Genomic DNA, 57,671 nt, shown 5'->3' with positions numbered 1-57,671 from the left:
TAAAGAATCCCTATTGAAAGCCTATGAAACCACGTTGGATAGTGGTTTAAATATCGAACGCAAAGCGTTCACAATGCTCGCTGCGACCCAAGATCGTAATGAAGGTATTGCTGCCTTTATGGAAAAACGTAAGCCAGAATTCAAAGGAAAATAAGAAGATGTCATACGAAACGATCCAGTTTGAAATTACCGAAGGCGTTGCCGTACTGACGCTTAACCGCCCTGACAGCCTGAACAGCTTCAACACTCAGATGCACGCTGAAGTGCGTAGCGCCCTGAAAGAAGTGAAAAAAGATGCGTCCGTACGCTGCCTGCTGTTAACAGGTAATGGCCGCGGCTTCTGCGCCGGCCAAGATTTGAGTGACCGCAACGTCGCCCCAGGAGCAGAGCGCCCGAACCTAGGTGAATCGATCGAGAAGAACTACAGCCCTCTGCTGCGCAGCTTACGCGCACTAGAGATGCCAGTTATCTGCGCAGTGAACGGCGTAGCGGCAGGTGCTGGCGCCAACATCGCCTTCGCTTGTGACATCGTTCTTGCCGCTAAATCGGCTTCCTTTATCCAAGCTTTTTGCAAGATCGGTCTTGTGCCTGATTGCGGCGGTACTTGGACGCTACCACGCTTGGTTGGCCCAGCACGCGCAATGGCGCTTTCGATGCTTGGCGACAAGATCTCGGCAGAGCAAGCTGAGCAGTGGGGGATGATCTGGAAGACATGCGAAGACGACGCCCTACAAGATGAAGCGCGTGCTATGGCACAGCACTTTGCGACACAACCAACGAAAGGCTTGGCGCTTATCAAGCGTGCTATTCAAGCATCTGCAACCAACTCTTTTGATGAGCAGCTTGATCTCGAGCGTGACTTACAAACATTAGCAGGCCGCACTGAAGACTACCGTGAAGGCGTTGCTGCCTTCATGGAGAAACGTAAGCCAGAATTCAAAGGACAATAAACCGATGATCACAATTGACTCAACGGCGGTTATTGGTGTGATCGGTGCTGGCACGATGGGTGCTGGTATTGCACAAGTCGCAGCGAAAGCTGGCCATCCGGTAATCCTATTTGACGCAATGGAAGGCGCAGCGCAACGCGGCTTAGAAGGTATCGAAAAAGGGCTAGCGAAACTGGTAACGCGCGGCCGCATGACTCAAGAAGAGGTAGATACGCTACTCTCGCGCATCACTCTGGCTAACTCGCTACAGGACTTTGCGCCTTCCCGCGTTGTGATTGAAGTCATCGTCGAGCGCTTAGATATCAAGCAGCAAGTGTTCGCCGAGCTTGAAGAGATTTGTGCGGCCGATACGATCTTGGCCACCAACACCTCCTCTATCTCAGTCACAGCCATTGGTAGCCAGCTAACGCGTTCGCAAAACTTGGTGGGTATGCACTTCTTCAACCCCGCGCCGATCATGAAGCTGGTTGAGGTGATCTCTGGCCTGGATACCGATCCAGCCGTAGCGGATGCCATCTACAGCTTGTCAGAGGCGTGGGGCAAAAAGCCGGTACGCGCAAAATCTACGCCGGGCTTTATCGTCAACCGTGTAGCGCGCCCGTTTTATGCTGAAGGCCTACGCGTACTGCAAGAAGGCGGCAGCAACGAAGCGACTATCGATGCGATTTTACGTGATGCGGGCCAGTTCCGCATGGGCCCCTTCGAGCTGATGGACCTGATTGGTCACGATGTTAATTTCGCGGTTACAAGCTCCGTGTTCGCCGCGTACTTTAACGATCAGCGCTTTTTACCATCACTGATTCAGCAAGAACTGGTTAATGCAGGCCACCTCGGTCGCAAATCCGGCCGCGGTTTCTATGACTATAGCGAGACCGCAGAGAAGCCATCTCCTGCCACCGCAGCACCCCAAAAGGCACCAGCTCACGTGACAATCGAAGGTGATCTAGGCGTAGCTGAGCCACTCGTACAGCTCATGATAGACGCTGGTCTTAAAGTGACTCGCGTCGACGAGGGCGAAGGCAGTATCACCGTCGGTAACGCAACATTGCGTCTGACAAACGGCCAGATGACAACTCAGCGTGCAGCTCAGCAACGCAATAGTAACCTGATCCACTTTGATCTGGCGCTGGACTACAACGCTGCAAAACGCATCGCACTCGCTCCTGCTGACCAAGCTGATGAAGCAGCCCTCCAAGCCGCTGCAGGGCTTTTCCAAGCGATCGGCAAGGGTGTATCGGTCATCGATGACGTTCCGGGTATGGTTGTGATGCGTACCGTCGCAATGCTAGCGAATGAAGGCTTTGATGCAGTCAACCAGCAAGTGTGCTCAGAAGCTGATGTGGATATCGCTATGAAAGGCGGTGTGAACTATCCGTTTGGCCCGATCGAGTGGGCTTATGCTGTCGGCCTTGGCACTATCCAAGCTGTTCTTGATAACTTGGCAAACACGTATGGCGAAGATCGTTATCGCACATCGCCATTGATTCGCCGCAAAGTGGCCGGAGGTCTCTAATGAGCCCAGATCAACTTGCACAGGCGTGCTCCCAAGCGATGCATGCTAACGACCGAGCGGCTCACGCCTTAGGTATGCAAATCGAGGAAACTCGACCAGGCTTTGCCAAGCTCAGCATGGTGGTCACAGAGCCGATGCTAAATGGCCACGATATTTGCCATGGCGGCATGATCTTCAGTCTGGCGGACACTGCATTTGCACATGCGTGTAACAGTTACAACCAGGTCACTGTCGCAAGCGGCTGCAGCATCGATTTTGCTGCACCAGCGTTTAAAGACGATACGCTGACCGCCATTGCAGAAGAGCGCCACCGTAAGGGCCGCACCGGTGTCTACGACATCACAGTTTACAACCAAAAGGAGGAAGCGATCGCTTTCTTCCGCGGTAAGTCGCACCAAATTAAGGGTGTGTTGGTTGAATCAGACGAGCATACCGCGTCATAGGAGATAGATAATGAAAGATGCTTATATTTGCGATGCGATTCGCACGCCATTCGGACGCTACGGCGGCGGCCTATCGACAGTGCGTGCCGACGACCTTGGCGCGGTACCACTCAAAGCCTTGATGGATCGCAACCCTGATGTCGACTGGGCATCCGTAGACGATGTTATTTACGGCAACGCAAACCAAGCGGGTGAAGATAATCGCAACGTTGCCCGCATGTCAGCGCTACTGGCAGGTTTCCCGACCAGCGTACCGGGCACTACTGTTAACCGTCTGTGCGGTTCAGGTATGGATGCCATTGGTATGGCTGCACGCGCCATCAAAGCGGGTGAAACCGAGCTGATGGTTGCGGGCGGTTGTGAGTCGATGTCCCGTGCACCTTTCGTTATGGGCAAGGCGGAGTCAGCATTTAGCCGCAACCCAAACGGTCTCTATGACACGACTATCGGCTGGCGCTTCATCAACAAAAAGATGAAGGCGGAATATGGCGTTGATTCAATGCCCGAAACAGCGGAAAACGTCGCTGAAGATTTCAACATCTCCCGCGAAGATCAGGATCTATTTGCGTTTCGCAGCCAACAAAAAACAGCAGCAGCGATGGAAGCAGGCACCTTCTCTGAAGAGATCTGCCCAGTAACGATTCCACAGCGTAAAGGCGATGACCTTGTTGTTGATACCGATGAGCACCCTCGCGCTTCAACCACGCTAGAGGGCTTAGCGAAACTGAAAGCGCCTTTCCGTGAAGGTGGCTCGGTCACCGCTGGTAACGCATCAGGCGTCAACGATGGTGCTTGTGCTCTGTTGATCGCGTCAAAGGAAGCGGCTGAGAAAAACGGTCTTACACCAAAAGCACGTGTTGTTGCGATGGCGACGGCAGGTTTAGAACCACGCATCATGGGCTTTGGCCCTGCACCAGCATCACGCAAAGTACTCGAAAAAGCTGGCCTAACGCTCGACCAGATGGATGTCATCGAGCTGAACGAAGCGTTTGCATCCCAAGGCCTTGCTGTTATGCGTGATCTCGGGTTACCAGACGATGCCGCACACGTTAACCCTAACGGTGGTGCGATCTCACTTGGGCACCCCCTCGGTGCCAGCGGTGCTCGCCTAGTCACAACGGCCATGTACCAGTTGCACCGTACCGGTGGACGCTACGCACTTTGCACAATGTGCATCGGTGTTGGCCAAGGTATCGCGATGATCATCGAGCGCGTGTAACTCCAACCGAATCTGATGGCCGCTGCGCTGCAGCGGCTCACATCTGAACACAGAACAGGACGATAACAATGTATAACGAGAGAACCCTGAGCGGCGCATTAGACGATATCGAAATGGCGAGCATTGACGAGCTTCGCGAACTACAGCTCAAACGCCTACGCTGGAGCGTTGCACACTGCTACAACAACGTACCGGCCTATCGCAAAATGTGCCAAGAAAAAGGTGTTCATCCTTTCGACCTGAAGAAGCTGGAAGATCTTAAGCACTTCCCGTTCACTAAAAAAGATTACCTGCGTGAAAACTACCCGTTTGGCACCTTTGCAGTACCCAACCGTGACGTAGTGCGTATCCACGCATCTAGCGGCACAACGGGTAAACCAACCGTTGTTGGCTATACACAAAACGATATCGATACTTGGGCTAACGTGGTAGCACGCTCCATCCGTGCAGCAGGCGGCCACGAGGGCGATAAAGTTCACATCTCTTACGGCTATGGCCTGTTCACCGGCGGTATGGGTGCACACTACGGTGCAGAGCGCCTAGGTTGTACGGTTATTCCAATGTCAGGCGGACAGACCGAGAAGCAAGTACAGCTGCTTCAAGACTTTGATCCAGACATCATTATGGTGACACCGTCTTACATGCTGAACCTCATTGACGAGATGGAGCGCCAGAATGTAGACCCACACAAACTGTCACTGCGCTTGGGTATTTTCGGTGCCGAGCCATGGACAGAAGAGATGCGTAAAAACATCGAAAACCGTCTTGGCATTGATGCGCTAGATATCTATGGTCTTTCTGAGGTGATGGGCCCAGGTGTCGCTCAAGAGTGCTTGGAAACTAAAGATGGCCCAACTATCTGGGAAGACCACTTCTACCCAGAAATCATCGACCCTAACACAGGCGAAGTGCTACCTGATGGCGAATACGGCGAACTGGTATTCACATCACTCACTAAAGAAGCACTGCCAATCATTCGTTACCGCACCCGCGATTTAACGCGCCTATTGCCGGGTACAGCGCGCCCAATGCGCCGTATCGATAAGATCACAGGCCGCTCCGACGACATGTTGATCATCCGCGGCGTTAACGTATTCCCAACGCAAATTGAAGAGCAGATCCTAAAAGTCAGCACACTCGCACCTCACTATGAGATCGAAGTAACGAAGTCTGGCAATATGGATATGGTAGAGGTTCGCGTAGAGATGACACCAGAAGCTGTTGATGCAGACCAGAATGCTGCATCGAAAGAGCTAGCCCACCACATTAAAGCCGTTGTGGGTATCAGCACGAAGGTCAACATCGTTTCTGGCGGTACTATCCCGCGCTCCGAAGGCAAAGCTAAGCGCGTGTTCGATAAGCGCTAAGCCCTCCCCAACGAAAGCTAAAAGGCCACAAGATGTGGCCTTTTTTATTTAATATAGTGATGCCGCCTTAAAATGGCATGGTACTCATGCGTTTGCATCAGTTTTGCCAAACCATCGTTAAACGCACTACGCAACTTTGCCCCTTTTGCGGTTTTAGGAAAGAGCAGATGCAAGCTGTGTTTTCCCTTGAATAGACGCAAGGGCTTAAAGTGCCTCTGCTCTTGTTCAGTAAATCGCGTCGTGATCATCTTATCCAGATAAGCTTCTGTCCCCAGCACCAGATCTACTCGCCCAAGTACCAACATACGCAACCCTTGCTCCAGATGAGTCACCGGCTCCAAAATCGTGCCAGTACCAGCCAACTGCCGCTCGAAAATCGAGCCTGCTTCAACAGCAACACGCAAATCCGTAAGACCATTAACTAGTTGATGAGCAGAAATACCTTCGCGGCGTGAGACAAATATACTCGTCGCCTGCATCAGTGAATCTGAATAGATAAAGGTCTTGCTGCGGGCGTCACTATAAAATCCAGCAACAAGGGCCTCCATTTGGCCGCCTTGCGTCATGCTCAGCGCCCGACTCCACGGCATAAATGTCAGCCGCACCGCTATCGCCTGCGCTTTAAATGCAGCACGGGTCAGATCCAGTAGCACACCATTTTGAGGGAGTGTGCGTGAAGTGAAAGGTAGATACTCCGCGGCTGCAACATGGACAGAGGTACGTCCAATAAGCTCATTGGCCGATAGGCTCAAGCTGAAGAGACAGAGTACAAGTGACAAGAGCGTTTTCAATGCGAGATCCCTAGCTTGCGAAATACAAGGCTAAAGTAGATTGAGCAAATCTCGATTGATACCGCTCAAATAAAACAGATGTTTAATACAGATTAACCACCAGCCATGACAAGGGCCGGTGGTTAATAGTCCGTTATTTCAGCTCCAGCATTTGCGGAGACACCAGCACACCATTGTTATCAGCGTACACGAACTCCCCTGGATTAAAGGTAACACCACCAAACGTGACACTGACGTTAAGATCACCTAATCCACGCTTTTCAGTTTTCATCGGATGCGTGCCCAGTGCTTGCACGCCCAATGCTAAACCGCCAATTGCGTTAACATCACGAATACAGCCGTAGATAATGATCCCTTCCCAACCGTTTTTCTCCGCTTTCTCGGCCAACATATCACCGAGCATCGCGCGGCGCATCGAGCCACCACCATCAACGACGAGTACTTTACCCTCGCCCGCTTGAGCGACTTGCTCACGGACCAAGGAGTTATCTTCAAATGCTTTGATAGTGACAATCTCACCACCAAACGTCTCCTTACCACCAAAATTGCCAAACATCGGCTCAACAACTTGTACTAACTCAGGGAACTGATCACACAGTTCTGGGAGTAAATCTTCCACGCTATGCTCCTTATATCTCTTCGGTCTGAAGAGCAGCTCGATACAATAATAACGGCCAAGGCCGTACCTTAAATAAACTGAGAACTATTATCATATAAAACGGATCATGAAACTTGCTCACACAGCGAAAATCCAACTTAAGTTCTAAGGTTTGACGCCGCTAAATTCGGTAATACCAACTAACCTCAGGGAACTGGTCATGATTTCTACAATTTACTCCAACACCTCCTATTCCTCACAATCGTTGAGCAGTACGTTTGAAGAAGCGAGATCCGGTGGCAAAAGCCCTGAGGCAGCAAGCAATGACCTGCTTCTTAATCGCCTAGCGCAAAACATTCCCGGGATGAGCGCAGGTGATATGAAGGCAATGAATGCCAACGACTTCACTCCTGAAAAAGTTGCCAGCCGCATCAGTGATTTTGTGGCGCAAGGCCTAGAGACGGCCCGCAGAAATGGCCGCTCGGAAGATGATATCCAAAAGATGCACGCAGCTGCGGTTGAAGGCGTCAAGAAGGGGTTTGCTGAAGCACGGGAAATTCTCGATGGTCTTGGCGCGCTTTCTGAGGGGATCGCCGCAAATATCGACACCACAGAAGAGAAAACTATGGATGCTCTCGCGGGTTTGTTAACACCACCATCTGAGGCACCATCAACCAATAGCTATACGCGCATCAGTGCTGCTGAGCGCTATTCCCAAGCAGAGACTTTATCGTTAAAAGTGCGCACACAAGATGGCGATGAGGTTTCGATTAACTTTGCTCAAGCCAGCCAGTATCAAGCTGCGTTTGCAGCAGAAACCGATGGTAACGGCAACAGCGCAGCATTGTTCAATGTCAGCCGCAGCGAAGCCAGTCAATACCAGTTTAGCGTGCAGGGCGATCTTGGTAACGACGAGATCGATGCCCTACAAAACTTGATCAAAGACGTGAACGAGATCGCCAATGAATTCTTCGATGGTGATATGCAGAAAGCGTTCGAGATGGCGAGTGAGTTTGAGATGGATAAAACAGAGCTAGCCTCCATGAACCTCAAACTGACTCAGTCAGAGCAGTACTCATCTGTCGCGAAATATCGTGGTGTAGAGGGGCTAGGCAACGCGTCGCCTCAACCTGATAAGTTACTAGGCAATATGGCGCAAAATATGCAAAACGCCATCACTAAACCCGAACTTGGGTTCTTAGATAACATCAAAAATGTGGCGGATGAGATTCTTTCCAACTTAGTTGAACAAGATTCACGTTATCGAGGCGCCGATAACGAACAGAAATCACTATTTGATGCTAACCTTGATTCTATGCGGAGCATTTTAGATGGGCTCCAAACAGCGTTTGTACAAGAGGAGTCGTAACTCTTCACTTTTTTGGGGGCTAATGAGCCCCCTTTTTATTATCCGCTCAGCCGCTTTTAGCTTCTCAGCCTTCAACAAAACCCACAAGCGCACCTAGGTGGGCAGATAGGCACTGACGTTCTCCATCCCGCAAGATACATATCGCTCTTTCTCTCCTACCGGTGCAACGTAGTGCAAAGCTTGGCACGCAGGCTCAACACCGACTAAACGCGCGATAACCCAAAATGCTAAGTATTGCGATGCGAGACATCCACCAGCCGTGGCGATGTTACCCGCAGCTACAAATGGCTGATCCAACACCGTGATATTCCGCTCCTGTACCCAAGGTTTGGTGGTGAGATCAGTGCAAGCAGGCACACCATCTAATAGATCAAGTGCAGAAAGCACCAATGCTCCTGAGCACTGCGCTCCAATCAACTGGCGTGATGGGTCGAGCTTTAGCTGCGCCATAACGGTGTCGTCCAGAATAATATCGCGGGTTTTAATGCCACTACCGACGATTACCGCATCCGCTGTATTGGCCTCTTCAAGAGATATATGGCGCTCCATCACAACGCCATTCATCGACGTTATTCGCGCATCAGGGCTTGCGATGGAAACACGCCAATTCGGCGCTTTCACTTGATTCAAAATACCCAAAGCAATCAACGAGTCGAGCTCGTTAAATCCATCGAAAGTTACGATCGCTATGTGCATGGCTCTATCTCCTATATTAAGGCCCGTTGCGAGTCTGCATTGTATTGCCTAAAATCATGACAATAAAAAAATTGTCATGGATACAATACGAAGATGCCCCGAGCGCGCTATAAACATCTAGTCGATCAATTTGCGGCCGATATCCGCTCAGGCGATTTACCCGCAGGCTCGCAACTGCCTACCCACAGACAGCTCGCCGCCCAAAAAGGCATTGCACTAGTAACTGCTTCAAGAGTTTACAAAGAGCTTGAGGAGATGGGGCTGGTTAGCGGAGAAACAGGCCGCGGCACATTTGTATTATCTGCCAGCCACGGTATCGACCAACCGACCCTGCACGAGGGCATGATTGACCTGAACTTCAATTCGCCTTCATTACCCAACCAAACGGAACTACTGCGCAGCGGTCTTCGACAGCTTGCACTATCGGGCGACTTAGAAGCCTTGCTGCACTATCAACCTCATGCTGGGCGCAAGCATGAACGCGCCATTGTGGCAGGTCATTTAACAAGCCGAGGCCTAAACACAGATGCGGATAATGTTTTGCTCGTTAGCGGCGCACAGCACGGTTTGGCCGTGGCAGCCATGGCTCTGCTAAATCCTGGAGATGTGGTGGCGGTTGATGCGCTGATCTATCCCGGCTTTAAAGTGCTTGCCGATCTACACAAGTTAGAGCTGGTTCCGATTCCTATGCGTGAAGCAGGCCCCGACCTTGATGCGCTTGAACAGCTTTGCCAAAGCCGCCATGTGCGTGCTGTCTATGCAATGCCAACACTGCACAACCCCATGGGCTGGGTGATGAGCTTAGCGCAGCGCGAGAAACTGGTCGCTATTGCCCGTCGCCACTCCCTTACCATCATTGAAGACGCGGCTTACGCATTTCATGCCGACACGCCACCTCCGCCACTGGCTACACTTGCACCCGAGTGCACAATCTATGTTTCCGGCTTATCAAAGAGTATTGCAACCGGCTTACGGGTCGGATTTATAGTTGCCCCAATACCGCTGATTGCTAAGTTAGAGCGGATCATTCGCGCAACCACGTGGAATACTCCAGCGGTGATGACGGCGTTAGCTTGCCGATGGATCGATGACGGCACGGTAGCAAAGTTAGAAGCGCAGAAGCGCCAGGATGCAATGACAAGGCAGTCACTAGCGCGAACCATCCTGTCTGGATTGCATTTTACAGGCCACCCCGCCGCTTACTTTCTGTGGCTTAATCTGCCAGAGGAAACCCGCGCTGATCAGGTCGTTATGGCGTTAATGAAGGCGAACATATCCGTCTCTACGGCGGAGCCTTTCGCAACGACAGATAATCCACCACATGCGATACGCCTAGCCTTGGGGTCTGTCTCTTTAGAGACGCTGGAAAGATCGCTTAAGACCGTACGGCAAGTGATCGCAGATCATTCCTACTGACGACTTCTGGTGGTAAAACGGCCGTGCACAAAAAAGCCCAGCGAAAAGGCTGGGCTTACGGCGATATGACGCTAAAGCTTACAGCGCAATAACATCAAAATCGACGAGCGGTGAAACATCCGCTTCGTAATCCACATTCGCAACGCCGAAGCCGAACAGTTTTAAGAACTCATCTTTGTAGTACGCGTATTCCGTTTCGGCAAACAGGTTATCCGTTGTGATGGTTGGCCACATCGCTTTGCAGCGCGTCTGGATGTCATCACGCAGCTCCCAATCATCCATACGATAACGGCGCTGATCATCAATTTGGCCTGCATCGCCATAAAGACCTGTGCGATAAAGTCGGCTAATTTGCTCAGGACAACCTTCGTGAACCCCTTCCTCTTTCATCACTTTGAAGACCATAGAAAGATAAAGAGGCATAACAGGGATCGCTGAACTTGCTTGCGTTACAACGGACTTCAACACAGCGACGTTGGCCTGACCGCCCTTCTCGCCCAATAGTGCATTAAGGTCGTTAGCTGCATTATCAAGATCTTGCTTCGCTTTACCGAGTGCGCCATCCCAATAGATAGGCCAGGTGATCTCGGTGCCGATGTAACTGTATGCAACCGTTTTGCAGCCTTCTGCCAGTACACCCGCTTCGTTCAGCGCGTTGATCCATAAACGCCAATCATCACCGCCCATTACCGTCACGGTATTGTCGATCTCTTCCTGCGTCGCAGGCTCGATCTCCGCTTCGATAATGACATCTTTGTTGGTGTCGATTGCCGTTGAACGGTATGGCTCGCCGATAGGCTTAAGCGCAGAGCGGACCACTTCTCCTGTATCAGGCAATTTTCTAACAGGCGATGCAAGCGAGTAAACCACTAGATCAATTTGACCTAAGTCCTCTTTGATCAGCTCAATCACTTTATCTTTAGCTTCGTGAGAGAACGCGTCGCCATTAATGCTTTTAGCGTAAAGGCCGTCTTGCTTGGCAAAATGCTCAAACGCAGCAGCATTGTACCAACCAGCCGTGCCTGTCTTTTTCTCTGTACCCGGCTTTTCAAAGAAGACACCGATCGTGGAAGCGCCTGAACCGTATGCAGCTTCAATGCGTGAGCACAAACCATAACCACTGGATGCGCCGACCACTAATACACGCTTAGGGCCGTTTTCAATCGCGCCTTGCTGCTTAACATGCTCGATCTGCTGACGAACATTCTCATAGCAGCCAGTAGGATGGGTTGTGGTACAGATGAAACCACGAATTTTCGGTTTAATGATCATGGTTGAGGGAGTCTCGTTCAGTTACTGATTTGATTTTTATGGGGGTATCTTACCTGAAATCAAGCCACATATCAGGCATCAACAAGACATAGCGCACACCTGCAGTCAGATGCATCCAAGCGCAGCATTACCCATGAATGACCTTCCTACACGTAACACTTGCCGTACACGACGCCAAAACAAAAACACCCGCCGTAGCGGGTGTTTTAGATGGCTTGCACTGCTTATCAGCTAAAAGCGCTCTCTAAGTGCTCATCGCTAGCCGCAAGGATCGCTTCGCTACCCGCATCCGCCATTGGCGCGTACGCTAAGTGACGTGGCAGGATCTGATCCACGTAGAACAGCGCAGTAAGCTGCTTAGATTCTAGGTAAGGATCGTTATCGCCACCGGCTTGTTGTTGCTCGGCTGCAAGCGCTGCACGCAGCAGTTCCCATGCGCCGCACACTGTGCCCATCAGCATCATGTAGTTGTATGCTGAAGACGCAGAGAACAAGGGGTCGTCGCCAGTAGCAAGAAGCTTGTCAGTGCTTGCCTGAGCAACATCAAGTGCTGCTGCAAGCGCTTGTGCTGCCGATGCGAAACGGGCAGAACCTGCTGCAGCTTCAACTGTCGCGCGCATTTCAGACATCAATGCAGTGGCTGCTTGGCCTTGATCCACTAGCGTTTTACGCCCCACCAGATCCAGTGCTTGGATACCGTTAGTACCTTCATAGATTGGCAAGATACGTGCATCACGATAGTGCTGAGCAGCACCGGTTTCTTCGATGTAGCCCATGCCACCATGGACCTGAACGCCCAACGATGTGACCTCTTGAGCAAACTCAGTACACCAGCCTTTCACGATCGGAGTAAGGTAAGCTGCGCGGGCCTTCTCTAGTTTAGCTTGCGCTGCATCCTCAGAGCTGTGAGCGAAGTCCAAGCTCGCACATGCGTCATATGTCAGCGCACGGCCTGCTTCAGTGAGTGCTTTCATCGTCATTAACATGCGGCGTACGTCTGGATGGCGCAGAATAGGCCCTGCTTCTTTATGGCCAACTGCTTTACCTTGGGTACGATCACCCGCATACCATAACGCTTGCTGATAAGCGCGCTCAGAGATCGCAACGCCTTGCAGGCCAACCGCGAGGCGCGCGTTGTTCATCATGGTGAACATGCACGCTAAGCCTTTACCCTCTTCACCCACTAGATAACCGATAGCGCCCTCTTTCTCGCCAAACGCCATCACACAGGTCGGGCTAGCATGAATACCTAGTTTGTGCTCGATAGACGCAACTTGAACATCGTTGCGCTCACCCAAAGAGCCATCGTCATTAACAAGAAACTTTGGAACCACGAACAAAGAGATACCACGAACACCCTCAGGTGCTCCCGGCAGGCGCGCCAGCACTAAATGAATAATGTTCTCTGCCATCTCATGGTCACCCCATGTGATGAAGATTTTCTGGCCCGTGATGCGATAGTGATCACCCTCAGGCTCCGCCTTCGAGCGCACGACAGAAAGATCAGAACCTGCATTGGGCTCTGTGAGGTTCATCGTTCCTGTCCACTCGCCACTGATAAGCTGCGGTAAGTAGCGGTTTTTCAGCTCATCGTTAGCGTTTAGGTAGAGTGCTTCTACAGCACCTTGGCTGAGCAATGGGCATAAGCCCCAAGCCATGTTTGCTGCTTGCCACATCTCCATCACTGGAATAGATAAAGAGTAGGGTAGCCCCTGTCCGCCATATTCAGGATCGAACTGTAGCGAGCCCCAACCGCCTTCAGCAAACTGCTGGTAGGCTTGGCCAAACTCTTGCGGGATGCCAACACGGCCATCTTCAAGCGTTAAACCTTGCTGGTCACCAATCTCGTTCGTGGGTGCGATCACTTCTGCTGCAACTCGGCCAGCCTCCTCTAAGATGGCACTAACCATATCTGGGGTTGCATCAGCAAAACGCTCAGTCGTTGCGAGTTGCGGCATGCGTGAGATGTTATCCAGAACAAACTGCATATCCTTTACGGGAGCTTTGTAATCCGCCATGTCTTCTCTCTCTGATATCCATCAATCATCGGGCTCCCCCGCTTTGTCGAACATATGACTAAAACAAAGTAGGGGTATTCACTTATACCCCTATCTTACTGAAATTTATTCGGGAATTCTTGTACTACTTTCGATAAAGTAGCGCTTTTTATTGCTTAGCCCTGTTTTCTAACGAAAAAGTGCTTTGTAATTCTATTTTTAGCGACAGATTCAAACGAGGTTTCTCATGCAAGAGTTACACGGTTATTACCTAGAGGACTTAGAGGTCGGAATGGCGGCGTCTTATGCAAAAACCATTTCAGAGGCCGATGTGGTGCTCTTTGCTGGGATATCTGGTGACGACAACCCGGTTCACGTCAACGAAGAGTATGCAGCACAAACACCGTTCAAGCGCCGAATTGTGCATGGGATGTTCAGTGCAGCGTTGATTTCAACCGTTGCTGGAACGCGCCTGCCCGGGCCGGGCGCTATCTACGTTGATCAGCAGATCAAATTTAAAGCACCGGTGTACATTGGTGATACAGCCAAAGCAACGCTCACCATCACCGCCGTTGATCAACGCCGCCGCCGAGTCAAAGCAAAAACAGATGTTCATGTTGGCGAAAAGTTAGTGGCAACAGGCGAAGCAACCTTTATGGTTGATAGCAAGCCGAGCGAGTGATTGTCAAACCTTTTAACGGTGGCTAAGCGCCTTTAGCCACCAAGGAGAGGCCTAAACCGTCATGCACTGTTTAATGTGCTTACCGTAGAACATTTGGCAGCCAAGCTTTTTGAGGGTCTGCTCTTGATCTGCATCTGACACGCCTTCGGCCATCGTCTTCAGATTCAACTGGCTCGCAATATTCAGAAGCGACAACGCGATAGGTAAGCCACCTTTATCTAAGTCATCAACGATCTGCTTATCAAGCTTAATATGCGTGAGCGGCAGCTGGTATAGCAGAGTCAGCGGTGTTCCGCCTGAACAGAAGCCCCCCAAGGCAAACTGAACTCCTCGCTGACTAAAGCGCTGCATCACCTCAACCGCACAATCGATATCAACAAGATCATCGGCATCAACCAGCTCCAACAAGATGCGCGGAGCCAACTCCGGCGCTTCATCTAACTGCTGCAGTGCAGAGGAGACGAAACTATCGTTTTGCAGCTGCCGTAACGACACTTTCAGCATTAGCTGAGACTGCTTACCTTTTGCTCGCCAAGTTGCAAGCTGCTCACGAGCAAGTTCAAACTGATGTAGATACAGCTGAATCATCATGCCGTTTTCTTCAGCGATGGGATAAAACGTATCAGGAGAAAGGTTGCCTAATTTATCGCTGTGCCAGATCAGTTCTCCCACATACGCAGAAGAGAGGTTTCCATCCAGCGCCGCCAAAGGGGCAAGCTGCAACGACAGCGCTCGACTTTCAAACGCCTTCGCAATAGTGCTGCGCATCACCTGACGCTGGTGAATCGCATCCGTCATCGAACGTGAGAAATACTCAATCCGGCTTTTCCCATGACCTTTCGCCTGATACATCGCCGCATCTGCGTGACGTAAAATCGCATCAACCGCTCCGCCATCTTGCGGGTAGCGCGCCGCGCCAATACTTGCGGTCACCGTAAACATGCCAAGCCCCGTGATATCAAACGGCTCACGCACCGCCTGCAGCACTTGGTCTCCTAAACGTTCCACATCTGCCAGCTGTACATCGGGGTGAATCAGCAGGAACTCATCACCTCCTAAGCGTGCGATCGCCATCGCACCGTCAAAGCGATACTGCAACCGATCTGCAAGCGCTTTGAGGAGGCGGTCGCCCTTCTCATGGCCATAAAAATCATTGATGGTTTTAAAGTTATCAAGATCGAGAAAGAACAGGCTGAACTCTTGCTGATCTTCTGCAAGACTCTCTAGGCGCTTCATCACACCGTATCGATTCAACAGACCGGTGAGCGGATCCATGATCGCCAGATGACGGTGGTAGATCTCTGTCTGCTTACGCTCAGTAATGTCGTTCTGGCGCACGGCAAACAAAGGCTTGCGGCTATTTCGGTTAATACGCAGCTGGACGTTATGCCAACGGCCACCATTGGGGGTTGGCAAGAATAGCTCGCGTTCGATATGGCCTTCCTCTCGAACGGCAGCTAATAACTCTTTGGCTTGTGCAGCAGATGAAAACAGCGCCTCGAAGCGATCCAGCTCTTTGCCGTATAGATCAGTGAACATCGGGTTGGCACTCATCAGTGCGCCATCTAAGTTCCACAAGGAAGCAACGGTCGCGGCAGAGTGAACGGATAGTTCCGTTTCTAGGAGATCTTTTGTAACCAGGCTCTGCACCATCATCGCGGCGCGCCCATCTGCTAGCTCAATACCGGAAAAACAGCAATACGCTTCTTTACGTATTCCCCGTGGAAACATCGTCCACCACTGCTTGTAAACGGCACCATCACGAAAGTTGTCGAGATCACCTTCTAGCAGTGCATAAACTGCGTCAGACATGTTTTCGCGGAAGTCTCGCTGGCAGAGTTCATCCAGTGACTCTGATTCCCAAAAGTCGAGAGCTTGTACATTGGCCCAGTGAATACGATATTTCTGCACATCGTAAACCCAAATCGCATTATGCAAGTCAGTGAGGGCATTTAGATCTCTCTCTTTGTACACCTGTATTAGTTCCTTTAAATCAGATTACCGCGAAATCAGCGCTACTATACCACCGAAGCCGCAACAGGCGGGACTTTTACATCAGCAGTTTTTAACAAGCGTTTGAATTTATTAAAGTTGCGTAATTATAGAACATCTCATAAGAGATGAAGCCACCTGCACCAAAAAGCAAAAATTACGTGCGCCAGAACGAAAAACGGCGCCACATAGCGCCGTTTTGTCTCTCATAACGCCGCTTATGACTCGTTAGCTTGGTTACGCAATAGAAACTTTTGGATCTTCCCTGTCGATGTTTTTGGTAAATCACCGAATACAATCTTCTTCGGTGCTTTGAAGTGCGCCATGTTATCGCGGCAGAAATCGATAATCTCTTGCTCAGCCACATCAACCCCTTCCTTAACCTTGATAAAGGCACAGGGTACTTCGCCCCACTTCTCATCAGCTTTCGCAACAACCGCCGCTTCCATAACGGCATTATGGCGATATAAAACATCTTCAACTTCAATGCTAGAGATATTCTCACCACCCGAGATAATAATATCTTTAGAGCGGTCCTTAATCTCGATGTAGCCATCTTGATGCCATACCGCAAGATCCCCCGAGTGGAACCACCCACCCGCGAAAGACTCATCCGTCGTTGACGGGTTCTTCAAGTAACCTTTCATGACCAAGTTGCCACGCATAAAGATCTCACCGATGGTTTTACCATCTTGAGGAACCGGCTCCATCGTTTCTGGATCAGCAACCATCAACCCCTCTTGCATCGGAGCTTTGACGCCTTGGCGAGCTTTAAGCCGTGCTTTCTCTTCTAGTGGCTTATCTGACCACTCATCATGCCACGCGCATACTACCGATGGGCCATACGTCTCAGTCAGGCCGTAAACATGCGTCACCTCAAAGCCCATCTCTTCCATGCCTTGGATAACCGCCGCCGGTGGCGCAGCGCCCGCAGTCATCACTTTAACCTGATGATTAATACCCTGCTTCATCTCATCCGGTGAGTTGTTCAGCATATTAAGCACGATTGGCGCGCCGCAGAAGTGGTCAACCCCATTCTCTTTAATCGCAGCATAGATATCGTCAGCTTTAACATGACGTAATGAAACACTGACGCCAGCAGCGGCAGCAATCGACCACGGGAAGCACCAACCGTTGCAGTGGAACATGGGCAGTGTCCACAGATAAACAGGGTGCGCTCCCATGTGCCAGGACACAATATTACTCACTGCATTGAGGTATGCACCACGGTGGTGATACACCACCCCTTTCGGATTCCCCGTCGTACCTGAGGTATAGTTCAACGTGATGGCATCCCACTCATCCTTGGGCTGCTGCCAAGCATAATCAGCATCACCGGATGCAATAAACGCCTCATAATCCATCGCGCCGATCAGCTCGCCCCCTTCATAGTAAGGATCGTCGATATCGATCACCAACGGCGATGTGCCCGCCATTTTTACGGCTTTCGAAACCACTTCGGAGAACTCACGATCAACAATAACGACCTTTGATTCAGCATGCTGAAGAATAAACGCGATCGCTTCGGCATCTAGGCGAATGTTAATTGCATTTAACACCGCACCCGCCATTGGTACACCAAAGTGCGCTTCAAACACCTCGGGTAAGTTAGGTGCTACGACAGATACCGTATCACCTTCGCCAACACCGGCTTTTACCAATGCGCTAGCTAACTGACGCGTACGCTGATATGTCTGCGCCCAGTTTCGGGTTGTGTCTTGATGAATAACAGCCGTGCGTTCGGGGTACACTGCCGCAGCACGTTCAATAAACGACAGCGGACTTAACGCTGCATAGTTCGCACTGTTTTTCTCTAAACCCATTGAGTAAGGAGTGTGATTATTATGTGTCATTATTTTGCGCCTTCAATACTCTTAACTAACGATAAAAACACGGGTTTATACCTAGCCGCTGAGCGCTATATGTCTTAAATCGAGCTAAACAGCATCCATAAATCCGCTTACCCTTTCGCATGATACGCAGTTTCCCTTATTACACAACCTAACCGAAAGTCATAAGATATTCGGCTTCAAACGCGAGTATGAAAACTGGGTAACGCAATGTGGGACGCTACAGAAAACCAAGATCAGCTATCTGTTTGCCAAGAGGAAGCCGACCGTTATCGCCTGATGGCGGAGCAATCAACGGATATGATCTCACGTCATACCGCAACGCTTGATTGGACCTACATCGACGTAAACCCAGCAGTTGAGAAGATTTTGGGCTACCACCCAGAGGAGATTATTGGCACTCGCGGCTACGATCTGTTTCATCCTGATGATGCTGACAACTTAAAAAAGCGAGCAGACTCCGTCAAATATCGCGAGGGTATGTATACCAATACCTATCGCTATCGCCACAAGGAAGGCCACTACATCTGGCTTGAGACCACCAGCCGCACAATTCGTGAGGAGGACGGCACCCCGCTTGAAGTGATTTGTGTGTCCCGTGACGTAACCGAGCGCGAAATGGCACAGCAAGCCATTCGTCGTTTGGCACGCGTCGTGGAAGCGTCCAGCGATATGATTATGTTCTGTAACCACAATACGATGCGCCTGACCTACATGAATGAGTCGGCCTATCACACGCTGGGTACCGAAAAAGAGAAACCGATTGCGCTCTATCTGCCGCAAATTTTTAGCGAGGACAACTTCAACACCCTCGTACAAGATGCGCTCAGCCATGCCGCCGCTCACGGCACATGGTACGGCAGTATTCCTGTGCAAGTACCCGAAAACCACGAGCGTATCGCAGAAATTCGCGAAGTGATTGCCCATCGAAATCGCACCGAGAACATGCAAGTAGAGTACTACTCGATCATCGGCCGGGACATCACCCTCAAACGCCGCGCCGAAGAGCAAGCAAAACGACAGCAGCTAGAGATGGCGCACATGTCGCGTTTGCTGTCGGTGGGCGAGATGGCAACAGGGCTTGCCCACGAGATTAATCAGCCACTTGGCGCTATTTTAAACTATTGCCGCGGCACGCTGCGTCGTCTTGAAGAGGGGCACACCCAGGAGAACTTCGAGCAGATCACTCACTCAATGCAGTTGATCACACGACAAGCCAAGCGAGCAGCAGAGATCGTCAAACGAATGCGCAGCTTCGTTAAACGTACCGAGTATCAACGGATTGAGTTCTCAGTAAACGAATCTTGTACAGATATTGCAGGCTTTTTGCACCAAGAAGCAGTGGATCACGATATCACATTTGAGTTTGATCTAGACCCAAGCGACCCCAAACTCTTGGCTGACAAAATCCAGATAGAACAGGTATTACTTAATCTAATGCGCAACGCCATCGAGGCGTATAATGAGTCGGAACATACCGAACGCCCCGTGCGTATTTGTTCGAAGTTCAAGAGCGGCTATATTTATATTACTGTCAGCGATGAAGCCTCGGGCATTACTGTTGAAGAGCTTGGTACGTTATTCGAGCCTTTCACGACGTCTAAATCCTCTGGGCTAGGCATGGGCCTGGCAATCTCACAAACAATAATAGAAACCCACGGCGGGCAGCTATGGGCAGAAAGTGACGGAAAAACCGGCACCCAGTTTCACTTTAAAGTACCGGTAAGGGCAAATTAATGACACAAAGAGTTAGTGGAACCGTTTTTATTGTCGATGACGACAACGACTTTCGTGATTCGATGAAATGGCTACTTGAAGCCGACAATTTTCATGTGGTTGGCTTCAGCTCCGCACATGACTTCTTAGACCGCTATGACGGTGAAATGGGCTGTATGCTGCTCGATATCCGAATGCCTGAAATTAACGGGCTGGCGTTACAGCAAATTATGATTGAGCGCGGTATCAAACTACCTATCATCATTATCAGTGGCCATGGCGATATTCCAATGGCTGTCAATGCGATGAAAAACGGCGCCTTAGACTTTATCGAAAAGCCGTTCGACGATGAGGTGCTGCTGCGCTTAGTCGAGCAAGGTTTACAGCGCGCCGATGATATGTTTAAAGACAGCAACGAGCTAAAAGTTATTCGCAGCTATTACGCCTCGCTGAGCAAACGCGAGAAAGAGGTTATGGCGCTTGTGGTTGGTGGTAAGTCAAACCGCGAAATAGCCGAAGAGCTGGGAATCAGCCCCAAAACAGTCGAGGTGCATCGTGCTCGTGTCATGAGCAAGATGCGGGCAGAAAATCTGCCCGTGCTCGTTCAACAAGCTAACCGCTTAAACGTTGCATAAATTGGCTAACCGCCGTTAAAAATGGCTCACGTGCTTCGAACTGTGGCACGTGGCCGCAACTCTCAAGAAAAAGCGGCTCAGCGCGCGGGCCGATGCCTTCGCAAATATCTGTTACTTGCTCCGGTACGCCATACTGGTCTTGTCTACCTTGTATAATTAGCGCTTCACAGAGAATGCGAGGCAGCCAAGGTCGATAATCCATTGGAGCTTTACGCTCACGCAACCACGTCTCTGACCATGCCCGAAAAATAGTGTCGGTCCGCTCGCCATGGTATTTAGCTAACCGCGCTGGCAAGTCTGTGGTTTGATAACGCTCAACCGCTTCGATAATCCCCGCTGTCGTAAGGTGGTCAATGTAGATGTGTGCCGCTGCAGTGACAACACCCACTACTTTTTCAGGCAATGTCGCGGCCCCTATCAATGCGATTGAGCCACCATCACTGTGTCCTAGCAACACACATCGCTGGATATCTAGCACCTCCAACAGGCGTGGCAGCCACACTTCTCCTTCGTGTACGAGATAATCGTCATCACGCGGCAAGGAGATTGGCGTCGAGCAGCCATAGCCCTGACGCTCGTAAACCAGCACATCATGCCCCGTCAACTCGGCGAGTTGCTCTGGAATATCTTTCCACATTGCAATACAGCCAAGCGCCTCGTGCAACAAGATGATCACCGGCTGACTCGGATCTTGATCGTCGTGACGACCAAACTTCACACCCAGCTCGATACCGTGTCCTACCGCTACTCGTGTCTCTTGCCATCTAACGGCCATGTTTTTCCTCTGGAATCGAATAGGTCATAGTAACGTGGGCGACAGGGTCGTCCTCGCCTCTTGAGTTAATGTAAACTTCGCCTACCGCGAGGCGCTTGCCTACTTTTAAGAGCTCCGCTCGCGCCAGGATATCTCCGTCGGCTTTTGGCTTGCGCAAGAAGTTAATATTTAAATTAATAGTCACCGCTAATGCGACAGGCCCTATCTGGCTTAGCAAAGCAGCATACATCGCAATATCAGCCAACCCCATCATGGCGGGGCCAGATACCGTGCCGCCCGGTCTTAAATGAAGGTCTGACACTGGCAAGCGCATTTCAGCCCATCCATCGCCCAGTTGTTCAAGCACTCCCCACTGCTCTCCCTGCGGAAACTGCTCGTTGAGAAACGCCTGCATCTCAGCAAAGTTCATCACTTGCGCCATATGATCTATCCCGTTCGTTGAAATTCCCAAAGCGAAGATTTGGCTTTTTATCTGTATGGTTCAGCGCTAGCGCTACCAAGCCGGAGCGCCCTAGTTTTGCAAGCTATGTTGACTGCAATACCGCTAACGTTACCGTCGCTTTTGAAACCAAAACTTGCTGGCCATCGTCACGTTCAACAAAGACCTCAGACTCCACCACAGATAAGCTTCGTCCAGGTTTTAAAACCTGACTACGGCACAATAGATAGCGGCCTTTGGCTGCCCGTAACAGGTTGATCTTAAACTCAGCTGTTAAGACAAGTTCGCCTTCTGATATCAGTGTGACTGCCGCTGTACCCGCGGTATGGTCAGCGAGTGTCGCTTGAACACCGGCATGAACAAAACCATCTTGCTGTTGATGGCGCGTCTCAAGCGCGATTCTTGATTCGCAAAAACCATCATCCAAAGCGATCAGTTGGCAGCCTAGATCACGAATAAAAGGAGCGACTTCGAACACACGCCGCGCTTCGAGAAGTTGAGTACTCATGTAGCATCCCAATTTATTAATTTTATTGTTGGGAAACCCACGGCGCATAATGCGCCGTGGGGTGGTAAAGCCGTTTTAGTTAGGCTTCATCGCGCGCTTGGTTGCGCAACATAAAGCGCTGAATTTTACCGCTAGGCGTCTTCGGCAGCTCTTGTACGAACTCAATTTCACGCGGGAAAGCGTGAGTCGACAGACGGCTACGCACGTGCTGCTTCAGCTCATCCGCTAACTCATCGGTTGGATCCCATTGTGGCTTAATAACCACGTAAGCCTTGATGATGGCACCACGCGATGCATCCGGCTTACCAACAACACCCGACTCCGCAACAGCATCATGCTCCAGCAACGTACTCTCAACATCGGCAGGACCAACACGGTATCCCGCTGTTGTAATGATGTCATCGTCGCGGCCAGTAAACGAGTAGCTTCCATCACCATGGCTGATAACCACATCGCCAGTGAGGTAGTACTTGCCTTTGAACGGGTCTTTCTCATCCCATGTGTAGCCTTGGAAGAAGAACAGAGGAGAGTTCTCGACATCCACCGCCAACTGACCCACTTCACCTTCAGTGATCTCTTCAAAATTACCATCCAGCGCGACAACACGGTGCCCAGGCATTGAGAAGCCCATCGAGCCCACGCGAACAATCGACTGCTCGAGGTCGTGATGGTTGCAGCAAGTCATACCGGTTTCTGTTTGGCCGTAGTGATCCATCACATCACAGCCCAAACGACGTTTCACCCAGCTGATAACTTCAGGGTTGAGTGGCTCTCCAGCACTACTTGCTGCGCGCAGGTTAAAGCTCTCGCCCTCAGCTAGGACTTCATCGTTCGCCATCAACATACGGTAAGCGGTAGGTGCTGCAGCTAGGTTTGTGATCCCGTACTTACGCAACATATCGTAGGTAGATTCAGTGGTGAAGCCATTCTCATTGAAGTGCGTCGCATTACCGAGCAGCAGAGGCCCGACTACCGCGTAGTAAAGGCCGTATGCCCAACCAGGATCTGCAACGTTCCAGTAAACATCATCCGGGCGCAGACCAATGGCATAGCGCATGTAAACATAGAAAGACATGATCGCACGTGCAGGTACGGCAACGCCTTTGGACTTACCCACCGTGCCTGATGTGAACATCTGCAGGAACGGATCATCAGCACCCACTTTAACCGGCTCAAACTCAGTCGATTGCTCAGCCATGACCTCATCGAATTTGAAATCACCTTCAGCGCCTTTACCAACAGCAACAATCGGAGGACAACCATTAACGTCGTCTAATTTGCTACGGTTTGCATCATCAGACAGCACCAGTTTCGTTTGTGCTTTCTCGACACGATACTCGATCGCACCCGGACCGAACGCGGTAAATAGCGGCTGATAAACGGCACCCGCACGCAATGTACCTAGGATAACAACGAGCAACTCTGGCGTACGTGGCAACAGCGCCGCGACACGGTCGCCTTTTCCAATCCCCTGTGATTTCAAGAAGTTTGCGAAGCGTGCCGATTGCTCTTTAAGCTCAGCAAAGGTGTGCTGCGATGCTTCACGCTCTACACCCTCATAAAAAAGGCCAACTTTGGCAGGATCTGTCGCCCAGCGGTCACAAATCTCTTCACACACATTGAAGCCTGATTGACGATCGCCAATCAACTGAGCTTCAAGTTTTTCAGGGGTAAATTCATCGTAAAATGACTGATAGTCCATAATGCTCATTTTTGTTGTCTCACTTGTTATCGTTATTCTGTTTAACCGATTTTCATACCGGCTTAATCGAACAAGCCGCTTGCTTTAAGGGCTTGGTAATCCTTTTCGTTAATTCCTATCTCAGCCAATACAGACTGAGTGTCTGCACCCAGATCAGGTGCAGGAGAAAGGCTATCGTGGCTCATACCACTTAGAAGTGGCGTAGGACGTACCTGAATATCACCTTCGTCACCTTGCACAAACAGAGCACGCTCTTGATGGTGCAATTCTTTAGGTACTTCCTGAGGTGTCAAAACAGGTTCTACACAGGCATCAATGCCAGCAAGCTCTGATACCCAATGGCTGCGCGTTTGCTGCTTAAATAGCGCCTGCAAAACGCCCTTCACTTCGCTGTCGGGTTTATCGTTCAGCGCTAACTGATCGAGCCTTTCGAGCAGGCGATAGCGGAACTGAGGTTCAAGGCTGCCGACTGCTATATGGTAGCCGTCCGACGTTTCGTAGTAGTCGTATATTCCGCCACCGCTGAGGAAGTGATCATCGCCAACAAAGTCTGCGTCGCTGTTAAGGCTGACTGGCATCATTAGCGGCTGCAGCGCAACACATTGGTCGCTCATGGCGATATCAATAAACTGCCCTTCTCCCGTTGTTTGACGCTGGATAACGGCAGCGAGTATCGCCATCACGGCTGGTTGCGAACCGCCGGCGACATCCGCTATCTGAACGCTGCTCAGGTGACCGTTAGACGCAGATGATATGCCGCTGAGTGCAAGGTAATTAATATCGTGGCCAGCCGCATGAGCGCGCGAGCCATGCTGCCCAAAGCCTGTGATTGCGCAGTAGATCAACTTAGGGTTGATCTGGGCCAGTGCTTCGTAGTCCAAGCCTAAACGCGCCATCACGCCCGGCCTGAACTGCTCGACGACAATATCAAACTCTTCGATCAGCGCATGAACAACCTGCCGAGCCTGCTCATGCTTCAGATTCAACGCGATAGAACGTTTGCCACGATTTAAGTAGGCAAATGAAGCTGACTGCCGGCCTACTGAAGGCTTCATCTCACGCACAAGGTCTGGGCGTGAAGGTGACTCCACGCGCAAAACCTCAGCCCCCATATCTGCCAACAACATGGTCGCGTATGGTCCGGGGAGCAGTGTCGAGAGATCTAAAACCTTAAGGCCTGCCAGTGGCTTCATTGTCATCGCCCCTTAACGTAGCTCACGCAAGATTTCGCGGGCGATAACCAAACGCTGCACCTCGCTTGTGCCCTCGTAGATAGAGGTGATGCGCACATCACGGCTCATGCGCTCCAACGGATACTCCTGCATATAGCCATAGCCGCCTAATAGTTGCAGAGCGGTGTAGCAAGCTTGGTTCGCTTTTTCACTCGCAAACAACTTCGCCATAGAAGCTTCTTTAGCAAACGGTTTACCCGCTTCTTTAAGATATGCTGCATTCATCAAAAGTAGACGAGCTGCTTCTAGCTCAGTCGCGCGGTCGGCGATCATCCATTGCAAGCCTTGGAAATCAGCAATAGGTTTGCCGAACTGCTTACGCTCTAGCGTGTACTGGGTGGCATAATCCATCGCCGCTTGGCCAATACCTAACGCAAGTGATCCAATACCAATACGTCCGCCTGCTAGCTCGGCTACGGCAATGCGGAAACCGTCGTTGAGTTTACCTAGCACCGCACTGTCGGGTACTTCACAGTTCTCGAAGTGTACTTCATTGGTAGCCGAGCCATGCTGGCCCATCTTCTTCTCTCCGGGGCCACAGGTGATCCCTGCAGCATCAGCATCTACCAAGAAACAGCTGATCCCTTTACCCTTCGGCGCCTCTGCATCGGTTACCGCCCAAACAACAAAGACACCAGCAAATTCAGCGCTTGTAATCCACTGTTTGGTACCGCTAATCGACCAACCGCTCTCGGTTTTAACCGCGCGAGTGCGCATTGATGCGGGGTCTGAACCTGCACCGGCTTCGGTCAAGCAGAAACTTCCTGCATAAAACTCGCCCGAGCAAATCTTCGGCAAATACTTTTGCTTTTGCTCATCGCTACCCATCGCCTGGATAACCTCGGCAACCATATTGGTCACTGACATCGTCACCGCTGTCGAGGCACATGCTTTGGCGATCTCAGTCACTGCCAAACTAAATGCAACAACACCTGCTTCGGTGCCGCCGTATTCAGCATCAATATTTAAGCCCATGAAACCTAGCTCAGCTAAGTTACGCACATGCGCTTTCGTAATCTCATAATCTTTTGTCTGATCCAGTTTCTCTGCCGTTGCTTGCAGTTCAGTCTCGGCAAAACGTTTCGCCGTTTCCTGAATCATTTGTTGTTCTTCTGTTAGCGACAAATTCATAGGTGATTTCCATTAAGTGTTTACCCCTAATTTATATCGCCATTTTGAGTTTGGGTAAAGGGACTCGTACAGATTTCAGCCTACGATTATGGTCGACTATAGGAGTAGAAGAGATGCCAAGTTGATTGACGACAAGCAAATAAACCCGCTTCTCATTTGAAGTTCCTACTCATGACGTTAAAATGCGTCACCACACGAACTCAAGGAAGCCAATAACAATGAAAAAAATCCTAATGAGTGCCTGTTTTTTAGGTCAAAAAGTCCGTTATGACGGGCGTCACAGCCTAATAGAGCATCCGTTAATCAAGAAATGGCAAGAGGAAGGACGTTTAATACCATTCTGCCCTGAAGTTGCTGGCGGTTTACCGATTCCACGCGCACCCGCCGAGATCAAAAACCACCATCCGGTCTTGGTCATCGACCAGAATGAGAAAGATGTCACACCGCAATTCGTAACAGGTGCAGAGCTGGCTGTAGAGCGCGCAAAGCGCGAGGGAGCATGCTGCGCACTCCTTAAAAGCCGCAGCCCATCATGTGGTAACCGCGAGGTCTATGACGGCAAATTCAGCGGAACAGTGGTCCCAGGTGCTGGGGTTACCGCAGCTGAGTTACAACGCCACGGGATACCGGTTTTCAACGAGCGAGAGATCGACCAGATCGAAGAGTTTATATCCAATCAGCTCTAATATGAGTTGGCGATTACGCCATCGATACCGCTGAAACTAAAAAACCTGCACTTGGCAGGTTTTTTATTCACTCATTAACGCTTAATCGAAGTTGATCCCTAAGCGGCGGCCAACTTCTTCGTAGCCTTCAACAACGCCACCAAGCCCCTGGCGGAAACGGTCTTTATCGAGCTTTTCACGCGTCTCTTTGTCCCAAAGGCGGCAACCGTCTGGTGAGAACTCATCTCCCAGTACAACTTCACCCTTGAACAAACCAAACTCCAGTTTATGGTCAACTAACAACAGGCCTGCATCATCAAACATCTGCTTGAGTACAGCATTTACTTTAAAGGTTAGCTCTTTCGCCTTTTCGATATGCGCTTTTTCAGCCCAACCGAAAGATTCGATATGATGTTCGTTAACCATTGGATCGCCCAGCTCATCGTTCTTTAGGAAGAACTCGAACGTTGGCGGGTTTAACTCTAGGCCTTCTTCAACACCCAAACGGCGGCAGATTGAGCCTGCAGCATAGTTTCGAACAACACATTCGATCGGCATCATATCTAGCTTTTTAACAACACACTCTTGATCTGAAATCAGCTTTTCAAAGTGCGTGGGAATACCCGCTTCTTCTAGCTTGGACATGATGAACGCGTTGAACTTATTGTTGACCATTCCCTTGCGCTCAAGTTGTTCCACTTTCTTACCATCAAACGCTGAGGTGTCGTTGCGGAAAAACATGATCATGTAATCAGGGTTGTCTGTCGAGTAAACAGACTTGGCTTTACCGGAATATAGCTCTTCGCGCTTTTCCATTAATATCTCCAAAATAACTCTCTTCGATCTACCAAGCTAGCGCTTAGCAGGGATGTTGTCTTTGATAGCCCACAGGATCTCTTCAGCGACAATCGCTGGTGCGGCAAGACCCTCGTCATCTTTAACGGTGATGTAAACACCTGAGCGTGAACGCGTCATTTTCAGCTGATAACGCCCTGTGTGCTCATACGCATCTGTCTTTGCGTTGTAACTGCCTTTCTTATTACCGCCGCCAAACACGTAAACAACACGTCCGGCGAACCAAATTTTGTAGCCGTCTTGGTTAGCTGCATTATTAGGATCATCCAAAGCACGCGCTTGTCCCTCTTCTAATGGCTCTTGAGGCACTTCGTTCGCGCTGTAACGGATAACACTATCATCGTCGACGCCAAACACGCTGGCGATGGTGCCAGTATCAATTTTAATCTCTTCGCGGTCAGAGAATAGCCACTCGAAGAATCCCATCTCCTTCTTACGATCAATAGGTGTCGAGGTCGTGTAGGTCATGTACATCATGCCAAGGGATTGATCACGCGTACCGACATCAAGATCAGCACGATCCACCGCTGTATTTAGCAGTGACCAAGACTGATCCGCCGATGAACCAAACTTCAATACGGGATTACCACGGGAGTCGCGACCCAACTGAGGGCGCGTCTGACTCGGCTGTTGTTGGTAGGCCAGCAACGAGCGCTCTGATGGTTTAAGCGTTGCCTTGGACAGATACCGAAGCATCTCAAACATCATATCGGATTTGTAGCCAACATCATGCGACGTGTTGCCCCAATCGACCGCAGCAACCTGTGCATCCTCGGGTAGAGCAACATGCTGCAACGCGATAGATGTGCGGCCATAGTCAGCAGCGTCAGGTTTGACGGAGAACTTCAGCTTGTTCTTCGTGCCGCCTTCGATGGTTTGAAACGTCAGCCTTTTAATCCAGCTGTCGACCATGCTGTACTCAGGACCGCTCACCAAGATCCAATCGGACTCGATCTCACCTGTCCGAGGGTTGGCACTGGCAACAGGAATGGCATTGAACTTCATGAAGTCCAGGGTTTTTTCCCATACCGCAGCGATAGGTTCATCAACAACGATCAGCTTCTCATCGCCTTGGCGTTTTAGATTAACCGCTTCACTGCCGGTATCCGCATAGAAAAATTCAGGACGTGGTACTTCAAATGAGCCAACACGAGCAGCTGCGGTTTGACCTGCGGTGGGCACAACCAATAAATCTTCTGTTTGGCGCACTTTGAGGTGCGCCGGTATCTCGAGTTTCCTATCTGCGCTTGCTTTCTCGTAGTCCTGAGAGCGGTCACGTAGCAAGCCGTCTTCCCCATAGATTGGGTTTTTGTCCATCATGCTACAACCAGCGCTAACCAACATGGAAGCTGCTAGAACGAGAGGAAACAAACGCATCAGGTTACTCCTTATTCTGAAATGCCACTGTCTACCAAAGCTTGACGCACCACTGCATGATACTGGCTCGATAGGAGGGTCAAAGGTAATCGAATGCCGTCATCGATTAGGCCCATATCATACATAGCCCATTTAACAGGGATTGGATTCGCTTCAACGAAGAGCTGTGTATGCAACGGCATCAAGCGCGCCTGCAATTCACGAGCAGCTTCTGTTTCACCTGCCAAACCTAAACGGCAAAGCTCTGACATCTCCGCTGGTGCAACGTTCGCTGTCACAGAAATATTGCCATGACCACCCGCCAGAATAAGCTCAATAGCCGTTGCATCGTCACCGGAATAGATCGCGAAATCTTTTGGTGCTTTAGCGATTAACTCACGGGCACGGTCTACATCCCCGGTCGCTTCTTTAATACCGATGATGTTGTCAATTTCCGCTAAGCGCAGAACAGTCTCGGGCAACATATCGCAAGCTGTACGGCCCGGTACGTTGTAAAGAATCTGTGGCACATCAACCGCTTCAGCAATTGCTTTAAAATGCTGATACAAACCTTCCTGAGTCGGCTTGTTGTAGTATGGCGTAACCAGTAAGCACGCCGCAGCACCCGCATTTTTTGCCTCGCGTGTTAGGTCGATAGCTTCTGTTGTTGAGTTTGCGCCGGTTCCCGCGATAACAGGAATTTTGCCTTTGACGCGCTCAACCACACGTTTAATTACCGCACAGTGCTCGTTGCAATCTAGCGTTGCTGATTCACCCGTCGTGCCAACAGCAACGATCGAGTCCGTGCCCTTCTCCAGATGAAAGTCAACAACCTTATCAAGACCGTCCCAATCGATCTCACCGTTTGCTTTCATCGGGGTCACTAGCGCTACAATACTGCCGGTAATCATTTTGTTCTCCATCTAAAAAGCCCAGATTTAAGATTTAACAGAATGCTCAAATCTAAACTTTGATCTGATATCGTATAGGGCTCAGTATTCTAAACGATTTATGCCGAATAAGCGTAGTAGCGATAACGCTTTTTTTAACGTAAGGATGAAAACCATGTCTACACCTGAAGTTGGCCAACCCATTGCGGACACAACCGCTCAAGCCACCAGCGAGACCACCGTCACACTCTCTGAGCTGAAAGGCAAAAATGTTGTGATCTACTTTTATCCGAAGGACAACACGCCTGGCTGCACAACCGAGGGACAAAACTTCCGCGACCTATACGCCGAGTTTGAAGCGGCTAACACGGTGATATTCGGCGTCAGTAAAGACAGCATGCGTACCCATGAGAACTTCAAGAAAAAACACGAGTTCCCATTTGAGCTGATCAGTGACCCTGAAGAAGCCTTCTGCAAACACTTTGATGTCATCAAGTTGAAAAAGCTGTACGGCAAGGAATATATGGGTATCGAGCGCAGCACCTTTCTGATCGATGCCGAGGGTATCCTGCGCAACGAGTGGCGCAAGGTTAAGGTCAAAGGTCACGTGGACGAAGTTCTAGAAGCAGTAAAAGCACTATAACGCCTAAATCTGCCCTAGCCCACCAGCAGGCGAGCGTAAAAAAGCCCAGCATTTAGCTGGGCTTTTTAGTTTTATGCAGCCTCTTCCAGCTCTTTCTCATCCCTCTCTAAGGGCCCGGGCCAAGCATTGATCACCGCTTTCACGAGAGTCGCTAGCGGAATCGCAAAGAATACGCCCCAAAACCCCCACAAAGTACCAAATAGAAGCACTGCAACAATGATTGCGATGGGGTGCAAGTTGACAGCCTCTGAGAACAGCAGCGGCACCAACACGTTACCATCCAACGCTTGAATGATGCCGTAAGCGATCATTAAGTACATGAACTCACTACTCCAGCCCCACTGAAAGAAACCCACCAGAGCCACCGGCAAGGTTACCAGCGCCGCGCCAATATAAGGGATAAGCACCGAAAGCCCCACTAAAATCCCAAGTAACGCCGCATAATTGATGCCCAAGAACAGGAAGGTTACGTACGTCACCAAACCAACAATCATGATCTCAATGACTTTGCCACGAATGTAGTTAGCAATCTGGTCGTCCATTTCATCCCAAATTTTGGTCATCATCTGGCGTTTGCGCGGCAGAAACGAGGTCCACCACTTCACCAAGCTGCGGCCATCTTTAAGAAAGAAGAACACTAATATTGGCACCAGTACGACGTAAACGAGCACTGTCACAATACTTGTTAAGGAGTTGACCGAGTAAGTAAAGACCCATTGGCTCGCAGTTGTTAGCTCGCTGGTCGCCAAGTTCATGATATCGCGCACTTTGTCTTCTGAAATCCACTGCGGATACGTTTCGGGCAATACCAGCAGTAGCGCTTGAACCTCTTGCACCATATTGGGCAGATCTTTGAAAAAGGTCGATAACTGCTGCCAAGCGAGCGGTATAACCACCAGCGCCAAGGCAAGCACAAAACCGATAAAGCCGACAAAGACAATAGAGACTGATGCTAAGTGAGGGACTTTACGCTCCTTTAACCAGTCCACACCGCCCTGCATCAAAAAGGCGATAATCAAACCCGCAAATACAGGGGCAAGCGGCTTCCCTAGCGTTAGGATAATAACGAGCGATACACTGAGTAGAAGGAAGAGAAACAGCGCCTCCTCATCCGAAAAGTAGCGTTCGATCCACTTCGAGAAAATTGCTCTCATAGGTAGTTATGCCTTGTATTGTTCTAGTTATCCGCGACGAATCACGTAGATATAGTCACCACCCTCGGTGAACATTTCAATCAGCTCATGGTCGGACTGATCAGTAAATGCTTTAAAGTCTCGTTGCGAGCCACCATCCGTCGCAATCACTTTTAATAGCTCACCGGTTACCATCTGATTTAGCTTTTGCTTCGTTTTCAGCAGTGGCATCGGGCAATTGAGGCCGGAGGCATCAAGAAATTCGTCAACTTCAATATCTGGCATATTCTGGCCTTATATCAATACATTACGTATGTTATTTTGGCTGAAAGGTGTCTCAGCTAAAAATGCCACGATAATGACATGGTTATCACCACCTTAAAAGCCAGTGAGATCTTTTACATGCGATTCGTTCATCTTTTTTTCTTCATCCTTATGCTTTCCGTATCTTCCCGAGCGATTGCGAACAGCGACCTACCGGTGCTCACAGATGCTGCATCCTCAACGATCTCTCTGGATCAGGAGCACCGTCTTGGCCGCGCATGGGTGCGCTCATTACGAGGAAGCGTCAAGCTCTTGGACGATCCACTCGCTGTGTCCTATCTACACGACCTCAGTTGGGAGCTGGTTGGTCATAGCCAGCTGCAAGACCGCCGCATCGACTTGGTCGTTGTTGATAATCAAACGTTTAACGCCTTCGCAGTACCGGGCGGCATTATCGGTATTCACGGCGGCCTGCTGCTTGCTGCAGAGCGGGAGGACGAGCTTGCTTCGGTACTTGCACACGAACTGGCGCACCTTAGCCAGCGCCACTATGCAGCGAGTTTAGAGGAATCACGTCGTAATCGCCCACTGGCCATTGCCAGTTTCTTAGCCAGCGTACTGATTGCAGCCGCCGACTCCCAAGCGGGCGCAGCGGCGATCTCTACATCCATTGCCGCTCAACAGTCCGCCCGTCTCTCGTTTAGCCGTCAAAACGAACGTGAGGCTGACCGAGTGGGTATGCAAACACTCGTTTCTGCTGGCATCGACCCCAGCGCGATGCCTCGTATGTTCTCCCGTATGCAAGCATCACAGCGCTTTTTAAGCAAACCACCTGAGTTTTTATTGACTCACCCCGTTACCGAAGCACGTATTGCGGACTCTCTCAACCGCGCTGAGAGGCTCGGAAAGCCACCACTGACCCGCCGCAGTATTGAGTTCGCAGCGGTTAAGGCGCGTATGGCGGTGTACTATGAATCAAACCCTCAAACAGCTTACAACCATTTCCAAGACAAACATCGCTCTAGCGGCAAGCCCGAAGACCTGTACGCCTTTGCCGTCGCAGCGATCCGTTTAAGCCGTCCAGATCAAGCGAAACAGGCACTAGCTAAGCTTCCCGGTGAATGGCGAAAGCATCTATTTACACAACTCACGGGCGTTGAAGCCGATATTGCAGCTCTACGCTGGGGACAAGCCGCGCAAACACTCGATGGCCTAGCCGCGGTATACCCGGGTAATTTTGCCGTTGAGCAACGCCGCGCAGAGGCATATATGGGCGCAGGTTTAGCCGATAAAGCGGTACAGGTTCTCAATGATCTTAAACGTGAATACCCAAATGACGTTACAACCCACTACCTACTGGCAGAAGCTCTCGGGCAGGCTGGACGAAACATCGCTGTACATGAAGCCCGCATCGACTATTTTCTGCTGACCGGTCAGGTCGATCGAGCCTTGACGCAAGTCCAGTATGCTCATCGTGAGCGCAACCTTACAGCCTCTGATAAAGCACGTATCGACCAACTAGAACAAGATGTCAAACAAGTACGTGCCGAAATGGAAGCGGCACTGTAAGCGAAAACAAGTGAAGAGCAAGGCCTTTCATAGCCAAAACTAGCAACTGGAATTCAAACAGAAACTATCTATACTGAAATCGTGACACTCCGCCTAAAAACAAGCAAAAGGAGCTGTTATGAAACATTTGATTCAAACAGTTTACTCTGTTCTCCTATGCACAGCTTTTGCCCAATCAATCAGCGCGGCCGAGTTGCTGGTAGGCAAAGTCTGTCCGGTTATTTACGACAAACAAGCACTGGGCATTTTAGTGTTCTCGCGCGAGTGGTATCACGACAGTCGCCACAACGCGGCGTACACGCCACGGGATAACGCAACAGGCGTTGGCCTTGAAATACACCTTTTTCCAAGTCGGCAAGGGCATTTACAGCACGGTAACTTTGCCCAATGCGACCAATATCGTGTTATTCAGGTGCGCCACACCAATGCACGACTCATTCCACCCGAACGGTCAGTACAGATCGATGTACCTGATGGCTTCCTGCACCCGTTTTACGATGCCGCACCACTTGAGCATGGCTACAACTCACACCAAACCCCCATCGACTCGCGCGACAAACCTTGGCAGGGTCGGCATTCGCGTGCATCGGAAGTCGCCGTCTACGATACCCCTTACATATCAGATGGCTATGGTATTGAAGGACAAGACATTTTCGTTGGTTTTGAAACCTGTGCAGTATGCACTCGCAACCAACGATACGACACCATTTTGGCGTGCGGCACATGGGGCTATCAGCGGGACTATCTCGGGGGAATGACGGGATGGACAGAACCCGAGTTCCACCCCGTCAAGTGCAGTAACACACCCTCAGCGCAGTTCCAGCAAGCCCTGCATGAATCCACACGTATCGATTACAGCTACTGGCTAGACTGGCGTACAGAATAGCCTTCTAAATTAGACAAAAGCCAAATAGGAACCCAGCGCAAGTCGACGTAACCTCAAAGCAGAAGAATAAGAAACGGGAGCCGCTCATGCCAAACAGCCCTTTCGGTCACGATACCGCTCACACCGTGCATACGGCTATTGAGGAGGATCATCAGGAGGTGTTTCGTCGCATCGACCAGCTTGAACAGGTTCTGCGCACGCCCAGCCCTGAGCAAGAATCGTTAATTTCGCTGCACTTCCAAGCATTAGTCCAGCATCAAGTTGACCACTTCTCGCGTGAGGAAGAGCTCATGCAAACCCACAGCTGCCCTAACTATCTGCGCCACCGCCAAGAGCATCGCCGCGTCATCCGTGAGCTGCAGACAGCCCTAGATCACTGGCAGCAATACACCGATATAGACGCCATACGTACCTATCTCGTTGATGTTTTCCCAAACTGGTTACACCGACACATAGCCACTATGGACAAGGTAGCACTTCCCTACTCGAAGGTACTCTAGCAGTGCTTTAGCAAGCCAGACAGCGCACGACGCACGGCGCCCTCATCAGGATCCATCCCCATAAGCGCAGGTAGCATAAGCCCCTGTACCAAAGCTCCCTGCAACAACATAGCCGAACCGCTCAACCTTTCTAACGGGTTCGGCGCTTGAGCCAAAACCCAGCGTTCGATTTGCGACTGATAGTCTGCAAACGCAGCCTTGAGCTCATCTGACAACTTATGCTCCTCGCCAAGAAAGATACGATAGATCGCCAACCGTGCCGCGTCTTTAACAAGTGCTTGATAAAACGCCAGAATGCGCTCCAGCCCATCACTATGTTCAGTTTCTGCTTGGCTGAAGTGCTTACTAAGCTCAGCCGCCTGCTGCTCCAGCACCGCTAATAACAACGCCAACTTACTCGGAAAATTATTGTAAACCGTCGGCTTAGATACACCGGCAACCTGCACAACAAGGTCGATAGACGTACCTTGATAACCACGCTCAGCAAATAACTCAAATGCCGTATCGACAATGAGCTGACGTTTTGATGGACGCCCTCTCGCCATAAATCCCCCATTGACGCGCACAAAAAAAACGATTAATTTAACTAAACCGTTTAGTTAATAATTTATATCAGGATCTGATCATGAGTGATGAAGGACGTTTTGGTCAATATGGGGGAAGCTTTATTCCCGAAATACTGTTCAATAGCCAACAAGATCTGCTCAGCGCTTACCGAGAAGCGATGGCTGATCCCGAATTCAAAGCTGAAATGCTGGCGCAGATGCAACAGTATTCTGGGCGCCCAACACCGCTAACCCCCTGCCCGAACTTATCTCAGCAGTTGGGCGGCGCTCAAATCTATCTTAAGCGCGAAGATCTAAACCACAGCGGCGCGCACAAGATGAATAACGTGATCGGCCAAGGCTTGCTCGCGAAACGCATGGGCAAAAAACGCGTGATCGCTGAAACGGGCGCAGGACAACATGGCGTGGCTTCTGCATTGGTTTCTGCCCGCCTCGGCCTTGAATGCACCGTTTACATGGGTGCCCACGATATTGAACGCCAGTACCCTAATGTGTTCTGGATGAAGCAACTAGGCGCAACGGTAGTACCTGTCACAACCGGCGCAGCCACCTTAAAGGATGCGCTAGATGAAGCGATGCGCGACTGGTCGAGTAGTTTTAATGACACCCACTACCTGATCGGCACAAGTTGCGGTTGCGCTCCCTACCCTGAGATGGTCGCCGGTTTCCAGTCGATCATTGGCGAAGAAGTGCTCAGCCAAGCGCCGGAGGTACTCGGGCGTCAACCTGATAAGATCTATGCTTGTGTTGGCGGTGGCAGTAACGCCTGCGGAATCTTCCTGCCCTATAAAGGCACAACAACCGAGCTTGTGGGTGTCGAGGCCGGCGGAATTGGCGACGGCGTAGGAGAGCACGCGATGCGCTTCAACACCGATCAAGCACGCTTCGGGATCGCACAAGGTTACGCGACTGAGTTCTTGCAAGATGAACAAGGCCAGCTGCTGCCAACGCAATCGATCTCGGCAGGTCTGGATTATGTCGGCGTTTCCCCGATTCTTGCGGATATGGTCAAGCGCAATGAGCTACGCATGACAGCCGCACGTGACGAAGCCGTCCTAGACGCCTTTAAACGACTCGCCACAACAGAGGGCATTATCGCGGCACTCGAGTCCTCTCACGCTGTTGCAGCCGCAATTGCTGAGGCACCAAAGCTTTCGCGTGACGAAAAACTCGTTGTGAATTTATCAGGCCGTGGTGATAAGGACCTGTTTAACATCGCAAGCGCCCTAAAAGACGCCCCATTTAACGACTTTCTAGCGGATTACCTAGCGCGGGAGAAGCAAGCATGAGCACCCTGCAAACCTATATCAAAACTCAGCGCGAGAGCCGACCGATCCTCCTTATGACCCATGTTATCTATGGCTATCCAACGATAAAAGATAGCCTAGAGATCATGGAGACATTGCTGCGCGAAGGCACGGATATTCTTGAAGTTCAGTTTCCTTTTTCTGACCCGGTCGCCGATGGACCAACAATCACTAATGCCTGTCACGTCGCGCTAGAGAATGCTCCTACACTTCGCCAGTGCTTGGCCGATATCAACGCCCTTGCCACACGCTACCCTGACAGCAAAGTCGTACTTATGAGCTACCTTAACCCAATGTTACAATTTGGTTTTGAAGCCTTGGCCGACACCGCAGCGCCTGCAATAAGTGGCTTAATCATCCCCGATCTGCCGATAGAGCAAGCCAGTTTCGTTGAGCCGTTAAAGGCTGCGGACATTGCACCGATCTGGCTAACCATTCCACAGATGGACTCCGCCCGCTTAGCCCAAACCCTCAGCGCTGCCAGCGGTATGCTCTACTGTGTGAGCCGATCAGGTGTTACTGGTGGCGCCACTGCATTCGATGCAGTAACGGACAACTTAGATACGCTAAAACAGCAAACGTCAGTGCCGCTCGGTGTTGGCTTTGGAATTAGCAAGCCGGAACATATCACGGCGCTGATTGGTCATGCGGATATCGCCATCGTGGGCTCTGCGTTACTCAACGCCTACAATGAGGCAGGCCTAACACAGCTGGTGACACGCTTTAAAAGCTTGCAAACGGCTACACGGTAACCAACGACATGTTGGCATAAAAAATTCAGCTGGCGCAGATATTCTCGGCAGCTGAATTTTGCTATTCTGTTTTGCCATTTAAACCAATTGGTTAATTTAAACGAGAGATCAAATGAGCAAGTTCTGGAGTGCAGCGATTCGTGACCTCACACCTTATGTTCCTGGTGAACAGCCTAAGGTTACTAATCTGATCAAACTTAACACCAACGAGAACCCTTTCCCCCCCTCGCCGGCTGTTGAGCACGCACTGCATCATTACGATACTGCTCGACTCACTCTGTACCCAGACCCTGACTCGACAGAGCTTAAAGAGGCACTCGCCAACTACTACGGTGTTGAGCGTGCCCAAGTCTTTGTTGGGAACGGTTCAGACGAGGTGCTCGCACACGCGTTCATGGCATTTTTCCGCCAAGAAAAGCCGTTGTTGATGCCATCTATCACCTACAGCTTCTACGATGTGTATTGCAACCTCTACCAGATCGACTATCAGCACATTCCCCTTGAGGATGACTTCTCCGTTGCACTAACAAACTACACGACTGAGAACGGCGGCATCATCTTTGCAAACCCAAATGCACCCACGGGCAGATCGCTATCGTTGGATGAGATTGAAGCCCTACTGCAGCGCAATACCGAGTCCGTTGTGATTGTTGATGAAGCTTACGTTGATTTTGGCGCCCAAAGCGCAGTCGCGTTAGTGGACAAATACCCAAATGTACTGGTCATCCAAACCTTCTCTAAATCGCGCTCACTCGCAGGTATGCGAGTTGGCTTTGCCATCGGTCATACAGAGCTGATCGATGGTTTGGAGCGCGTAAAAAATAGCTTTAACTCCTATCCACTTGACGCGCTGGCACAAAAAACGGCGGTTGCTGCCCTGCAAGATCAATCCTACTTTGAACAGTCCGTGGCGCAGATTATCACTACGCGCCAATGGACAACCGAGCAGCTATCAGAGCTAGGCTTTAAGGTCATCCCATCGGCTACAAACTTTGTGTTCGCTGAGCATCGCTTTATCGAAGGCGCTGAGCTAATGGGCTACCTGCGTACCAACAATATTTTAGTGCGTCACTTCAGTCGCCCAGAGATAGACAACTTCTTGCGTATCACCATTGGTACTCAGGAACAGATGGAAGCATTGGTCGCATGTCTTAAACAGCATCCAGACCTTGGCTAGGCCACAGCCTGAGCGCTGAACCACCGCACAATTCAACATATTCGCGAGCGCTATTGAGGCGCTCTTTTTTTTGATCCCGCAACAAGGACGTCACTTTGAACGATTCCCAACGAGGCCTGCTGCTTGCGCTTGCCGCTTATGGTATTTGGGGCTGCTTCGCGCTCTTTTTCCACCTTGTTAAACACATCCCCGCTGTAGAGGTGCTGGGCCACCGTGTTCTTTGGTCGCTGATTTTTGTCGCGATTGTTTTAAGCGTCACCCGCCAATGGAAAAAGGTGCGCTACGCGTTTAATGATCGACGCTTACTTCTGCTGCTGGCAGGCTCCTCGTGCATGATTGCAATTAATTGGGTGCTATACATCTGGGCCGTGGGCGCAGGCCGCGCGGTCGAGGCGAGCTTGGGTTACTTTATTAATCCACTTGTAGCCGTTGCGCTGGCGGTGATTTTCTTGAAAGAGACGCTCTTCGGTTTTCAGAAGATCGCGATCGGCTTGGCGCTTGCAGGTGTGGGCTATAAGCTAATTAGCGTAGGAGAGTTACCTTGGATATCGCTAACGCTGGCAACAACCTTCGCGTTTTATGGGTTAATCCGAAAGCAAACACAGGTGGATGCCGTATCGGGGTTGTTCATCGAAACGCTGATTCTCGTACCTGCAGCATTGGTGTATTTAAGCTATTTGCTGCTTGCAGGCACCGGCTCATCGTTATCCAGTTACGATTGGGGGCTACTCATGCTCTCTGGCATTATTACGGCATTGCCGCTCATTGCCTTTTCAGCCGCGGCGAAACACCTTAGTTTAACCGTACTCGGGTTTATGATTTATCTGGCGCCGTCTCTGCAGTTATTATCGGCAGTGTTGATACTCGGCGAGCCTTTCAATCAGGATGACTGGGTCACTTTTGCTCTTATCTGGGCAGGGCTTATCGTGTTTTCAGGTGGTGCAGCACTCAAGCACCAGCGCAGACGCACTAAACATAGCTGATTAGAGCAACAAAAAAGGAGGCTAAATAGCCTCCTTTTTACATGACGTACGCTTAAGCGTCGCTCTCACCTTCAATTCGATTGGAACCACTTTGCTTGGCGATAAACAAGTTCTCTTCTGCACGCTTTAAGATATCTTCAGCAGAATCTTCCGTATCTTGCAGTGTTGCCGAGCCTATGCACACCGTAATCTTGAGTGTGACATCTTCGAAATCGATCTCTAAGTTTTCCGCTAGGCGGCGCACCCGCTCCGCTGCTAACAACGCCTGATCGTGATTAGTTTCAGGCAGAAACATCACAAATGCATCATCAGAGAAGCGCGCAAAGAAATCGGCTGTGCGCTTAAAGTTTTGCATCGCTTGCACAAAGGCTTGCAATACTCGATCACCCGCATCTAAACCATGTGTGCTATTGATGTCGCTGAAGTGATCGATATCTATTTTCAGGAATGAGCATACCCAGTCATAACGTTTGGCTTGGGCAACAGACTGCTTGAGAATCGTCATCAAAGCTCGGCGGTTGTATGCGCCTGTAAGAGGATCACGCTGCGCTAATGTAATCGCTTTTTGCTCTGAACGCTTAGCATCTGCAATATCGCGAGCAATCCAGAGCAGCTCATCATCATTTACAGCAACAACACGTGTGTCCCATACCTGCGCATCAGTAAGGCCGGCTTCACGCCAGTCCAATGAATGCTCAGGGTTCATCGATACTAGCAGTTTTTGCGGCTCACGCGAGGCCAGCGCACTTTCGATTTGAGCATCAATATGCGCGCTAATATCCGATGAGAAAAGGCTTGAGAACGTGCGGGTTAGGAGTACATCAGGATGCAACCACTGTGCATCCCCAGCTCTGACATCGGTCACCTCACCAGCGGCATTAAGGTGCACAACAATTTGCTCTAATGCGCTAGAGAGTGCATCGAAGCGCTGCTGATAGTTGCTGCCAGAGTCAGCCATAGTGTTCTCCTACCCTGTATTATCTTTTCCCTAAGTTATAGCACAGCTGTTTTTGTTTGTTAGCTATAAATTTAAATTAATCAGCGACCTAGACCAAAAGCGTTATGCCTCAGCTGCCTGATTTGCGTTGCTGTGCTTGCTGCTGACGCTCACGATCCGCCTGCTTTTTCTGACGACGTGTTTGCGTACTTTCATTGGCTTCTTCACCCAAGTGCCCCTCACCGCGTTCTCTGGCGAGGCGCATTTGTAGTTCACGCTGGCGAAAGCGCGCTAGCTGATCTTCACTATGCTTACCAAAACAGTGCGGGCAGCTAACACCCTGCTCAAACTTATCGCTTGCTTTATCCTCAGCAGTAATAGGTAGACGGCAAGCCGCACAGGCTTCATATTGGCCCTTCTCTAGCTGATGATTGACTGTCACACGGTCATCAAATACGAAGCACTCACCTTCCCATAGGGATTCCTCTTGGTCCACCTCTTCGAGATATTTCAAGATACCGCCCTTGAGGTGATAAACCTCTTCAAAGCCCTGCTCAAGCATAAAGGCCGTCGACTTTTCACAGCGAATGCCACCGGTGCAAAACATCGCAACCTTCTTCTGCTTTTCGGGATTCATGTTTTCTGCAACATACGCTGGAAACTCACGGAAGGTATCTGTCTCGGGGTTCACTGCATGCTTAAAGGTACCGACTTGGACCTCATAGTCATTACGCGTATCGACAACGACGACGTCTGGGTCAGAGATGAGAGCATTCCAATCCTGTGGCTCGATATAGGTACCCACAACACGTTTTGGGTCAATGCCCTCAACGCCCAGTGTGACAATCTCCTTCTTGAGTTTCACTTTGCCACGCTTAAACGGTTGTTTTTCATGGTATGACTCTTTGTAGTCAAGATCGGCCAAACGCGGGTCTGATTTCAGCCACGTCAGCAAGCTATCAATACCTTCGCGAGATCCGGATACAGTTCCGTTAATACCTTCATTTGCCAACAGTAACGTGCCGCGAATATGGTTGCTTTGCATCACTTGTGTCAAAGGTTCGCGAATCTCTTGGAAATTATCGAGCGTCACAAATTTGTAAAGTGCGCAAACAACGATATCAGCCATGCTGGAACTCCAGTGTAAATCAATAAAAGTGCGCAATTATAAGCGTTCAGCGCTCTGGTGTCGTTAAATCGATCACCTATTTTCGCAATGGCTATTCACTTGAGAAGCCAATAGAATGAAATCCTATATTCAGCCGACCTAATTAAAGGACATCACTATGCGTTGCCAACGCTATCTCTGCGCTTCATTGCTCATTTGTGCCTCAACGTTAACCAGTGCTGAGGGCATTCCCGTTGAGCCGGGTTTGTGGGAGTCCACAACCGTTATTAAGTCATCGATGCTGCCACAACCGATGAAAGAAACGACGCGCGAATGCGTTACCGAAACTGAGGTGACCCCAGAGCTATTTATTGATCAAGAAGACCAGTCTTGTGCTGTCTCAGATGTTAATGTCACGAGCGATACCATCACATGGAAAATGGTGTGCCAAGAGGAGGGTGGTCAAGCAAAAGGTGATGGGATACTGAAGGTTAATGGTGACGAGATGTCAGGAAAGATGCAGATGACTATGTCGATGCAGGGAATGGAAGTGACCATGGATTCATCATGGACAGGCCAGCGAATCGGCCCTTGTCCATAATGACGGCGCCCGCGCTACGTATTTATCTAGCTGCGGGTGCAGCTGCTATGCAGGGATCAACATCACTGCTGCCAGTAAACCCATGGCAAATACCGCAACGACAAAAGAGGCAACGCTGCTCTCGGCAGCTCGGTCAGTGGAGTGGTTCATATCTGCTCCTTGTTTCGCTTATTGAAGCCATTCATTAAAAGACATATAAATGATAATCAATATCATTATCGATAACAAGATATATCTTTTATGTTTTGCGTTACGCTATCAATAAACCTTTAGATCACATTATCACCAGTTATCACTGCAGTATCATTTCGGGTTTATGCCACATTACCGAAGTCAATCGGCACTGGGGTTCATCTCCTTACTGGACTCGCCTAATGCTGCAAAATTCTCAGCAAATGCGCGATATTCCGACGCCTTATGAGCGGCTTTAGGAATCATTTCTAATAGATCTGCCATCAGTATGTAGGCTCCGTTGAGGTTGTCATAATCAGGAAAGCGTCGATGCAAGCCATTCAGCAAACGAACTCCTAGCTCAGGATTCCCATGAGTCATACAAATGCCTGCAAGCTGATGGCACCCCAACGGCGTCTCAGGTAGAAACTGCTTATCCACGTGCAGCGTTTTGCGGTAGAGATCATAGATCTGACGCTCCCGACCACGGCGAATCAAATACCCCATATATTGCGGGACTAAACGCCGCAACTGGTCTACCGAGCGGCTCGCAAAAGCAAGATCAAAATAACGCTGGTAGAGACGCTCCGAAGGCTGACTCTTTACCGTTTTAGAAAGCTCCTCAAAAGCTCGCGAAAAGTCCCCTTCTTTGACAAAAATAGCAACCGTGGCCAGAAGGTGCTCCTCTGCACTTAGAGGGATCAGCGGTTGCTGCTCATCATCTTCGCGCCGAGCTTCATAGCCAAAACCATGCTGATTGATAAAGAGGATGTATCCCATCACATGGAAAAGAACGACCATGTAGTAATCGGACACCATACTCTGTAGTGCAACGGCCACCACACTGTACCCGTCACCAATAAGGCCATGTATCGTGGCAACCGATACCGACATCATGGCGATAAATGCCATTAGCAAAGCGTAAGGAAACCCAATGGTTTTAACGGTATGCAGAATATTAAGAGGGTTTATCGACGCTAAAATGCTGTCCGATAGCGCGTAGTGCATGAGTACAGCGGGAAAACACACCATATAAAACAACCCAAGCACTGCCGCCGCATACACACCAAGCTGGCTATAAACCGTAAATACGATGGCAGTCATGATGATCAGCATACCGGTCAAGCTAAGGATAAGGCGAACCCCGCCCGTAAACGCTTCAGATATGGGGGGCGCTTGCATATGGCCGTTTGCCGTGGCCACCATGCAGATGAAGCTGTATTTCATCATCGCACCGGTTAACAGCAGCATCACCACAAATGCAATAAAGCCGCCCACATTGGCTAATACAGCCGATGTCACGGCAACCCCTATGATCAACATTAGAGTCTCTTTGCGGATGGGGTATTTAAAGCTTTTATCAATGCGCCGCCAAAACGGCTCCGCATTCGTCGCATCACCAAGAAAATCTAGACGCGATCCGCATAGAGGGCAGCACTCAGTACCAAAGGTCTCTCCGCCGACAACGCACTCGCTGCAGCAGTTGAGTTCGCATTGGTGGCAAACATATTGAGCATGCTCTGTGGGGTGGTATTTGCAAAACGACATCGTATCACTCACAGCCAGTGCCCCTGATTCAAACGTTCAGCAATCGCTTGATAGTTCGCACTCTTGTTCTTGTTACCTAACTTCGAGTGCAGATTAGCTAAGCGGGTTGCAAGATCGGCAAAAAACGGAGATTTCGCTTCACGCGACTGCAACTGCTCACAAATGGCTTCAGCATACGAGCGGTCGGGAAGCTGTAAAAACTTCACACCCAACTTAGCAAGCGCATCATTATCAAGTGTCGCGAGCAGCTCTGGTGTCTCGCGCCAGAGCGCATTCAGTTGCCGCAACTGGCGCTGCGATACACTTGGCCAACTCAAGAGCCTTTTTAGTGCGTCTTCATAGGGCTTGCCCAGCTGAGCTGATAGCACAATGTGCATACGGGACAACTCAAAATCATCACCAAAGCGCGATTGAAAGCGCTCTATCTCCGCTAAAGCTGACTCAAACTGAAATTTCTCCAAATATTGATAGATAAGGGCTCGTGCTTTTTGTGCAGCGGGCACCTCTTGATCTTCTTCAATATAGGCCTGATCAATCACAGGATGTTTGAGATTGTTGGTGACTAAAACCAGCACTGCTCCAACGACGAATCCACCGGTATGGGCCATAAAAGCAACACTGGAGTCAGGCTGGTTAACATAGTTAAGCAGCTCATTCGCTATGTACACCGGAAGTATGAACAGCGCTGGCGCGCGGAAATAACCTGCAAACACAAAGATCCAGTAAAAAAACTCGATGCGCCGAAGGCGAAAAATACCGAGATACATCGCCATAACACCAGAAATCGCTCCTGAGGCCCCTACCAACGATGAAGGCCCTGTGTTGAAAGCGCCATATAACAGCGCGCCAGCCGTACCCGCTAACAAGTAAAAGAGCAAAAATAACCCGTGCCCTATCGAGGCCTCAACCGCAAACCCACATACAGCGAGAATAAACATATTGCCCACCAGATGAAGTAGGTCGCCGTGCAGAAACTGGTAAGTAACAAGCGTCAGCGGGTTAAACTGCTGCGAGTTAAACCCGTATGCGACCACACTTACCGACGCAAGTTGCTGATGCAGCTCATCACGCTGTTGCCAGTAATAGTCCCGCACCCTTGGATAAAGGGCTTCTCGCCGTTCCCCAAAGTGATCAGCAAATGCCGCGTCACTCAGCAACCAATAAGCAAGCTGGTAATGATCTCCTTGGTCGTAAAAGCTCTGGAATTCGTTTAGTTGCTCAGTTTTGCCCTGTGAGGTGAGGAACTTTTGGTAGGCAGGCCACTCAAGGTCTAGGTAGTCGTCATTGACATATTGTCCAACAGAGCGATCAATCTTGAGCGAATCTCCCGATTGATAAAAGCTAAAGATGATGATGTTAAGACCAATCAGTGCAATCAATATGATCGGCGTTCGGCGCCAATCGATATGTTTTTCTGTGGGGATGATAATCATCGCCTTGCGTATCCTTTCTCGCGTCTAAACGCTTCAGCACATGAAATAAGGAAAACACGTGCGGGGACCAGCGCAACGGCCAATATCAGCACCCGTTCTCAATCCAAACTAGCATGAGGCTATGTAGCTGCAAGCCTCTCAAATAACTCATTGAATAGCAAAGGAAACAAAGCACCCATGAAAACAATAGGACTATTGGGCGGCATGAGCTGGGAATCGACCGTCACCTATTACACCCAGATCAATCAGGGCATAAAGAACGCACTAGGCGGTTTACATTCAGCCAAGATCGCCATGGTCAGTGTTGATTTCGCAGAGATAGAAGCCCTCCAACACAAGGGAGATTGGGCCGCAACTGCGGATATTCTCTCCCAAGCCGCTGAGCAGCTGGAAGCTGCAGGGGCAGACCTAATACTGATATGTACCAACACCATGCACAAAGTCGCGCCGGCCGTGCAAGAAGCAACTCAGATTCCACTACTCCATATCGCTGATGCCACCGCACAACAGCTCAAAGCAACTGGTGTACAAAAAGTCGGCTTGCTGGGTACCCGCTTTACCATGGAGCAATCCTTTTATAGAGGCCGCTTGGAAGAGCAACATGGTATCAGCGTGATTACACCTGATAGTGACAGCCGAAGCGAAGTACACCGCATCATCTATGAGGAGCTCTGCCAAGGAGAGATCAAACCCGCATCCAAAGATTATTACTGCCGTGTGGTTGAGGATTTAAAACGCGCTGGCGCAGAGGCCGTAATCCTTGGATGCACAGAAATTGGATTGCTGATTAATGCAGCTGACGTCACCCTGCCCGTTTTCGATACGACCCTAATCCATGCGGACGCAGCAGTAAGTGTCGCTTTATCTACACGTTAAGAGCCGTTATCCTCTGTAGTCCGTGCAGACTTGGCCGATAACGCTAAACTGTAAAGGGTCTGGCGCGCTATATCATGCGCCGACTTGAAACCTGCCTTACGCGGTATTGTAAGCATAGGTAGTCCTATATCACATGGAGATTCTACAGCAATGAAGTGCTTTAGCTCTGTATCATTACTCACGAGCGTATTATTGGCAGCCCCGCTCGGCGCAGCAGCCAATTCAACATTATGGAATGATGTTACTACCCCGATTGTCTCCCCCCAAGCAAAGCAGACAATTCAAGCAAGCGCAGCCCGATACGTTGATACAAACGTTGCTGCGCTAACTCAAATGCTCGAAGGCGAAACGGTTTCACTTGAACTACCGCTTCCAGATGGTAGCTTCGCAACCTACCAACTGAGCTATACACCGGTTACTGCGCCGGAACTCGCCGCTAAGTACCCTGCTATTCGTACGTTTAGAGGTGTGGATGTTAACGACCCACGAAACCGTGGTCGCTTTGATATCACCCCGCAGGGTTTTCACGGCATGTTCAAGCACAATGATGAGTGGGTGATGATCGATCCATCCAACATCGCAACAGAACGCCACATGGCTTACTACTCTAAACATGCCAAGGCGCTGAACCGCCGCTCTGCCGACCAATACTTCAAAGACACCGCATCGCTAGCCAATGACACTCAAGCTTTGGAGAAAACCGTTGCCGGAGATCAGCTCATTACCTATCGTATGGCGATCTCAGCGGCAGGCGAGTATACCCAGTTCCATGGCGGCACGAAGGTTGGTGGACTCGGTGCGGTAGTGACACTACTCAACCGTATCAATGAAGTTTATGAGCGAGAGCTATTAGTTCAATTTGAACTGGTTGCAGATAACGACCGCGTCATCTTTACGAATGCCAATTCAGACCCATTCGCAAATGACGATTCCGACGTTGAAACCAATGCTGGAGTTCTTGACAGTTTTATCGGCACGTCCAATTACGATATTGGCCACGTATTGAATACACAAGGCGGTGGTTTAGCCTACTTTGGAGTCTGCAGCCCGCAGCTCAAAGGGCGCGGTATGTCGGGCAGCCCGTTCCCATCAGGTGATTTTTTCTATGTTGATCTCGTAGCACACGAGATCGGCCATCAACTAGGTGCGAATCACTCGTTTAATGGCAGCTCTGGTTCATGTGGATCAAACCGCAATGATGGTACTGCTTGGGAACCGGGTAGCGGCAGTACAATCATGTCTTATGCAGGCATTTGTGCTGATCAAGACTTGCAGCAAACTGTCGATCCATTCTTTCACTCAAAATCTGTAGAAGAGATGATGGATTTCATCAGCTCTCGCAGCTGCGGAACCCGGACGAATGTCCTAAACACGCCACCAACAGCCTATGCAGGCGTCGACTATACGATTCCAGCAAATACTCCGTTCATGCTGGAGGGCACAGGCTCGGACGTAAACCCAACACCCGCTCTGAGCTATCAATGGGAGCAGATCGACTCTGGCGCAGCATCGACTGACTCACTCGATATGGTTGATGATGGCACACGAACACTATTCCGTTCGTGGGCCCCCACTAGCGACAAAACTCGTTACTTCCCTCGCCTGTCCGATTTAGTGAGCCGCACATCTACGTTGGGCGAAACCCTCCCAACCACGACACGAACCCTCAACTTCCGCTTTACCGTGCGCGATAATGCAGGTGGAGTAGCTAGTGACGATGCACGTATCAATGTTACTAACCAAGCAGGTCCTTTCAGGCTGCTAACGGCACACAATAGTAATTACCAACCAGGCGCCAGTATGGAAGTGCGTTGGGATGTCGCGGGCACAAGTGATGCACCCATCAACTGCAGTGCAGTCGATATTTTACTCTCCAACAGCAATGCCACCGCTTTCAACACAGTGCTGCTATCAGGTACTCCAAATGATGGATCTGAAAGCGTCACTCTGCCGAATCAAGCGGTTAGTAATGCCCGCGTCATGGTGCGCTGTGTTAACAATATCTTCTTTAATATCAGCCAAGGTGCCCTGAGCATCTCAACGAGCACAACAACCGATCCAACAACGCCAACTGACCCTACCACACCTGATAGTAGCTCCGGTGGTGGCGGTAACCTTCCACCTTGGACGCTCCTATTGTTGGCACTTTCAGGGCTGGTTCTGTCAGGCTGCAAAGGCAATACAAAACCGAATGATGAACGTTTTGACGCTGACCTCACATGGGTTGACGATGCTGACGCTAAAGCCGATGCAGCAGCTGCGATCGCAAAAAAAGACTACCGCCTTTTAGCATTTTCGGGCCGACGTCAAACCCTACCAGGCATCCATAGCGACCTCGTCGAGCAAGCCAAAAGCCAATGTGGTTACTTACTTGTTCCTGGGACAGGTGATGCACTCAATTCTGTTGAAAAGGGCGAGCGCCGCGCTAAAGCGTTTGATTACGCAAAAGCGTTTAATCAGTTCGTACTAGCCAACTGTAAAGAAGCTGCGCAATAACATCAGTGGTTGCGCGATTCCGTCAAGAGCGATGGCGCATCTGCGTCGTCGCTCTTTTATTTTTAGCCTTCGCCCCTTGGAATGAAGCATGGGTGCGTAGGCTCTATCTATTAACAGCCGAGCCTGCGATCTGGCAGCTCGTTACCGCTCATTTTACCCACTGGTCATGGCCGCACCTGCTAAATAATTTCATCGCCGCTCTTTGCTTGCTCGGACTCTACGGCCGCTACTGGTCAAACAGAGAATTGCTCTACTGTGTTGCCGGAGTATGGGCTGCACTGACGATTTACCTAACCTTACTCTACACTAGAAGCTTTTATCTGGGTGCATCTGGACTGCTTTACAGCTTATTTTTCTATGCTGCATTACGCTTTTGGCGGCAACAGCCGGCGATAAACTCACTGGTGGTCGGATATATTATCTGGAGTATTTTAATGCCGCAGACACGGGTTAGTATCGGGGTACCCATCGCTAGTGAAGTACATATCGTGGGGATACTCGCGGCGACTGTGATGCTCACCATCAGACCGGTATGGGGTTACCTCTCGCGGCTGCACTAGCGTCTCTTGCAGCCAGATGGCAATAAAAAAGCTGGCAGGTTTTACTACCTGCCAGCTTTACAACGGGATGTTAATTCGCAACCAGAAAGGGGAAGGACCCATCGCCAGCAGACACACATGGTGTCTTGCGGCGCTTTCTCGCAACACAACTAGTATATTGCATCCTTTTATTTTATAAATATGACTGTATTTCGATTAGAAAAAACTATGGGTTTTTAATACATGGACCGTTTACTGAGCATGGAAGTCTTTGTAGAGGTAGTAAAAACGGGCAGCTTTGTGCGTGCTAGTGAGAAATTTCATATCAGCTCCGCAATGGTTGGCAAGCATATCCGGAGCCTAGAACACCACGTTGGAACCACCCTACTGAACCGCACTACTCGCAAGCAGAGCCTCACCGAGGTTGGCCGAACTTACTTTACCGAGTGCGAACGCCTTCTGCATGAGCACCAATTTCTAGACCAACGCATATCAGCAATAAAGAACACGGCTTCAGGCGTTTTGCGCATCAATGCGCCCATCACCTTTGGTGCAGAAATTTTATCGCCAATGATAGGTAAGTTCTTAGATCAGCACCCACATGTCAGCATTGACTTGTCGCTAACCAATGAAAAAGTGGATGTGATGCATGATGACTACGATGTTATTTTACGCACGGGGAGATTAGAGAACGCGGCCTATATCGCTAGACAGCTATGTAATATTGAAATGGTCTTTTGCGCATCACCGACCTATCTCGAGAAACACGGCACGCCCGAGTCTATCGAGGCACTGCAACATCACCAGTGTTTGGCGTTTAAGCATTGGCGCAAGCACTCACCGTTCTACTCTCCTGACGAACTGAAGCCCTTTGCATTTCCGCAAGCCCGGTTTCAATCGAACTGCGGATCTGCACTCCTAAATGCCGCTCTTGCTGACTTAGGCATCATTCTACAACCTAAAATGCTCGTCAAAGACCCACTGGCAGATGGGTCTCTCGTAGAAATTCTTAGCGCTTTCGTACCGCCACCGAGACCAATTAGCTTGCTGTATCGCTCCCGAGCAGATCAAACCCTCAAAACTCAGTTGCTGATCAACTACTTAATTGACCAGTTCCGACCTAGCGGCGGATACCCTTGTATCGTATAAAGTACTATTTTGGCTTAACAGCCACCGCTTGAACCACAGACAGTGTACCCATTCGAGATGTTTGCTCGCTTTGCGGCCGCTCAAGCTCTTCTAACTGTAAAAACTGTGCATCGGGCAGCGCACGTTTAAGACGCTCAGCTGCTAACGCAGGGCCAATGTCCTTCTTTAGTTTTCTTAAGTGTTTTTCCGTATAGCCTTCCAGTATGAGCACACCCCCTGGCTTTAGGGCGTTCATCATACGTTGATACATCGTTGCTTGCGCTCCGCGAGGAGGCTGATAAAAAAGCGACACAACGGCATCCCACTCTTCATATCCTAACGGGTAATGCAGAAGGTCAGCACGAATAAGCTCAATATTAAGTTCATTCTGTTCTGCCAACTGCCGTGTGGCATCAAGGGTCATCCAAGAGATATCAACCGCAGTCACATGAAAGCCTGCTAACGCAAGGTGCACTGCATCGTAACCATTCGCAGTTGTGAGACACAGAACCCTAGCTTGCGGCGGTAAGCAACCTATCTGCTGCTTTAAAAAGAGGTTAGGTTCTTTTCCAGAAGTGTAGTGATCAATATTATAATTTTCTTCCCACATCATCAGACTTCTCCACTATTAGATCTATCTGATATTGCTTAAGCAAATATTAAGCCAAAAATTAAGTTACTGATAAGCAATGCCTTTTTATGGCTAGTTTAAAGCGGGTACCCTATATTGTAAGGAAAGCTGACAGCCTAACATTGATATTTTAGGAGCTGAAAACTCGGTTTAAAGCGCCGCCGCATAAGCGCTAAACGACATCATCAGAATAGATTTCAAACACAGGTGCGCTATCCCCCCAGCAAATAACATCCCGATAATCTGAGTGCTTCTCTAGCATCGGCTTTATCACCTTAAAATACGGAGAAACATCGAAGTCTCTTGGCGTATAGAGACTGGGGTGACGAGAAAAAAGGCGGCGCATCTGACCAGAATCGCGAGATACAGCATATGCGGCCGGGAGAATCGGATAATGGACTGACTGAAACGCTTGAGCAATTAACGACGAGCAGATAGCTTGAGTTGGGTCACCGCTGCCTAACTGAAGAAAAGAGCGGCGCCAACGACCTGGCAGCGGCGGCAGAGGCAGTAAATAGCGCGCTAAATCGACAATATTTTTTCGATCATAGGTATCTCCTAACCTATCCATAGCGTAACAAACGACCTCATCTATTTCGCTAGCTGATAACCCAACGGGGCGGCAAATACGCGTATGCTGGTCGCTGTACATGCTGAGAGGAACCGAGCGAACACCGTCATTCAGATCAGCCTCAACCAAGCAGCGCGTCTCACCATTACATGTCTCGGCGCAATCACCAACATAGAGCGCAGCGTGTGACCAAGTAGACTGTGTCAAATACTTGATAACAGAACTCACGCGACTAGTGCCCTCTACCAAAAGAACATCGCCCTTTTTCAAAGCGGCTGACAAGCTATCAGGACTGCTGGTCGCTAGCTGCAAGTTCGCCTCGCGCGGTTTCGACAAATAGTCCGCTAAGCATCCGCCGACGCGCTCTTTAATCGATCCCATCGCATTTCCCCCGCCCGAACGCTTCTTTGGTTTCAACACCATGCTGCTGAACTTTCACTCCCCACATGCTTCTAAAGCCTAGAACAAATGTGAGGAGAGCATGACAGATACACTCAACAAGATGTCATCACTGATGCGCCACTTAACATGGATCATCGCACTAGTTTTATTGACAATCATTTTTAACAATTGGGTCAAACATCAGTATAACCCAAACTCTAACTTAGCTATCGGCCAGAGCAACGAGCCTGTGGTACTTGAGCGCAACCGCCAAGGCCACTACGTGGCAACGGGCCTCATCGAAGGTGAGCCTGTTGTTTTCCTATTAGACACAGGCGCAACCAACATCAGCGTTCCTCAACCGGTGGCTCAACGCATAGGACTTGATCCGGGAGATAAGGTTCGTGTTGGCACGGCTAATGGTAGTATCAGTGTTTTCCGGACTGAACTAGAGAGTGTGCAATTAGGCGGAATTGAGATGAGGGATGTCGCAGCACACATAAATCCCTTTATGGAAGGTAATACCGTGCTATTGGGTATGAGCTTTCTCAAGCATCTAGAACTACGCCAAACCAACGGCGTTTTAGAGCTGCGCGTGCCTTAGCACTAAACAATCATGACAAACAAAAAAGGCAGCCAAGGCTGCCTTTTTACTTAACTTACTGTATTACCAGCCAGTTACTTCTTTCAGAGCGTCGCCAATCTGAGCAAGGGAGCGAACAGTTTTAACACCAGCATCTTCCAATGCTGCGAACTTCTCATCCGCTGTGCCTTTACCACCAGAAATGATCGCGCCTGCGTGACCCATACGCTTACCAGCAGGAGCCGTTACACCAGCAATGTAAGAAACCACTGGCTTCGTTACATTTGCCTTGATGAATGCAGCCGCTTCTTCTTCTGCAGTACCACCGATCTCACCGATCATAACGATCGCTTCAGTCTGAGGGTCCTTCTCGAACATCTCAAGAATATCGATGAAGTTAGAGCCTGGGATTGGATCACCACCAATACCTACGCAAGTAGACTGACCAAAACCGTAATCAGTTGTCTGCTTAACAGCTTCATACGTCAGTGTACCTGAACGAGAAACGATACCTACTTTACCTGGCAAGTGAATGTGGCCTGGCATAATACCAATCTTACACTCACCCGGAGTGATAACGCCTGGGCAGTTAGGGCCGATTAGGCGAACACCCAGCTCGTCACACTTCACTTTACATTGCAGCATATCCATCACTGGAATGTGCTCAGTAATACAAACGATCAGCTTGATACCAGCGTGCGCAGCTTCCAAGATAGAGTCTTTACAGAACGGAGCTGGAACATAGATAACAGACGCTTCCGCACCTGTTGCTTCTACAGCCTCTGCAACTGTGTTGAAGACTGGCAAACCTAGGTGCTCAGTGCCACCTTTACCTGGCGTTACACCGCCAACCATCTGAGTACCGTAAGCAATCGCTTGCTCAGAGTGGAAAGTACCTTGACCACCAGTGAAACCTTGGCAGATAACTTTAGTATCTTTATTGATCAGAATGGACATGATTACTTACCCTCCGCTGCTTTAACTGCTTGCTGAGCAGCATCTGTCAGACTGGTTGCAGCAATGATATCCAAACCAGACTCAGCCAGGCGCTGTGCACCCAACTCAGCATTGTTACCTTCCAGACGTACCACAACTGGTACGCTTACGCCTACTTCTTTAACTGCGCCAATGATACCGTCAGCAATCAAATCGCAACGAACGATACCACCGAAGATGTTAACGAGTACCGCTTTAACTTTGCTATCTTCAAGGATGATCTTGAATGCTTCAGTAACACGCTCTTTCGTCGCGCCGCCACCTACATCCAGGAAGTTTGCAGGGAAACCACCGTGCAAAGAAACGATATCCATGGTACCCATCGCAAGGCCAGCACCGTTAACCATGCAGCCAATAGAACCATCTAGTGCAACGTAGTTAAGATCCCACTCTGCCGCACGTGCTTCACGCTCATCTTCCTGAGAAGGGTCTTGCATCTCTTGAAGGTCTTTGTGACGGTAGACAGCGTTGCCGTCGATGACAACTTTCGCGTCTAGGCAGTGCAAGTTACCCGCATCAGTAATAACAAGAGGGTTGATCTCTAACAACGCAAGATCTTTCTCTTCGAACATCTGCGCCAAGCCCAGGAAGATCTTAGTGAACTGCTTCACTTGATCACCGTTCAGGCCAAGCTTGAACGCCAACTCACGTGCTTGGTATGGCTGAGCACCAGTCAACGGGTCAATTGTTGCTTTAAGGATCTTTTCAGGTGTCTCTTCAGCAACTTTCTCGATTTCAACACCACCCTCTGTGGATGCCATGAAAACGATGCGACGTGTAGAGCGATCTACGACTGCACCAAGATATAGCTCTTGAGCGATATCTGTACATGTCTCAACCAAAATTTTTGATACTGGCTGGCCATTTTCGTCAGTTTGGTAAGTTACCAAATTTTTGCCTAACCAATTCGCTGCGAACTCCTTTGCAGCAGCTGGCGTATCTACCAACTTAACACCGCCCGCTTTACCGCGGCCGCCAGCGTGAACCTGAGCCTTAACAACCCATTTATCACCGCCGATTTTCTGTGCTGCTTCTTCTGCAGCTTCCGGAGTATCTACCGCGTAACCTTTCGATACTGGTAGACCATATTGAGCAAACAGTTGTTTGCCTTGGTACTCGTGAAGATTCATGCTCTAGTCCGTTGTATTGTCTCTGATAAATCCGATGTAGTTGTAGCACAACACCGGCCCACAGTTTTACGACAAGCTCTCGCAAAATCGGCCAGGCTTTTGGCCCGGCCGAAACTTAGATATTTGAATAATGCTATAGACTAACGCTTTTTGCGATTAGCCATATGGATAGCATGGTTGTCTACCGCCAACGCAGCTTCGTGAATCGCTTCACTCACTGTCGGGTGAGCGAAGACTGTCATCTGCAGATCTTCCGCACTAGAGCAGAATTCCATCGCGATGGCAGCCTGACCAATCAGCTCTGATGCGATACCACCAACGATATGCACACCAAGAATACGGTCAGTCTCTTCGTCAGCAATAACTTTAACAAAACCTTCGGTAGAGTTTGCAGCCATTGCACGGCCTGTAGCGGCAAATGGGAACTTACCTGTCTTAACTTTTACGCCGTCAGCTTTAAGTTCTTGCTCTGTTTTACCAACCCATGCTAGTTCAGGATACGTGTAAATGATGTTAGGGATGACATCGTAGTTCATTGCGGCTTTGTGACCAGCAATGATATCTGCAACCATGATTCCCTCTTCAGAAGCCTTGTGCGCAAGCATAGGACCACGTACGGAATCACCAATTGCAAATACGCCTGGAACACCTGTACGGCAGTTTTCATCTACAAAGATAAAGCCGCGTTCGTCCAACTTAACGCCGCTGTCACCTGCCAACAAACCTTGAGTTTGTGGACGACGGCCAACAGCTACGATCAGCTTGTCAACAACGATCTCTTTGTCGCCTTCGCTGTCAGTAAACTTAACCTTAACTTCTTTGCCATCGATGATTTCAGTGCCTGTGCAGCGCGCACCTAGCTTGATATCAAGCTTCTGCTTCTTAAACAGCTTTGCCGCTTCCTTCGCTACATCTTTATCAGCTGCAGCCAGGAAATCGTCCATCGCTTCAAGAACAGTCACTTCTGAGCCTAAACGCGCCCATACTGACCCCATTTCCAAACCGATTACACCAGCGCCAATCACACCCAAACGCTTAGGCGTTTCATCGATATCCAACGCGCCAGCGTTATCTAGAATCAAGCCTTCAGTTAGCGGTGCTGGCGGGATTTCTACAGGTACAGAACCAGATGCTAGGATAACATTTTCAGCTTCGTATACCGCCGCTTCACCATCAGCTGCAGTTACCTCGACCTTCTTGTTCGCAAGCAACTTACCCATGCCTTGCAGCAAAGTAACGCCGTTAGCTTTGAATAGACCAGTGATACCACCCGTCAGATTCTTAACGATAGTGTTCTTACGAGACACCATCTGCTTCACATCCATCGATACGTTTTCAGCACCAATGCCGTGCACAGCAAAATCGTGTGCAGCTTCGTGGAATTTATGAGTAGACTCCAGAAGCGCTTTCGAAGGGATACAACCTACATTCAGGCATGTACCGCCTAGGACCGCAGTGCCTTTGTCATCAACCCACTTTTCAACACAAGCAGTCTTCAGACCTAGCTGCGCAGCGCGAATAGCCGCTACGTAACCGCCAGGACCTGCACCAATAACGATAACATCAAATTTCTGAGACATTCGTCTTACCTTCCTAATCGCTGAATACGGGTTGAATTAAACGTCAAGCAACATACGTGCTGGATCTTCCAGCAAGTCCTTGATCGTAACAAGGAATTGTACAGCTTCTTTACCGTCAATCATACGATGGTCGTAAGATAGTGCTAAGTACATCATAGGCAAAATCTCAACCTGGCCATTTACAGCCATAGGACGCTCTTGAATCTTGTGCATACCCAAGATCGCTGTTTGTGGTGGGTTTAGAATTGGCGTTGACATAAGTGAGCCAAACACACCACCGTTCGTGATTGTGAATGTACCACCTTGCATGTCTTCCATGCCCAGCTTACCTTCGCGACCACGCTTACCGAAGTCAGCGATTGTTGACTCAACATCAGCAAGGCTCATAGTGTCTGTATCGCGTAATACAGGTACCATCAAACCACGGTCAGTAGATACAGCCACACCGATGTCTTGGTAACCATGGTAAACCATATCGTTGCCATCGATCGATGCGTTAACTGCTGGGAAGCGCTTCAGGGCTTCAGTGGCTGCTTTCACGAAGAAAGACATAAAGCCCAAACGCGTGCCGTTGTGAGTTTTCTCAAACAGGTCTTTGTACTGCTTACGCAGCTCCATAACAGGCTTCATGTTGACTTCATTGTAAGTCGTCAGCATTGCCGCATTTTGCTGAGCTTCAACGAGACGCTTAGCGATTGTCGCACGCAGACGCGTCATTGGAACACGCTTCTCAACGCGCTCACCAGCAACAACGTTAACGCTTGCCGCAGGTGCAGCCGGTGCTGCCGCTGCTGGAGCCGCCGGTGCTGCCGCTGGAGCACCACCTTTAAGGAAGTTTTGTACGTCCTCTTTAGTGATACCACCGTTTTTGCCAGTACCTGGGATTTTAGAAGCATCTAGGCCATTTTCATCAATCAGCTTACGTGCTGCCGGCCCCACTTTATCGCCGTCAGTCGTTGCCGCTTCTGAAGCTTCAGCTTGAGCCGCTGGAGCAGCGCTACCCGCTTCACCTGCATTAAAGTGCGCAATGACTTCGTCACTTAATACAGTATCGCCTTCACCTTTAACAATCTCAGCAATAACACCGTCAGCAGGCGCTACTACTTCTAGAACAACTTTGTCT

General features: G+C 50.0%; 55 protein-coding genes (2 of these 55 only partly in view). 26 read left to right on the top strand and 29 right to left on the bottom strand.

Going from position 1 to position 57,671, the window contains the following annotated elements:
- The 6 genes from paaF to paaK form a co-directional block, all read left to right on the top strand.
- Positions 1 to 154, top strand: partial view of a 2,3-dehydroadipyl-CoA hydratase PaaF gene (paaF, locus tag EOE65_RS02965; RefSeq protein WP_127692800.1) — the final stretch only. It extends 626 nt beyond the left edge of the window; the window shows 154 of its 780 coding nt (coding positions 627-780); its start codon lies beyond the left edge, outside the window; its stop codon occupies positions 152 to 154.
- Positions 155 to 158: 4 nt separating this feature from the next.
- Positions 159 to 950, top strand: coding sequence for a 2-(1,2-epoxy-1,2-dihydrophenyl)acetyl-CoA isomerase PaaG (gene paaG, locus EOE65_RS02960; protein WP_127692799.1), 792 nt, complete (start codon positions 159 to 161; stop codon positions 948 to 950).
- A gap of 4 nt (positions 951 to 954) precedes the next feature.
- Complete coding sequence (gene paaH, locus EOE65_RS02955; protein WP_127692798.1) at positions 955 to 2,463, top strand: 3-hydroxyacyl-CoA dehydrogenase PaaH; 1,509 nt, start codon at positions 955 to 957, stop codon at positions 2,461 to 2,463.
- Positions 2,463 to 2,906: a hydroxyphenylacetyl-CoA thioesterase PaaI gene (paaI, locus tag EOE65_RS02950; RefSeq protein ID WP_127692797.1), complete on the top strand. Its 444-nt coding sequence runs from the start codon at positions 2,463 to 2,465 to the stop codon at positions 2,904 to 2,906. Before paaH ends, paaI begins: the two co-directional genes overlap by 1 nt.
- A 10-nt stretch (positions 2,907 to 2,916) precedes the next feature.
- Entirely contained in the window at positions 2,917 to 4,125 is a 1,209-nt protein-coding gene (gene pcaF, locus EOE65_RS02945) for a 3-oxoadipyl-CoA thiolase (protein WP_127692796.1), read from the top strand.
- A 68-nt stretch (positions 4,126 to 4,193) separates the two neighbouring features.
- Positions 4,194 to 5,492 (top strand): phenylacetate--CoA ligase PaaK, encoded by a 1,299-nt coding sequence (gene paaK / locus EOE65_RS02940; RefSeq protein ID WP_127692795.1) that lies wholly within the window; start codon positions 4,194 to 4,196, stop codon positions 5,490 to 5,492.
- Positions 5,493 to 5,536: 44 nt separating this feature from the next.
- Here paaK and EOE65_RS02935 read toward each other — a convergent pair whose 3' ends face one another.
- Together EOE65_RS02935 and rraA are read right to left on the bottom strand one after the other, a co-directional pair.
- Entirely contained in the window at positions 5,537 to 6,283 is a 747-nt protein-coding gene (locus EOE65_RS02935) for a substrate-binding periplasmic protein (protein WP_164846997.1), read from the bottom strand.
- A gap of 133 nt (positions 6,284 to 6,416) precedes the next feature.
- Positions 6,417 to 6,902 carry a ribonuclease E activity regulator RraA gene (gene rraA / locus EOE65_RS02930; RefSeq protein ID WP_127692793.1) on the bottom strand — a complete coding sequence of 162 codons (486 nt, stop codon included), beginning with the start codon at positions 6,900 to 6,902 and terminating at the stop codon, positions 6,417 to 6,419.
- Positions 6,903 to 7,101: 199 nt separating this feature from the next.
- On the opposite strand from rraA, the gene EOE65_RS02925 reads away from it, so the two are divergent.
- Entirely contained in the window at positions 7,102 to 8,250 is a 1,149-nt protein-coding gene (locus tag EOE65_RS02925; RefSeq protein ID WP_127692792.1) for a DUF5610 domain-containing protein, read from the top strand.
- 93 nt (positions 8,251 to 8,343) lie between these two features.
- Here EOE65_RS02925 and EOE65_RS02920 read toward each other — a convergent pair whose 3' ends face one another.
- Entirely contained in the window at positions 8,344 to 8,946 is a 603-nt protein-coding gene (locus EOE65_RS02920) for a DJ-1/PfpI family protein (RefSeq protein WP_127692791.1), read from the bottom strand.
- 93 nt (positions 8,947 to 9,039) lie between these two features.
- Between EOE65_RS02920 and EOE65_RS02915 the strand changes: the two genes are divergently transcribed.
- Complete coding sequence (locus EOE65_RS02915; protein WP_127692790.1) at positions 9,040 to 10,362, top strand: aminotransferase-like domain-containing protein; 1,323 nt, start codon at positions 9,040 to 9,042, stop codon at positions 10,360 to 10,362.
- A gap of 78 nt (positions 10,363 to 10,440) precedes the next feature.
- On the opposite strand, the gene fabV is transcribed toward EOE65_RS02915, so the two are convergent.
- Together fabV and EOE65_RS02905 are read right to left on the bottom strand one after the other, a co-directional pair.
- Positions 10,441 to 11,634 carry an enoyl-ACP reductase FabV gene (gene fabV / locus EOE65_RS02910; RefSeq protein WP_127692789.1) on the bottom strand — a complete coding sequence of 398 codons (1,194 nt, stop codon included), beginning with the start codon at positions 11,632 to 11,634 and terminating at the stop codon, positions 10,441 to 10,443.
- 227 nt (positions 11,635 to 11,861) lie between these two features.
- The gene (locus tag EOE65_RS02905; protein ID WP_127692788.1) at positions 11,862 to 13,652 is read right to left on the bottom strand and encodes an acyl-CoA dehydrogenase; all 1,791 of its coding nucleotides are present in this window, start codon (positions 13,650 to 13,652) and stop codon (positions 11,862 to 11,864) included.
- A gap of 226 nt (positions 13,653 to 13,878) precedes the next feature.
- Between EOE65_RS02905 and EOE65_RS02900 the strand changes: the two genes are divergently transcribed.
- Positions 13,879 to 14,313, top strand: a complete 435-nt coding sequence (locus EOE65_RS02900; RefSeq protein WP_127692787.1) for a MaoC family dehydratase — start codon at positions 13,879 to 13,881, stop codon at positions 14,311 to 14,313.
- A 51-nt stretch (positions 14,314 to 14,364) separates the two neighbouring features.
- Here EOE65_RS02900 and EOE65_RS02895 read toward each other — a convergent pair whose 3' ends face one another.
- Together EOE65_RS02895 and EOE65_RS02890 are read right to left on the bottom strand one after the other, a co-directional pair.
- On the bottom strand, positions 14,365 to 16,287 hold the full coding sequence (locus EOE65_RS02895) for a putative bifunctional diguanylate cyclase/phosphodiesterase (protein WP_127692786.1): 1,923 nt from the start codon (positions 16,285 to 16,287) through the stop codon (positions 14,365 to 14,367).
- A gap of 236 nt (positions 16,288 to 16,523) precedes the next feature.
- Positions 16,524 to 18,158 carry an acyl-CoA synthetase gene (locus EOE65_RS02890; RefSeq protein ID WP_127692785.1) on the bottom strand — a complete coding sequence of 545 codons (1,635 nt, stop codon included), beginning with the start codon at positions 18,156 to 18,158 and terminating at the stop codon, positions 16,524 to 16,526.
- A gap of 207 nt (positions 18,159 to 18,365) precedes the next feature.
- On the opposite strand from EOE65_RS02890, the gene EOE65_RS02885 reads away from it, so the two are divergent.
- Complete coding sequence (locus EOE65_RS02885) at positions 18,366 to 19,892, top strand: PAS domain-containing sensor histidine kinase (RefSeq protein WP_127692784.1); 1,527 nt, start codon at positions 18,366 to 18,368, stop codon at positions 19,890 to 19,892.
- A complete protein-coding gene (locus EOE65_RS02880) occupies positions 19,892 to 20,506 on the top strand; it encodes a response regulator transcription factor (protein WP_127692783.1) in 615 nt (204 codons plus the stop codon). Before EOE65_RS02885 ends, EOE65_RS02880 begins: the two co-directional genes overlap by 1 nt.
- On the opposite strand, the gene EOE65_RS02875 is transcribed toward EOE65_RS02880, so the two are convergent.
- The 6 genes from EOE65_RS02875 to EOE65_RS02850 all read right to left on the bottom strand — a co-directional run bounded on the left by EOE65_RS02875 (position 20,484) and on the right by EOE65_RS02850 (position 26,293).
- On the bottom strand, positions 20,484 to 21,281 hold the full coding sequence (locus EOE65_RS02875) for an alpha/beta fold hydrolase (RefSeq protein ID WP_127692782.1): 798 nt from the start codon (positions 21,279 to 21,281) through the stop codon (positions 20,484 to 20,486). The two genes, EOE65_RS02880 and EOE65_RS02875, sit on opposite strands and share 23 nt — an antisense overlap.
- Complete coding sequence (locus EOE65_RS02870; RefSeq protein ID WP_127692781.1) at positions 21,271 to 21,702, bottom strand: PaaI family thioesterase; 432 nt, start codon at positions 21,700 to 21,702, stop codon at positions 21,271 to 21,273. Before EOE65_RS02870 ends, EOE65_RS02875 begins: the two co-directional genes overlap by 11 nt.
- A 103-nt stretch (positions 21,703 to 21,805) precedes the next feature.
- Entirely contained in the window at positions 21,806 to 22,228 is a 423-nt protein-coding gene (locus EOE65_RS02865) for a PaaI family thioesterase (protein WP_127692780.1), read from the bottom strand.
- A 79-nt stretch (positions 22,229 to 22,307) separates the two neighbouring features.
- A complete protein-coding gene (locus EOE65_RS02860; protein ID WP_127692779.1) occupies positions 22,308 to 23,939 on the bottom strand; it encodes an AMP-binding protein in 1,632 nt (543 codons plus the stop codon).
- Between the two features lie 53 nt (positions 23,940 to 23,992).
- On the bottom strand, positions 23,993 to 25,123 hold the full coding sequence (locus EOE65_RS02855) for a CaiB/BaiF CoA transferase family protein (protein ID WP_240656899.1): 1,131 nt from the start codon (positions 25,121 to 25,123) through the stop codon (positions 23,993 to 23,995).
- Positions 25,124 to 25,135: 12 nt separating this feature from the next.
- Complete coding sequence (locus tag EOE65_RS02850) at positions 25,136 to 26,293, bottom strand: acyl-CoA dehydrogenase family protein (RefSeq protein WP_127692777.1); 1,158 nt, start codon at positions 26,291 to 26,293, stop codon at positions 25,136 to 25,138.
- Positions 26,294 to 26,511: 218 nt separating this feature from the next.
- Between EOE65_RS02850 and EOE65_RS02845 the strand changes: the two genes are divergently transcribed.
- Positions 26,512 to 26,979, top strand: a complete 468-nt coding sequence (locus EOE65_RS02845; protein ID WP_127692776.1) for a 2-thiouracil desulfurase family protein — start codon at positions 26,512 to 26,514, stop codon at positions 26,977 to 26,979.
- 81 nt (positions 26,980 to 27,060) lie between these two features.
- Here EOE65_RS02845 and purC read toward each other — a convergent pair whose 3' ends face one another.
- From purC to dapA, 3 genes are read right to left on the bottom strand one after another with little or no spacing between them, the layout of a single operon-like run.
- Entirely contained in the window at positions 27,061 to 27,774 is a 714-nt protein-coding gene (gene purC / locus EOE65_RS02840) for a phosphoribosylaminoimidazolesuccinocarboxamide synthase (protein WP_127692775.1), read from the bottom strand.
- Between the two features lie 36 nt (positions 27,775 to 27,810).
- Positions 27,811 to 29,190, bottom strand: coding sequence for an outer membrane protein assembly factor BamC (gene bamC, locus EOE65_RS02835; protein WP_127692774.1), 1,380 nt, complete (start codon positions 29,188 to 29,190; stop codon positions 27,811 to 27,813).
- Between the two features lie 11 nt (positions 29,191 to 29,201).
- Positions 29,202 to 30,080, bottom strand: a complete 879-nt coding sequence (dapA, locus tag EOE65_RS02830; RefSeq protein WP_127693144.1) for a 4-hydroxy-tetrahydrodipicolinate synthase — start codon at positions 30,078 to 30,080, stop codon at positions 29,202 to 29,204.
- A gap of 154 nt (positions 30,081 to 30,234) precedes the next feature.
- Here dapA and EOE65_RS02825 point away from each other — a divergent pair, with 154 nt between their 5' ends.
- The gene (locus tag EOE65_RS02825) at positions 30,235 to 30,702 is read left to right on the top strand and encodes a peroxiredoxin (RefSeq protein WP_127692773.1); all 468 of its coding nucleotides are present in this window, start codon (positions 30,235 to 30,237) and stop codon (positions 30,700 to 30,702) included.
- Positions 30,703 to 30,773: 71 nt separating this feature from the next.
- Here EOE65_RS02825 and EOE65_RS02820 read toward each other — a convergent pair whose 3' ends face one another.
- Together EOE65_RS02820 and EOE65_RS02815 are read right to left on the bottom strand one after the other, a co-directional pair.
- Complete coding sequence (locus tag EOE65_RS02820) at positions 30,774 to 31,856, bottom strand: AI-2E family transporter (protein WP_127692772.1); 1,083 nt, start codon at positions 31,854 to 31,856, stop codon at positions 30,774 to 30,776.
- Between the two features lie 27 nt (positions 31,857 to 31,883).
- The gene (locus tag EOE65_RS02815) at positions 31,884 to 32,120 is read right to left on the bottom strand and encodes a sulfurtransferase TusA family protein (protein ID WP_206052590.1); all 237 of its coding nucleotides are present in this window, start codon (positions 32,118 to 32,120) and stop codon (positions 31,884 to 31,886) included.
- 117 nt (positions 32,121 to 32,237) lie between these two features.
- Here EOE65_RS02815 and EOE65_RS02810 point away from each other — a divergent pair, with 117 nt between their 5' ends.
- The 3 genes from EOE65_RS02810 (at position 32,238) to EOE65_RS02800 (ending at position 35,054) form a co-directional block, all read left to right on the top strand.
- The gene (locus EOE65_RS02810; protein WP_127692771.1) at positions 32,238 to 33,668 is read left to right on the top strand and encodes a M48 family metalloprotease; all 1,431 of its coding nucleotides are present in this window, start codon (positions 32,238 to 32,240) and stop codon (positions 33,666 to 33,668) included.
- 118 nt (positions 33,669 to 33,786) lie between these two features.
- Complete coding sequence (locus EOE65_RS02805; RefSeq protein ID WP_127692770.1) at positions 33,787 to 34,554, top strand: hypothetical protein; 768 nt, start codon at positions 33,787 to 33,789, stop codon at positions 34,552 to 34,554.
- 86 nt (positions 34,555 to 34,640) lie between these two features.
- Complete coding sequence (locus tag EOE65_RS02800; RefSeq protein WP_127692769.1) at positions 34,641 to 35,054, top strand: bacteriohemerythrin; 414 nt, start codon at positions 34,641 to 34,643, stop codon at positions 35,052 to 35,054.
- Here the strand turns inward: EOE65_RS02800 and EOE65_RS02795 are convergent.
- A complete protein-coding gene (locus tag EOE65_RS02795) occupies positions 35,051 to 35,599 on the bottom strand; it encodes a TetR/AcrR family transcriptional regulator (protein ID WP_127692768.1) in 549 nt (182 codons plus the stop codon). The two genes, EOE65_RS02800 and EOE65_RS02795, sit on opposite strands and share 4 nt — an antisense overlap.
- An 80-nt stretch (positions 35,600 to 35,679) precedes the next feature.
- Here EOE65_RS02795 and trpB point away from each other — a divergent pair, with 80 nt between their 5' ends.
- From trpB to rarD, 4 genes are all read left to right on the top strand, one after another.
- Entirely contained in the window at positions 35,680 to 36,909 is a 1,230-nt protein-coding gene (gene trpB / locus EOE65_RS02790) for a tryptophan synthase subunit beta (protein ID WP_127692767.1), read from the top strand.
- Positions 36,906 to 37,679 carry a tryptophan synthase subunit alpha gene (gene trpA, locus EOE65_RS02785; RefSeq protein ID WP_127692766.1) on the top strand — a complete coding sequence of 258 codons (774 nt, stop codon included), beginning with the start codon at positions 36,906 to 36,908 and terminating at the stop codon, positions 37,677 to 37,679. The genes trpB and trpA overlap by 4 nt, the downstream gene beginning before the upstream one ends.
- Before the next feature lie 112 nt (positions 37,680 to 37,791).
- The gene (gene hisC / locus EOE65_RS02780; protein WP_127692765.1) at positions 37,792 to 38,856 is read left to right on the top strand and encodes a histidinol-phosphate transaminase; all 1,065 of its coding nucleotides are present in this window, start codon (positions 37,792 to 37,794) and stop codon (positions 38,854 to 38,856) included.
- Positions 38,857 to 38,951: 95 nt separating this feature from the next.
- Positions 38,952 to 39,839, top strand: coding sequence for an EamA family transporter RarD (rarD, locus tag EOE65_RS02775; RefSeq protein WP_127692764.1), 888 nt, complete (start codon positions 38,952 to 38,954; stop codon positions 39,837 to 39,839).
- Between the two features lie 52 nt (positions 39,840 to 39,891).
- Here rarD and EOE65_RS02770 read toward each other — a convergent pair whose 3' ends face one another.
- Both EOE65_RS02770 and trhO read right to left on the bottom strand, forming a co-directional pair.
- Positions 39,892 to 40,797 (bottom strand): GGDEF domain-containing protein, encoded by a 906-nt coding sequence (locus EOE65_RS02770; protein ID WP_127692763.1) that lies wholly within the window; start codon positions 40,795 to 40,797, stop codon positions 39,892 to 39,894.
- A 109-nt stretch (positions 40,798 to 40,906) separates the two neighbouring features.
- Positions 40,907 to 41,905 carry an oxygen-dependent tRNA uridine(34) hydroxylase TrhO gene (gene trhO / locus EOE65_RS02765; RefSeq protein WP_127692762.1) on the bottom strand — a complete coding sequence of 333 codons (999 nt, stop codon included), beginning with the start codon at positions 41,903 to 41,905 and terminating at the stop codon, positions 40,907 to 40,909.
- Positions 41,906 to 42,062: 157 nt separating this feature from the next.
- On the opposite strand from trhO, the gene EOE65_RS02760 reads away from it, so the two are divergent.
- Positions 42,063 to 42,485, top strand: coding sequence for a DUF3617 domain-containing protein (locus tag EOE65_RS02760; protein WP_127692761.1), 423 nt, complete (start codon positions 42,063 to 42,065; stop codon positions 42,483 to 42,485).
- 333 nt (positions 42,486 to 42,818) lie between these two features.
- On the opposite strand, the gene EOE65_RS02755 is transcribed toward EOE65_RS02760, so the two are convergent.
- Both EOE65_RS02755 and EOE65_RS02750 read right to left on the bottom strand, forming a co-directional pair.
- Positions 42,819 to 44,216: a B-box zinc finger protein gene (locus EOE65_RS02755; RefSeq protein WP_127692760.1), complete on the bottom strand. Its 1,398-nt coding sequence runs from the start codon at positions 44,214 to 44,216 to the stop codon at positions 42,819 to 42,821.
- On the bottom strand, positions 44,213 to 45,637 hold the full coding sequence (locus EOE65_RS02750) for a rhomboid family intramembrane serine protease (RefSeq protein WP_127692759.1): 1,425 nt from the start codon (positions 45,635 to 45,637) through the stop codon (positions 44,213 to 44,215). The genes EOE65_RS02755 and EOE65_RS02750 overlap by 4 nt, the downstream gene beginning before the upstream one ends.
- A 177-nt stretch (positions 45,638 to 45,814) precedes the next feature.
- Here EOE65_RS02750 and EOE65_RS02745 point away from each other — a divergent pair, with 177 nt between their 5' ends.
- The 4 genes from EOE65_RS02745 (at position 45,815) to EOE65_RS02730 (ending at position 50,697) form a co-directional block, all read left to right on the top strand.
- Positions 45,815 to 46,513, top strand: a complete 699-nt coding sequence (locus EOE65_RS02745) for an aspartate/glutamate racemase family protein (RefSeq protein WP_127692758.1) — start codon at positions 45,815 to 45,817, stop codon at positions 46,511 to 46,513.
- 150 nt (positions 46,514 to 46,663) lie between these two features.
- Positions 46,664 to 49,009, top strand: coding sequence for a reprolysin-like metallopeptidase (locus EOE65_RS02740; RefSeq protein WP_127692757.1), 2,346 nt, complete (start codon positions 46,664 to 46,666; stop codon positions 49,007 to 49,009).
- Positions 49,010 to 49,101: 92 nt separating this feature from the next.
- Positions 49,102 to 49,569, top strand: a complete 468-nt coding sequence (locus EOE65_RS02735; RefSeq protein ID WP_164846996.1) for a rhomboid family intramembrane serine protease — start codon at positions 49,102 to 49,104, stop codon at positions 49,567 to 49,569.
- A gap of 222 nt (positions 49,570 to 49,791) precedes the next feature.
- Positions 49,792 to 50,697: a LysR family transcriptional regulator gene (locus tag EOE65_RS02730; RefSeq protein ID WP_127692755.1), complete on the top strand. Its 906-nt coding sequence runs from the start codon at positions 49,792 to 49,794 to the stop codon at positions 50,695 to 50,697.
- A gap of 4 nt (positions 50,698 to 50,701) precedes the next feature.
- Here EOE65_RS02730 and EOE65_RS02725 read toward each other — a convergent pair whose 3' ends face one another.
- Together EOE65_RS02725 and EOE65_RS02720 are read right to left on the bottom strand one after the other, a co-directional pair.
- A complete protein-coding gene (locus EOE65_RS02725) occupies positions 50,702 to 51,289 on the bottom strand; it encodes a class I SAM-dependent methyltransferase (RefSeq protein WP_127692754.1) in 588 nt (195 codons plus the stop codon).
- A gap of 190 nt (positions 51,290 to 51,479) precedes the next feature.
- Positions 51,480 to 52,259 (bottom strand): YiiX/YebB-like N1pC/P60 family cysteine hydrolase, encoded by a 780-nt coding sequence (locus EOE65_RS02720; protein WP_127692753.1) that lies wholly within the window; start codon positions 52,257 to 52,259, stop codon positions 51,480 to 51,482.
- A gap of 100 nt (positions 52,260 to 52,359) precedes the next feature.
- Here EOE65_RS02720 and EOE65_RS02715 point away from each other — a divergent pair, with 100 nt between their 5' ends.
- Entirely contained in the window at positions 52,360 to 52,863 is a 504-nt protein-coding gene (locus tag EOE65_RS02715; RefSeq protein ID WP_127692752.1) for a retropepsin-like aspartic protease family protein, read from the top strand.
- Positions 52,864 to 52,926: 63 nt separating this feature from the next.
- On the opposite strand, the gene sucD is transcribed toward EOE65_RS02715, so the two are convergent.
- The 4 genes from sucD to odhB form a co-directional block, all read right to left on the bottom strand.
- Positions 52,927 to 53,799, bottom strand: coding sequence for a succinate--CoA ligase subunit alpha (sucD, locus tag EOE65_RS02710; protein WP_127692751.1), 873 nt, complete (start codon positions 53,797 to 53,799; stop codon positions 52,927 to 52,929).
- 2 nt (positions 53,800 to 53,801) lie between these two features.
- Entirely contained in the window at positions 53,802 to 54,968 is a 1,167-nt protein-coding gene (sucC, locus tag EOE65_RS02705) for an ADP-forming succinate--CoA ligase subunit beta (protein WP_127692750.1), read from the bottom strand.
- Positions 54,969 to 55,108: 140 nt separating this feature from the next.
- Positions 55,109 to 56,548, bottom strand: coding sequence for a dihydrolipoyl dehydrogenase (lpdA, locus tag EOE65_RS02700; protein WP_127692749.1), 1,440 nt, complete (start codon positions 56,546 to 56,548; stop codon positions 55,109 to 55,111).
- A gap of 36 nt (positions 56,549 to 56,584) precedes the next feature.
- On the bottom strand, positions 56,585 to 57,671 hold the 3' portion of the coding sequence (gene odhB / locus EOE65_RS02695; protein WP_127692748.1) for a 2-oxoglutarate dehydrogenase complex dihydrolipoyllysine-residue succinyltransferase. 122 nt of this gene lie beyond the right edge of the window; only the last 1,087 of its 1,209 coding nucleotides appear in the window; its start codon lies beyond the right edge, outside the window; the stop codon is at positions 56,585 to 56,587.

It is taken from the genome of Neptunomonas marina, assembly GCF_004005935.1.
In the GTDB taxonomy this organism is placed as follows: domain Bacteria; phylum Pseudomonadota; class Gammaproteobacteria; order Pseudomonadales; family Balneatricaceae; genus Neptunomonas; species Neptunomonas marina.
This window is presented reverse-complemented; position numbering and strand designations above follow the sequence as displayed.

Bases quoted from the DNA above. Each gene is read 5' to 3' on its own strand.
- paaG (WP_127692799.1), top strand. From the start codon at position 159: ATGTCATACGAAACGATCCAGTTTGAAATTACCGAAGGCGTTGCCGTA.
- paaH (WP_127692798.1), top strand. From the start codon at position 955: ATGATCACAATTGACTCAACGGCGGTTATTGGTGTGATCGGTGCTGGC.
- paaI (WP_127692797.1), top strand. From the start codon at position 2,463: ATGAGCCCAGATCAACTTGCACAGGCGTGCTCCCAAGCGATGCATGCT.
- pcaF (WP_127692796.1), top strand. From the start codon at position 2,917: ATGAAAGATGCTTATATTTGCGATGCGATTCGCACGCCATTCGGACGC.
- paaK (WP_127692795.1), top strand. From the start codon at position 4,194: ATGTATAACGAGAGAACCCTGAGCGGCGCATTAGACGATATCGAAATG.
- EOE65_RS02925 (WP_127692792.1), top strand. From the start codon at position 7,102: ATGATTTCTACAATTTACTCCAACACCTCCTATTCCTCACAATCGTTG.
- EOE65_RS02920 (WP_127692791.1), bottom strand. From the start codon at position 8,946: ATGCACATAGCGATCGTAACTTTCGATGGATTTAACGAGCTCGACTCG.
- EOE65_RS02915 (WP_127692790.1), top strand. From the start codon at position 9,040: ATGCCCCGAGCGCGCTATAAACATCTAGTCGATCAATTTGCGGCCGAT.
- fabV (WP_127692789.1), bottom strand. From the start codon at position 11,634: ATGATCATTAAACCGAAAATTCGTGGTTTCATCTGTACCACAACCCAT.
- EOE65_RS02905 (WP_127692788.1), bottom strand. From the start codon at position 13,652: ATGGCGGATTACAAAGCTCCCGTAAAGGATATGCAGTTTGTTCTGGAT.
- EOE65_RS02900 (WP_127692787.1), top strand. From the start codon at position 13,879: ATGCAAGAGTTACACGGTTATTACCTAGAGGACTTAGAGGTCGGAATG.
- EOE65_RS02890 (WP_127692785.1), bottom strand. From the start codon at position 18,158: ATGACACATAATAATCACACTCCTTACTCAATGGGTTTAGAGAAAAAC.
- EOE65_RS02885 (WP_127692784.1), top strand. From the start codon at position 18,366: ATGTGGGACGCTACAGAAAACCAAGATCAGCTATCTGTTTGCCAAGAG.
- EOE65_RS02880 (WP_127692783.1), top strand. From the start codon at position 19,892: ATGACACAAAGAGTTAGTGGAACCGTTTTTATTGTCGATGACGACAAC.
- EOE65_RS02875 (WP_127692782.1), bottom strand. From the start codon at position 21,281: ATGGCCGTTAGATGGCAAGAGACACGAGTAGCGGTAGGACACGGTATC.
- EOE65_RS02870 (WP_127692781.1), bottom strand. From the start codon at position 21,702: ATGGCGCAAGTGATGAACTTTGCTGAGATGCAGGCGTTTCTCAACGAG.
- EOE65_RS02865 (WP_127692780.1), bottom strand. From the start codon at position 22,228: ATGAGTACTCAACTTCTCGAAGCGCGGCGTGTGTTCGAAGTCGCTCCT.
- EOE65_RS02860 (WP_127692779.1), bottom strand. From the start codon at position 23,939: ATGAGCATTATGGACTATCAGTCATTTTACGATGAATTTACCCCTGAA.
- EOE65_RS02855 (WP_240656899.1), bottom strand. From the start codon at position 25,123: ATGAAGCCACTGGCAGGCCTTAAGGTTTTAGATCTCTCGACACTGCTC.
- EOE65_RS02850 (WP_127692777.1), bottom strand. From the start codon at position 26,293: ATGAATTTGTCGCTAACAGAAGAACAACAAATGATTCAGGAAACGGCG.
- EOE65_RS02845 (WP_127692776.1), top strand. From the start codon at position 26,512: ATGAAAAAAATCCTAATGAGTGCCTGTTTTTTAGGTCAAAAAGTCCGT.
- purC (WP_127692775.1), bottom strand. From the start codon at position 27,774: ATGGAAAAGCGCGAAGAGCTATATTCCGGTAAAGCCAAGTCTGTTTAC.
- bamC (WP_127692774.1), bottom strand. From the start codon at position 29,190: ATGCGTTTGTTTCCTCTCGTTCTAGCAGCTTCCATGTTGGTTAGCGCT.
- dapA (WP_127693144.1), bottom strand. From the start codon at position 30,080: ATGATTACCGGCAGTATTGTAGCGCTAGTGACCCCGATGAAAGCAAAC.
- EOE65_RS02825 (WP_127692773.1), top strand. From the start codon at position 30,235: ATGTCTACACCTGAAGTTGGCCAACCCATTGCGGACACAACCGCTCAA.
- EOE65_RS02820 (WP_127692772.1), bottom strand. From the start codon at position 31,856: ATGAGAGCAATTTTCTCGAAGTGGATCGAACGCTACTTTTCGGATGAG.
- EOE65_RS02815 (WP_206052590.1), bottom strand. From the start codon at position 32,120: ATGCCAGATATTGAAGTTGACGAATTTCTTGATGCCTCCGGCCTCAAT.
- EOE65_RS02810 (WP_127692771.1), top strand. From the start codon at position 32,238: ATGCGATTCGTTCATCTTTTTTTCTTCATCCTTATGCTTTCCGTATCT.
- EOE65_RS02805 (WP_127692770.1), top strand. From the start codon at position 33,787: ATGAAACATTTGATTCAAACAGTTTACTCTGTTCTCCTATGCACAGCT.
- EOE65_RS02800 (WP_127692769.1), top strand. From the start codon at position 34,641: ATGCCAAACAGCCCTTTCGGTCACGATACCGCTCACACCGTGCATACG.
- EOE65_RS02795 (WP_127692768.1), bottom strand. From the start codon at position 35,599: ATGGCGAGAGGGCGTCCATCAAAACGTCAGCTCATTGTCGATACGGCA.
- trpB (WP_127692767.1), top strand. From the start codon at position 35,680: ATGAGTGATGAAGGACGTTTTGGTCAATATGGGGGAAGCTTTATTCCC.
- trpA (WP_127692766.1), top strand. From the start codon at position 36,906: ATGAGCACCCTGCAAACCTATATCAAAACTCAGCGCGAGAGCCGACCG.
- hisC (WP_127692765.1), top strand. From the start codon at position 37,792: ATGAGCAAGTTCTGGAGTGCAGCGATTCGTGACCTCACACCTTATGTT.
- EOE65_RS02770 (WP_127692763.1), bottom strand. From the start codon at position 40,797: ATGGCTGACTCTGGCAGCAACTATCAGCAGCGCTTCGATGCACTCTCT.
- trhO (WP_127692762.1), bottom strand. From the start codon at position 41,905: ATGGCTGATATCGTTGTTTGCGCACTTTACAAATTTGTGACGCTCGAT.
- EOE65_RS02760 (WP_127692761.1), top strand. From the start codon at position 42,063: ATGCGTTGCCAACGCTATCTCTGCGCTTCATTGCTCATTTGTGCCTCA.
- EOE65_RS02750 (WP_127692759.1), bottom strand. From the start codon at position 45,637: ATGATTATCATCCCCACAGAAAAACATATCGATTGGCGCCGAACGCCG.
- EOE65_RS02745 (WP_127692758.1), top strand. From the start codon at position 45,815: ATGAAAACAATAGGACTATTGGGCGGCATGAGCTGGGAATCGACCGTC.
- EOE65_RS02740 (WP_127692757.1), top strand. From the start codon at position 46,664: ATGAAGTGCTTTAGCTCTGTATCATTACTCACGAGCGTATTATTGGCA.
- EOE65_RS02730 (WP_127692755.1), top strand. From the start codon at position 49,792: ATGGACCGTTTACTGAGCATGGAAGTCTTTGTAGAGGTAGTAAAAACG.
- EOE65_RS02725 (WP_127692754.1), bottom strand. From the start codon at position 51,289: ATGATGTGGGAAGAAAATTATAATATTGATCACTACACTTCTGGAAAA.
- EOE65_RS02720 (WP_127692753.1), bottom strand. From the start codon at position 52,259: ATGGGATCGATTAAAGAGCGCGTCGGCGGATGCTTAGCGGACTATTTG.
- EOE65_RS02715 (WP_127692752.1), top strand. From the start codon at position 52,360: ATGACAGATACACTCAACAAGATGTCATCACTGATGCGCCACTTAACA.
- sucD (WP_127692751.1), bottom strand. From the start codon at position 53,799: ATGTCCATTCTGATCAATAAAGATACTAAAGTTATCTGCCAAGGTTTC.
- sucC (WP_127692750.1), bottom strand. From the start codon at position 54,968: ATGAATCTTCACGAGTACCAAGGCAAACAACTGTTTGCTCAATATGGT.
- lpdA (WP_127692749.1), bottom strand. From the start codon at position 56,548: ATGTCTCAGAAATTTGATGTTATCGTTATTGGTGCAGGTCCTGGCGGT.